Annotated in this window: 46 protein-coding genes (1 of these 46 cut by a window edge); 26 read left to right on the top strand and 20 right to left on the bottom strand. The window is 51.6% G+C overall.

Going from position 1 to position 57,671, the window contains the following annotated elements:
• On the bottom strand, window positions 1–231 hold the 5' portion of the coding sequence (locus AC4QZR_RS04210; RefSeq protein ID WP_494479761.1) for an alanine/glycine:cation symporter family protein. 1,158 nt of this gene lie to the left of the window's left edge; 231 of the gene's 1,389 nt are visible here — the first part of the coding sequence; it begins with the start codon at window positions 229–231; the stop codon falls past the left edge of the window.
• A 126-nt stretch (window positions 232–357) separates the two neighbouring features.
• Between AC4QZR_RS04210 and AC4QZR_RS04205 the strand changes: the two genes are divergently transcribed.
• The 3 genes from AC4QZR_RS04205 to AC4QZR_RS04195 all read left to right on the top strand — a co-directional run bounded on the left by AC4QZR_RS04205 (window position 358) and on the right by AC4QZR_RS04195 (window position 3,712).
• Window positions 358–1,653, top strand: a complete 1,296-nt coding sequence (locus AC4QZR_RS04205; protein ID WP_494479760.1) for a cation:proton antiporter — start codon at window positions 358–360, stop codon at window positions 1,651–1,653.
• Window positions 1,650–2,249, top strand: a complete 600-nt coding sequence (locus AC4QZR_RS04200; protein ID WP_494479759.1) for an alpha-ketoglutarate-dependent dioxygenase AlkB family protein — start codon at window positions 1,650–1,652, stop codon at window positions 2,247–2,249. Before AC4QZR_RS04205 ends, AC4QZR_RS04200 begins: the two co-directional genes overlap by 4 nt.
• A 77-nt stretch (window positions 2,250–2,326) precedes the next feature.
• The gene (locus AC4QZR_RS04195) at window positions 2,327–3,712 is read left to right on the top strand and encodes an FAD-dependent oxidoreductase (RefSeq protein WP_494479758.1); all 1,386 of its coding nucleotides are present in this window, start codon (window positions 2,327–2,329) and stop codon (window positions 3,710–3,712) included.
• 150 nt (window positions 3,713–3,862) lie between these two features.
• On the opposite strand, the gene AC4QZR_RS04190 is transcribed toward AC4QZR_RS04195, so the two are convergent.
• Both AC4QZR_RS04190 and AC4QZR_RS04185 read right to left on the bottom strand, forming a co-directional pair.
• On the bottom strand, window positions 3,863–5,137 hold the full coding sequence (locus AC4QZR_RS04190; RefSeq protein ID WP_494479757.1) for a porin family protein: 1,275 nt from the start codon (window positions 5,135–5,137) through the stop codon (window positions 3,863–3,865).
• A 101-nt stretch (window positions 5,138–5,238) separates the two neighbouring features.
• A complete protein-coding gene (locus tag AC4QZR_RS04185) occupies window positions 5,239–6,504 on the bottom strand; it encodes an outer membrane beta-barrel protein (protein WP_494479756.1) in 1,266 nt (421 codons plus the stop codon).
• A gap of 261 nt (window positions 6,505–6,765) precedes the next feature.
• Between AC4QZR_RS04185 and AC4QZR_RS04180 the strand changes: the two genes are divergently transcribed.
• The gene (locus tag AC4QZR_RS04180; RefSeq protein WP_494479755.1) at window positions 6,766–7,260 is read left to right on the top strand and encodes a DUF4168 domain-containing protein; all 495 of its coding nucleotides are present in this window, start codon (window positions 6,766–6,768) and stop codon (window positions 7,258–7,260) included.
• 68 nt (window positions 7,261–7,328) lie between these two features.
• Here the strand turns inward: AC4QZR_RS04180 and AC4QZR_RS04175 are convergent, their stop codons facing one another.
• Both AC4QZR_RS04175 and asnS read right to left on the bottom strand, forming a co-directional pair.
• A complete protein-coding gene (locus tag AC4QZR_RS04175; RefSeq protein WP_494479754.1) occupies window positions 7,329–8,864 on the bottom strand; it encodes a hypothetical protein in 1,536 nt (511 codons plus the stop codon).
• Window positions 8,865–8,974: 110 nt separating this feature from the next.
• Entirely contained in the window at window positions 8,975–10,414 is a 1,440-nt protein-coding gene (gene asnS, locus AC4QZR_RS04170; RefSeq protein WP_494479753.1) for an asparagine--tRNA ligase, read from the bottom strand.
• Between the two features lie 284 nt (window positions 10,415–10,698).
• Here asnS and rpoN point away from each other — a divergent pair, with 284 nt between their 5' ends.
• The 4 genes from rpoN to AC4QZR_RS04150 all read left to right on the top strand — a co-directional run bounded on the left by rpoN (window position 10,699) and on the right by AC4QZR_RS04150 (window position 14,721).
• On the top strand, window positions 10,699–12,144 hold the full coding sequence (gene rpoN, locus AC4QZR_RS04165; RefSeq protein ID WP_494479752.1) for an RNA polymerase factor sigma-54: 1,446 nt from the start codon (window positions 10,699–10,701) through the stop codon (window positions 12,142–12,144).
• 195 nt (window positions 12,145–12,339) lie between these two features.
• Complete coding sequence (locus tag AC4QZR_RS04160; RefSeq protein WP_494479751.1) at window positions 12,340–12,960, top strand: hypothetical protein; 621 nt, start codon at window positions 12,340–12,342, stop codon at window positions 12,958–12,960.
• 67 nt (window positions 12,961–13,027) lie between these two features.
• Complete coding sequence (locus tag AC4QZR_RS04155) at window positions 13,028–13,810, top strand: enoyl-CoA hydratase-related protein (protein WP_494479750.1); 783 nt, start codon at window positions 13,028–13,030, stop codon at window positions 13,808–13,810.
• A gap of 185 nt (window positions 13,811–13,995) precedes the next feature.
• Window positions 13,996–14,721 carry a TapB family protein gene (locus AC4QZR_RS04150; RefSeq protein ID WP_494479749.1) on the top strand — a complete coding sequence of 242 codons (726 nt, stop codon included), beginning with the start codon at window positions 13,996–13,998 and terminating at the stop codon, window positions 14,719–14,721.
• Here the strand turns inward: AC4QZR_RS04150 and AC4QZR_RS04145 are convergent, their stop codons facing one another.
• Complete coding sequence (locus AC4QZR_RS04145; RefSeq protein ID WP_494479748.1) at window positions 14,722–15,432, bottom strand: ABC transporter ATP-binding protein; 711 nt, start codon at window positions 15,430–15,432, stop codon at window positions 14,722–14,724.
• Window positions 15,433–15,665: 233 nt separating this feature from the next.
• On the opposite strand from AC4QZR_RS04145, the gene AC4QZR_RS04140 reads away from it, so the two are divergent.
• Both AC4QZR_RS04140 and AC4QZR_RS04135 read left to right on the top strand, forming a co-directional pair.
• Entirely contained in the window at window positions 15,666–16,247 is a 582-nt protein-coding gene (locus AC4QZR_RS04140; RefSeq protein ID WP_494479747.1) for a DUF4142 domain-containing protein, read from the top strand.
• A gap of 99 nt (window positions 16,248–16,346) precedes the next feature.
• Window positions 16,347–16,919: a DUF4142 domain-containing protein gene (locus tag AC4QZR_RS04135; protein ID WP_494479746.1), complete on the top strand. Its 573-nt coding sequence runs from the start codon at window positions 16,347–16,349 to the stop codon at window positions 16,917–16,919.
• A gap of 57 nt (window positions 16,920–16,976) precedes the next feature.
• Here AC4QZR_RS04135 and uvrA read toward each other — a convergent pair whose 3' ends face one another.
• The 3 genes from uvrA to AC4QZR_RS04120 all read right to left on the bottom strand — a co-directional run bounded on the left by uvrA (window position 16,977) and on the right by AC4QZR_RS04120 (window position 20,868).
• A complete protein-coding gene (gene uvrA, locus AC4QZR_RS04130; protein WP_494479745.1) occupies window positions 16,977–19,871 on the bottom strand; it encodes an excinuclease ABC subunit UvrA in 2,895 nt (964 codons plus the stop codon).
• A gap of 131 nt (window positions 19,872–20,002) precedes the next feature.
• Entirely contained in the window at window positions 20,003–20,386 is a 384-nt protein-coding gene (locus AC4QZR_RS04125) for a YidH family protein (RefSeq protein ID WP_494479744.1), read from the bottom strand.
• Between the two features lie 86 nt (window positions 20,387–20,472).
• Complete coding sequence (locus tag AC4QZR_RS04120; protein WP_494479743.1) at window positions 20,473–20,868, bottom strand: YidH family protein; 396 nt, start codon at window positions 20,866–20,868, stop codon at window positions 20,473–20,475.
• A 184-nt stretch (window positions 20,869–21,052) separates the two neighbouring features.
• Here AC4QZR_RS04120 and AC4QZR_RS04115 point away from each other — a divergent pair, with 184 nt between their 5' ends.
• The 4 genes from AC4QZR_RS04115 to AC4QZR_RS04100 are packed head-to-tail and all read left to right on the top strand — an operon-like array spanning window position 21,053 to window position 27,312.
• Window positions 21,053–23,737, top strand: coding sequence for a TonB-dependent receptor (locus AC4QZR_RS04115; protein WP_494479742.1), 2,685 nt, complete (start codon window positions 21,053–21,055; stop codon window positions 23,735–23,737).
• 59 nt (window positions 23,738–23,796) lie between these two features.
• On the top strand, window positions 23,797–24,855 hold the full coding sequence (locus AC4QZR_RS04110) for a DUF4249 domain-containing protein (RefSeq protein ID WP_494479741.1): 1,059 nt from the start codon (window positions 23,797–23,799) through the stop codon (window positions 24,853–24,855).
• Window positions 24,856–24,866: 11 nt separating this feature from the next.
• A complete protein-coding gene (locus tag AC4QZR_RS04105; RefSeq protein WP_494479740.1) occupies window positions 24,867–26,957 on the top strand; it encodes a hypothetical protein in 2,091 nt (696 codons plus the stop codon).
• A 28-nt stretch (window positions 26,958–26,985) separates the two neighbouring features.
• Window positions 26,986–27,312 (top strand): hypothetical protein, encoded by a 327-nt coding sequence (locus tag AC4QZR_RS04100; RefSeq protein ID WP_494479739.1) that lies wholly within the window; start codon window positions 26,986–26,988, stop codon window positions 27,310–27,312.
• A 322-nt stretch (window positions 27,313–27,634) separates the two neighbouring features.
• Here AC4QZR_RS04100 and AC4QZR_RS04095 read toward each other — a convergent pair whose 3' ends face one another.
• The gene (locus tag AC4QZR_RS04095) at window positions 27,635–28,498 is read right to left on the bottom strand and encodes an LOG family protein (protein WP_303412050.1); all 864 of its coding nucleotides are present in this window, start codon (window positions 28,496–28,498) and stop codon (window positions 27,635–27,637) included.
• Window positions 28,499–28,638: 140 nt separating this feature from the next.
• Window positions 28,639–29,886: an ABC transporter permease gene (locus AC4QZR_RS04090; RefSeq protein WP_494479738.1), complete on the bottom strand. Its 1,248-nt coding sequence runs from the start codon at window positions 29,884–29,886 to the stop codon at window positions 28,639–28,641.
• A 182-nt stretch (window positions 29,887–30,068) separates the two neighbouring features.
• On the opposite strand from AC4QZR_RS04090, the gene queA reads away from it, so the two are divergent.
• Complete coding sequence (gene queA, locus AC4QZR_RS04085) at window positions 30,069–31,115, top strand: tRNA preQ1(34) S-adenosylmethionine ribosyltransferase-isomerase QueA (protein WP_253401159.1); 1,047 nt, start codon at window positions 30,069–30,071, stop codon at window positions 31,113–31,115.
• A 131-nt stretch (window positions 31,116–31,246) separates the two neighbouring features.
• Window positions 31,247–31,939 (top strand): 2-C-methyl-D-erythritol 4-phosphate cytidylyltransferase, encoded by a 693-nt coding sequence (locus AC4QZR_RS04080; RefSeq protein ID WP_494479737.1) that lies wholly within the window; start codon window positions 31,247–31,249, stop codon window positions 31,937–31,939.
• Here AC4QZR_RS04080 and AC4QZR_RS04075 read toward each other — a convergent pair.
• The 3 genes from AC4QZR_RS04075 to AC4QZR_RS04065 all read right to left on the bottom strand — a co-directional run bounded on the left by AC4QZR_RS04075 (window position 31,936) and on the right by AC4QZR_RS04065 (window position 34,547).
• Entirely contained in the window at window positions 31,936–32,664 is a 729-nt protein-coding gene (locus tag AC4QZR_RS04075) for an ABC transporter ATP-binding protein (protein ID WP_494479736.1), read from the bottom strand. The genes AC4QZR_RS04080 and AC4QZR_RS04075 overlap by 4 nt on opposite strands.
• 72 nt (window positions 32,665–32,736) lie before the next feature.
• Window positions 32,737–32,958 (bottom strand): DUF2795 domain-containing protein, encoded by a 222-nt coding sequence (locus AC4QZR_RS04070; protein ID WP_007652164.1) that lies wholly within the window; start codon window positions 32,956–32,958, stop codon window positions 32,737–32,739.
• A gap of 275 nt (window positions 32,959–33,233) precedes the next feature.
• Window positions 33,234–34,547: a DUF349 domain-containing protein gene (locus AC4QZR_RS04065; RefSeq protein ID WP_494479735.1), complete on the bottom strand. Its 1,314-nt coding sequence runs from the start codon at window positions 34,545–34,547 to the stop codon at window positions 33,234–33,236.
• 365 nt (window positions 34,548–34,912) lie between these two features.
• Here AC4QZR_RS04065 and ettA point away from each other — a divergent pair, with 365 nt between their 5' ends.
• Window positions 34,913–36,583, top strand: coding sequence for an energy-dependent translational throttle protein EttA (gene ettA / locus AC4QZR_RS04060; protein WP_494479734.1), 1,671 nt, complete (start codon window positions 34,913–34,915; stop codon window positions 36,581–36,583).
• A gap of 1,000 nt (window positions 36,584–37,583) precedes the next feature.
• Here the strand turns inward: ettA and AC4QZR_RS04055 are convergent.
• Window positions 37,584–39,152, bottom strand: a complete 1,569-nt coding sequence (locus tag AC4QZR_RS04055) for a serine hydrolase (RefSeq protein ID WP_494479733.1) — start codon at window positions 39,150–39,152, stop codon at window positions 37,584–37,586.
• Between the two features lie 119 nt (window positions 39,153–39,271).
• Window positions 39,272–40,285 carry a zinc dependent phospholipase C family protein gene (locus tag AC4QZR_RS04050; RefSeq protein ID WP_494479732.1) on the bottom strand — a complete coding sequence of 338 codons (1,014 nt, stop codon included), beginning with the start codon at window positions 40,283–40,285 and terminating at the stop codon, window positions 39,272–39,274.
• A gap of 149 nt (window positions 40,286–40,434) precedes the next feature.
• Here AC4QZR_RS04050 and AC4QZR_RS04045 point away from each other — a divergent pair, with 149 nt between their 5' ends.
• The 4 genes from AC4QZR_RS04045 to AC4QZR_RS04030 all read left to right on the top strand — a co-directional run bounded on the left by AC4QZR_RS04045 (window position 40,435) and on the right by AC4QZR_RS04030 (window position 44,175).
• Window positions 40,435–41,469, top strand: coding sequence for a patatin-like phospholipase family protein (locus AC4QZR_RS04045; RefSeq protein WP_494479731.1), 1,035 nt, complete (start codon window positions 40,435–40,437; stop codon window positions 41,467–41,469).
• A 27-nt stretch (window positions 41,470–41,496) separates the two neighbouring features.
• Complete coding sequence (locus tag AC4QZR_RS04040) at window positions 41,497–41,919, top strand: DUF1810 domain-containing protein (protein ID WP_494479730.1); 423 nt, start codon at window positions 41,497–41,499, stop codon at window positions 41,917–41,919.
• Window positions 41,920–42,098: 179 nt separating this feature from the next.
• Window positions 42,099–43,181, top strand: coding sequence for a signal peptidase I (gene lepB, locus AC4QZR_RS04035; RefSeq protein ID WP_494479729.1), 1,083 nt, complete (start codon window positions 42,099–42,101; stop codon window positions 43,179–43,181).
• A 118-nt stretch (window positions 43,182–43,299) separates the two neighbouring features.
• Complete coding sequence (locus AC4QZR_RS04030) at window positions 43,300–44,175, top strand: hypothetical protein (RefSeq protein ID WP_494479728.1); 876 nt, start codon at window positions 43,300–43,302, stop codon at window positions 44,173–44,175.
• Between the two features lie 79 nt (window positions 44,176–44,254).
• On the opposite strand, the gene def is transcribed toward AC4QZR_RS04030, so the two are convergent.
• Window positions 44,255–44,815 carry a peptide deformylase gene (def, locus tag AC4QZR_RS04025; RefSeq protein WP_220626289.1) on the bottom strand — a complete coding sequence of 187 codons (561 nt, stop codon included), beginning with the start codon at window positions 44,813–44,815 and terminating at the stop codon, window positions 44,255–44,257.
• Entirely contained in the window at window positions 44,812–45,228 is a 417-nt protein-coding gene (gene ruvX, locus AC4QZR_RS04020; RefSeq protein ID WP_220626290.1) for a Holliday junction resolvase RuvX, read from the bottom strand. Before ruvX ends, def begins: the two co-directional genes overlap by 4 nt.
• Window positions 45,229–46,021: 793 nt before the next feature.
• Here ruvX and AC4QZR_RS04015 point away from each other — a divergent pair.
• From AC4QZR_RS04015 to AC4QZR_RS03995, 5 genes are all read left to right on the top strand, one after another.
• Window positions 46,022–47,707, top strand: a complete 1,686-nt coding sequence (locus AC4QZR_RS04015) for a S41 family peptidase (RefSeq protein WP_494479727.1) — start codon at window positions 46,022–46,024, stop codon at window positions 47,705–47,707.
• Between the two features lie 76 nt (window positions 47,708–47,783).
• The gene (locus tag AC4QZR_RS04010; RefSeq protein ID WP_494479726.1) at window positions 47,784–48,983 is read left to right on the top strand and encodes a homogentisate 1,2-dioxygenase; all 1,200 of its coding nucleotides are present in this window, start codon (window positions 47,784–47,786) and stop codon (window positions 48,981–48,983) included.
• Window positions 48,984–49,127: 144 nt separating this feature from the next.
• Window positions 49,128–49,655: a hypothetical protein gene (locus AC4QZR_RS04005; protein ID WP_494479725.1), complete on the top strand. Its 528-nt coding sequence runs from the start codon at window positions 49,128–49,130 to the stop codon at window positions 49,653–49,655.
• A gap of 17 nt (window positions 49,656–49,672) precedes the next feature.
• Window positions 49,673–50,053, top strand: coding sequence for a co-chaperone GroES (locus tag AC4QZR_RS04000; RefSeq protein ID WP_220626293.1), 381 nt, complete (start codon window positions 49,673–49,675; stop codon window positions 50,051–50,053).
• A gap of 251 nt (window positions 50,054–50,304) precedes the next feature.
• Window positions 50,305–52,794: a DUF5916 domain-containing protein gene (locus AC4QZR_RS03995; protein WP_494479724.1), complete on the top strand. Its 2,490-nt coding sequence runs from the start codon at window positions 50,305–50,307 to the stop codon at window positions 52,792–52,794.
• A 298-nt stretch (window positions 52,795–53,092) separates the two neighbouring features.
• Here AC4QZR_RS03995 and AC4QZR_RS03990 read toward each other — a convergent pair whose 3' ends face one another.
• Window positions 53,093–53,710: a hypothetical protein gene (locus tag AC4QZR_RS03990; protein ID WP_494479723.1), complete on the bottom strand. Its 618-nt coding sequence runs from the start codon at window positions 53,708–53,710 to the stop codon at window positions 53,093–53,095.
• A gap of 192 nt (window positions 53,711–53,902) precedes the next feature.
• On the bottom strand, window positions 53,903–57,664 hold the full coding sequence (locus tag AC4QZR_RS03985) for a S8 family serine peptidase (protein WP_494479722.1): 3,762 nt from the start codon (window positions 57,662–57,664) through the stop codon (window positions 53,903–53,905).
• Window positions 57,665–57,671: the final 7 nt, after the last annotated feature.

Genomic DNA, 57,671 nt, shown 5'->3' with positions numbered 1-57,671 from the left:
CACAGTAGCCGCCAGTGTAGCCGACAGTGCCTGGTAGTGGTTTATATCGCCGGGGTCGTTGGGGTCGTCGTATCTGCCTCGCAGCACGTTGATGGTGTGCCGCAGGTAGCGGAAAGGTAGGAAACCCGAGTAAAGCATAAAATAGCAGCCGCCGCCCATCAGGAGTATCAATAAGGGCATACCCCATGCGGCGTCGCTAAATGCAACAAAAAAACTTTCTAATGCTTCCAATGGTATTATAGCTGATGTTATCTGTAAAGATAAGTACCCTTGCCGGGAATTCCGTAAGCCAAGAGGTCAAAGTGCAGCTTTTAGCGACGTTGCTCTTCGCATCGCCTTATTCCGTCGCCTCTTTTAATGGATAAATACATAATCGCCCTTACGATCATTGGCTTTGCAGCGTTAGCAATGGCGTGGGTGCCCACGCTTTTGGAGAAAAGCTTCTTTTCTTACCCAATCCTTTTTCTGGCCTTGGGCGCCGTAATTTACCTGCTGCCGCTTGGCTTGCCGCTGCCTGACCCGCTCTGGCATGAAACCTATGCTGTGCACCTGACGGAGCTGAGTGTGATCATATCACTGATGGGCACAGGGTTAAAGATCAGGCGTAAATTCAACTGGCATAACTGGAAGATCCCTTTCCTGCTGGTTACCGTCACCATGCTGCTTTCAATCGGTATTCTGGCAGCCCTTGGATGGTGGCTGCTGGCTTTGGCACCTGCCGCTGCCATACTATTGGGGGCTGTAATGGCACCTACAGACCCAGTACTGGCCGAACAGGTGCAGGTAGGACCTCCTAATGACAAAGAGGAAGACGATGTGCGTTTTTCACTTACTGCCGAGGCCGGTCTTAACGACGGAATGGCCTTCCCATTTACCTGGCTTGCCATCGTAGTGGCTGTTGCTGTGGGCACCAACGAATCTTGGTTTCTAGAGTGGTTGCTGCGCGATCTTATATACCGTATTCTGGCTGGCATTGGGATGGGCTATCTGATTGGGCGGGGGCTAGCCTACCTGATATTTTACCTCCCCAGGAAAGTAGCCTTTCCCAAGACAAGGGACGGATTCGTAGGGCTGTCGGCCACACTGGTATCGTATGGGGTAACCGAGATGATAGGAGGCTACGGCTTTATGGCAGTTTTTTTTGCGGCGCTGACTCTGAGCAGCTACGAAGAGGAAAATGAATACCACACAGAAATGCATGATTTTGTGCTGCAGGTGGAGCGCATCATCATGGTTGTGCTGCTGATACTGTTTGGAGGCAGCCTGGTGAGTGGTTTACTGGATCATCTAACCTGGGATGATGTGTTTATCAGTCTTGCTTTCTTGTTTGTGATTCGGCAGCTCACAAGTTTGGTGGCTATATATAACGTAAGTTGTTCCTGGCGTGAAAAAATGGCCATCAGCTTTTTTGGCATAAGGGGCATCGGCTCTTTTTTCTACCTTGCCTTCGCTCTGTCAAAAATAGACTTTGTCGACGCGGATAGGCTTTGGTCTATTGTAGGCTTCATCGTAATGGTGTCAATCATCTTGCACGGTGTTACGGCTTCCCGCGTAATGGATTACTTAGACTCAACCCGTCGCCGCATTCTTTACAGAAGGGGATACCTGAAAAACAAGATGCGGACAGCGGCGCAAACAAGCTGTAGCAAATGATAGATAAATCATATCAAACAGTCTTCTCCAGACTCGATATGCAGGAGGCCGAGGTATACTATGCCCCGCACTTTTTCAGCAAAGAAGAAAGCGACCTATACCTGCAGCGGCTGACCAAAGAAATCGACTGGCAACAGGAGGAAATCAGAATGTTTGGCAAGCAACTGCCTCTGCCACGACTTACGGCCTGGTACGGCGACAAAGGCTATACCTATTCTGGCCTGTACAATGCCCCCCAGCCCTGGATGCCTGTGCTGTTGGAACTGAAGGAGCGGGTAGAAGCCGCCTCCGGTGACAGGTATAACAGTGTGCTGCTAAACTACTACCGGCACGGGCAGGACAGCATGGGCTGGCATTCAGACGACGAGAAAATGCTCGGGCCGGGTATCGCCTCCATTAGTTTTGGCGGAGAACGGGGATTCGCTTTCCGGCACCGCAAACACAAAGACCTGCCTACGGTTAAACTCACCCTGCAACATGGCAGTTTGCTGTTGATGCAGGGTGCAACGCAGCAGCATTGGCAGCATCAGCTTCCCAAAACCAGCCGCCCCATCGCGCCCCGCATCAACCTGACTTTCCGTACCATTGTGGGTTAAGGTATATTGGCGCCGAGTATTGCCTTTCCCGATTGGAAAACGTTTCTTTACGAATAGGAAATCTATACCCTTGCACTATGGCCGAGAGAAAGAACATCACCATCATGGGAGCCGGACTGGTTGGTTCGCTTTTGTCGCTATACCTGGCCAAGCGCGGCCATAAAGTGGATATTTACGAACGCCGGCCCGACATGCGTAAGACTCTGCTAGATGGTGGCCGTTCGATTAACCTCGCTCTGAGCGACCGCGGTTTCCGGGCGTTGCGCGGCATAGGTATAGAAGAGGCGGTGCGCAAAGTGGCTATACCTATGCACGGCCGCATGATGCACGACGAGCAGGGCAACCTCACGTTTCAGCCCTACGGCAAAGAGGGGCAGTCTATTTACTCGGTATCGCGTGCCGGATTGAACGCCGCCCTGATGGATTTGTCGGAGCCGAACCCCAACATCACCTACCACTTCAACCGCCAACTCCTCGACCTGGACCTGCACCGGAACAAAGCCACACTGCGCAACCACGAAACAGGCGGATTGGAGGAACTGCAGACAGAACTGCTTTTCGGGGCTGACGGCGCTTTCTCGATGGTGCGCAACGCCATGCAGAAAACCGAGCGCTACAATTACTCCCAGAGCTACCTCGAGTACGGCTACAAAGAGCTGACTATACCTGCGGCAGCAGGCGGTGGCTGGCTACTGGAAAAACACGCCCTGCACATCTGGCCGCGTGGCAACTACATGATGATTGCCCTGCCCAACCTGGACGGCAGCTTTACCTGTACCTTGTTTTTCCCCTACGAAGGTGCGCTTTCTTTTGAGAGCATCAAAACCGACGATGACCTGCTCAACTTCTTCCTGCAAACCTTCCCGGATGCTGTCCCATTAATGCCTAACCTGGCGGAGGATTATTTCTCCAACCCCATCGGTTCGTTGGTGACGGTAAAGTGCTTCCCGTGGTCGTTTGAAGACAAGGCCTTGCTGATAGGTGACGCCAGCCATGCGGTGGTGCCGTTCTACGGGCAGGGGATGAACGCTGGTTTTGAGGACATCACCGTGCTTGACCAAATGCTCGAAAACTTTGACGGAGATTGGGAAAGCCTGTTTAAGAAGTTTGAGCTCCAACGCAAACCCGACGCCGACGCCATCGCCGACCTGGCCGTGATGAACTTCATTGAGATGCGCGACAAGGTGGCCGACCCGCGCTTCCTACTTCGCAAAAAGATTGAGGGCAAGATCAACCAGCAATACCCGGACAAGTGGATTCCGCTCTACTCCATGGTCACCTTCACCGACCTGCCGTACTCCTACGCCCTGGAAACCGGCCGCCTGCAGGACGCCATTATGAAAAAGGTGATGAAGCACATCAAAACCGTGGAAGACTTCGACAAGCCGGAAGTGCAGAAACTACTGGAAAAACAATTGGTGGAGAAAGAGAAGCTGAAGGGTTATCAGTCGCAGGAGGTATAGGGGACTTGTTCCTGTAACTAGTCTGAAACCAGAATGCCTGTACGTTCCTTTTTCTAGCCGCTAAACTTCGACTCAAAGGTGCACAGGCATTCTGGAGATAGAATTAAAAATCCAGCCGGCTATGGCAGGAGAGGTATAGCCGGGCTGTGCTTATTTGAACAGGTAAGCAGCCATCAGGTAAAAGCCTTGGTGCTTGTCGGTCAGCCAAACCCTGGAGTCTGAATTGCTGAGGTCTGTCGCCAAATAGCGGCCATACTCATACCTGAACTGCAGTAAAGCAGCGTGTTTTTCGGCTATCCGAAATTTAGTGCCCACAGCGGTCGTGAACGCATGCGAAAACGTGGTGCCAACTTCATTTTCTCTAAGCTTGCTGTTTTGTATATGGCCGGTAGCATAGTACTCGGTTCGCTGAGTTCCCGTCACATTGCTGTCCAGTATGTAGTCAGTGACTATACCTGCACCAACGTAAGGACTGAATCTGCCGTTGGTGGTGACCGTGTAACGGAACATGATAGGCAAAGACAAGCGCGTCATCGCTATGGTATAGTCTCCACTGATCGTGTAGGAATCTCTGGGATAATTGAAGCTCCCGATGTGTCGCTCCTGGCTATACATCGGCTCCATTTGCACAGACAAACGCTCGCTTTTCTTTGGTGAGGTGAAGTTTAATACCCCTCCAAAAACAAAATTGTGTGTCATGGAAAAATCCGCCCCGTAAAACTTGTGGATGGTGGTGTTGTGGTTGAACTGAAGCGCCGTTGAATAGCTACCCGCAAATACGCCCAGTTCTGTCTTGAGCCATGAATGATCCTTTTTGTATGAGATGGCACTGGTTGGTGCTGCGCAGGCATTGTAATTTCGGACAATGGCCGTTACATCCGGCACATGCAGGCGCTGCCTCACTTTCAGCATCAATTTGTCAGGCACCGGGCAGTCGAGGGTGAGGGTGTGGATCAGGATCAAGTGCTGGGTAGAGGTGCTGACTGTCTTTTGCTCCCCGATGTGCATCGTTATATCCTGGTCATCGTTTTGCAGGTACAGGTGCTTCAGGCCGCTGTCTTCTTTCTCCAGGTATAGCAGATTGTTCTGGGTATAGAGCATGAGTTTTCCTTGTTCCAACACCTCTATAAACATGGGATTTGAGACTCCCTCACCGCTCGGCACCTGTTTGCTCATAAAAGGAGCCTCTCCCACAATGCCATAGGCCTGTATGTCGGTAGGCAGGTATTCTTTTGCCTCTGCGTCTTCTGTCGTTTTAAAGATACAGCTTTGATAGGTCAGTTTGCCTTCGCGGTAGCGTACGAGCCCTTTGGTTGTGTCGCCGTCGGCCTGTACTATAAAGCCAGGTCTGTAAGTTTGGGCAGCGGCATGAAAATGAATAAGAAAGGTAACCAGAGCCAGGCTGGCGAGTAAAATTTGTTTCATAAAAGATTGGGTAATAGGTAGTAGGGGAAATAATCGGGGATGGAGTCTACTATAGCCCCAACTTTAATTTTTTAAGGTATAGATGTTTTAAGAATTGCCGCCTAGAAATAGAACCCTAACAAAAGCGATACTGATCTGGTATCTGAGTCAAGTGCGGTGTTGATCTTGTTGACAGCCCTGTGCTCATGCAAATCCAGGCCCAACTCGTAGCGAGCCTCCAGTGACAGTCGGTGCTTGTTTAGGTGCAGGTAAGAGCCGGCGCCTAGCATCAGACCTTGCTGCATTTTGCTGAGAAACTCTGTATTGTCGCGATTCCTTTCTGTGGGCGTGCTACTCTGTGTACTTCTGTAATATTGGGTATGCTTGTAGTCGCGCTTATTGAAGAAGTTGAAGAAACTACCGGCGTTTACAAAGGGCTGAATGGTTTTGCCCGCAAAATTGTAGCGGAGAGCTGTGGTGAGTTTTATGGCAGAAAGCTCGATCTCAATCTGGTTGTCGTAGTACGAGTCATACCACACGTAGCTGGGGTCTGCCTGGTAGCTGTTGCTAAAGTAGCGACCCTCTACCAGGATAGAGGCTTTTTCGCTGATGCGGGGTGAGTTGATCAGCAAGGCCATGCCAAAAGTAGGATATGTATTTGTGTTAAATTCAGCATGATCCAGGTGCAGGTACCGCTCGTCAGCGGCCGAGAAGTTAAGCGAGGTATGGCTAATGGCTGCTACAAAACCCGGCCTGATAGCAAACCACTTCTTAGACTCCTTAAAAATGATTTGTTCATCGACTCCACCAATGCAGCTATTGTAGTCTCTTACCAGATTCACCAAGGTTTTTTCAGCCAGCTTTACGCGTTCTACTTTGCTGAGCATTGCAAAGCAGTCCTGCATCAGGATATTCAGGGTGCGCACGTGGTGGTTTATGTCTCTTTGGGCTGTTACACCGGAAGTGTTGACATAGGTTTCCTTTGTGATATAGAGCTTGTGCAGTTTGTCCGAATTATCATTCTTTTCAACAAAAAACGTGTTCTTGTAAATAAAAAGGCTGATAGGGCCACGAACAAGTTCCTCCATGAACACATATTCAGCAGCCAGGGTGTCAGCATGGTCAAGTGTGCGGGTGCGGTAGTTGCGGTCGCCCGGAAAGCCGTAGCCCGTTAAGTCATTGGCAGTATAAGAAGCAGTAGTCGACTGGCCGTCTCTTCTGAAGCCGATCGATTTGCCAAGCGCGTCAGTGCGGTAACTTACCTGGCCTTGCAGTGTGTCGCCTTGGGGGAGCACGACATAACCGGGTTTATAATCACTTTGTGCTGCCGCTGGTACTGAAAGCAGAACTCCAAAGCACAGCGCAATAAGTTTGTACAGGTTTTTCATAAAAGTGGATTGGACTATAAATATAGTAGGATATACCTATATAACCTCTTGAGCTTCTGAAAATTTTGTATCATATTCAGCAAGGACATCCTTTGTTATACAGAAGGGCGGTATAAGTTTGTGGCAGGATTATTGGACCATGGAGCGGCAGGCAACTAAAAGCTAAAAACTATTTTTCTCAAATAATGTATAGTTTAAGTGGTAATCGAGAGAACCTGCCTTTCCTTATTAATCATTTCAAAATTTTTAACACCGAGTCTTATGAATATTTTCCATAAACTGAAAGTCACTGCTGTGGCAGGACTTGTAGTAGGTTTGGTATCCGTTAGTGGCAGCGCTTTGGCGCAGCAGGTCACTCCCCAGAAAACTCCGCAGCAGCAAACGCAGGCTATTTCTGACCAGGACATCAAGCTATTTGTAGATGCCAGCACGCGCCTGATGGAGCTGCAGCAGGAAAGTGAAAAAGCCATGCTTGTGATTCTGGAAGAGGAAAAACTGAGCGTGGATAAATTTAACGCCCTGGCACAGGCGCACCAGCAGCAGAAACTGGCCGAAGCCGAAGGAACGGCCGCCGAAAAAGCCGCTTTCAACAAAGCGATCGGGCGTATGATGGAAATGCAGCCTGACATTGAGAAGAATATGCAGACGGCTATCCAGAAAGACGGTATGACGATGGAGCGCTACGAGCAGATCATGCTGGCTTATCAGCAGGACCCTGCTGTGCAGGCCAAAATCCAGAAATTGATGGGTTTGTAAAATAAGCCCTTGGTTAAAACAAAAAAGCTTCGCCAAATCCGGCGAAGCTTTTTTGTTGGGCGTAATTCTTAGTTCTGTGTGAACTCCAGTATCTTAAAAGTTTTGCTGCGCTTGTCGAAGTAGCCGTAGTGCAGCTTGTTGTTGCCGTAGCGGTACAGGGTTTTGTATTCCGGCGTCTGCTTCAGCTCTTCTTCATATGCCTCTATCTTGTCCTGCACGGTGGCAGCAGTACTATCGTCTTTCGCTACAAAAGCTTTGTCGAGCGTCTCACTATTGAGCACGGCCCTGAAGTAGGTGCTGATACCCGGCCCCACCGACTCGCCCGCCTGGTTGTAGAATGGGTCGTAGTAGTAGCGGTTGTAGGGGAACATGTTATACCTGTACGGCAGCGAATAGGCCGGTATCCAGCGGCCGGGCATCAGGAATAATCCACGGGAAGTCTGGATATATCGATCTGGCGTGCGCACCAGTCTGGTTGGGTCCCCGCCAGGATTCCGGCGGGCCGGCGGCTGGTACGAACCGATGGTAAGCTGCAGCGTGCTGTCGTTAAAGGCATCCACCGTAATGGCAGGTTTGCCAGTCGATAAGTTGCGCATCACTTTAGACGTCTTCTCGATCACGCTGTTGCCGGACGAAAACAAGGCGCCCGCTCCCCGCTGGTGCACCGGCGTGGCTTTAATGTCGATGTCCTGGTCGGCCGTATACCTGTACTCCTTGATGGGTTGGAGGCTGCTGAAGTCGTAGGCAGTCAGCGTAAACTCATCTTTCTCGAGCTGTACCCGAAACAAGGTGTTGCCATGCAGGAATGAGTTGAAATTCGCATCGTTTTTAACAGCTAGCGACGGCAGTGTGCGGTATTCGGTTTGACCGCTTGGCCAGTCAATCGTCAGTATCTCGGTGGTCAGTTCGTTTTTCTTGCCACGCAGCGAAAAGCCGTCGAATACCAGGTATAGCTTGTCGCCGCGGGTATAAATCTTGCTGCGGTGCTGGCCGGCGAACACGGTGCGCTCCAGGTCAGGGTGCACGAAAATCAGTTCCTGCTGGCGCTCGCCTTTGGTACGGGTGCGCGGTAGGTCGGCCAAGTCGAACGTCTTTTTTTCATAATAGCTTTCGTCCAGTTCGCGGTGCAGGATCAGGTTGTCCTTTTTGTCTGTGTACATCATGTAAAAGTGAGAGGCATCAGCAAAGGCCCCGACAAATGTTTCGTTTCTTTCGCGGCGCAACGGCACATCGGGCAGGCTTCGGAAAGCACCGCTATACCTGTTCACGGCAAAAGGGCGTACAAATTCCTTGTTGCCATCTACATAGCGGCTGTAAAACACAAATTCTGTGTCGGTTACACGGGTGCCCAGCACCTGGGGCTGCTGGCCATTGCGGTAGGGAATTTCTTGTGTGGCCACGGTCTGTCCTTTGGCATCAACCAAACTGAAGTTCAGCTTACCACCCTGAAAAAAGTAAAGACAGACGTTGCCATCACCATCCGCTACTGATACCAGGTCTTCAGCCCGGCGCAAGGGTAGCTCCAGACTGGCAAACTCCTGCTGTGCACGCACCTCTGGGGCCGCAAAACCAAGCAGGAGCAAGGCTAAAAATATATATCGCATAAGTCTATTTATAAGGGATTTAACTTATGTTAAACTAGCAAATTTCTAGCCAAAAAGAAAGCCCGGCTAAGGTATAGCCGGGCTTTTGCAGGTATAAGGTATAGCTTCTGTTAAAACTCCGCGTTCCCCGGCGTGCGCGGGAAAGGAATCACATCACGGATGTTGCCCATGCCAGTTACGAACTGCACCATGCGCTCGAAGCCCAGACCGAAGCCGGCGTGCGGACAGCCACCAAAACGGCGGGTATCCAGGTACCACCACAGGTCTTCCTCTTCAATGCCCACGCTCTTCATGCGCTCCACCAGTAACTCCATGCGCTCTTCACGCTGCGAACCACCTACGATCTCGCCTATACCTGGGGCCAGGATGTCCATGGCGGCCACGGTCTTGCCGTCGTCGTTGAGGCGCATGTAGAAAGCCTTGATGTCTTTCGGGTAATCGGTTACGATCACCGGCTTTTTGAAGTGCTTCTCCACCAGATAGCGCTCGTGCTCGCTCTGCAGGTCGATGCCCCACGATACGTCGTACTGGAATTTTTTCTTCTTGTAAGCAGGAGAGTTCATCAGAATATCCACCGCCTCGGTATAGGTTACGCGCTCAAAGTCGTTGTTCACGACAAACTCCAGCTTCTCGAGCAGCGTCATTTCCTGACGTTCGTTCTGAGGCTTGGCTTTGTCTTCCTCCACCAGACGCTGGCCCAGGAACTCGATGTCCTCGCGGTTATGCTCCAGTGCGTAGCGGATGATGTATTTGATAAACTCCTCGGCCAGGTCGGCGTTCATTTTGAGATCGTAGAACGCCATCTCCGGCTCGATCATCCAGAACTCGGCCAGGTGGCGGGCCGTGTTCGAGTTCTCAGCACGGAAAGTCGGTCCGAAGGTATAGATGTCGCTGAAAGCCATGGCTGCCAGTTCGCCTTCCAACTGGCCAGATACCGTCAGGTTAGTGGCCTTGCCGAAGAAGTCCTCTTCGTAGTTGATCTTGCCGTCTTCGGTGCGAGGAAGGTTGTCGAGGTCTAAGTTGGTCACATGGAACATCTCGCCGGCGCCCTCCGCGTCAGAAGCTGTGATGATGGGCGTATGCATGTACACGAAGCCTTTCTCGTTGAAGAACTTGTGCACGGCAAAGGCCAGCGTGTTGCGCACGCGGAACACGGCTCCAAACGTGTTGGTACGGAAGCGCAGGTGAGCGATCTCACGCAAAAACTCCAGCGAGTGCGCCTTTTTCTGCAGTGGGTAAGTCTCCGGATCGGCTTTGCCCACTACTTCTATCGTATTGGCTACAATTTCAAATGCTTGCCCCTTGCCCTGCGAGGCCACCAACTGGCCCGTAATGGACACGGCAGCACCGGTCGTCACGTCTTTCAGCGCCTCGTCACCGAACTTCTCGGCATCGGCCACTACCTGCAGGTTCTGTATCGTGGAGCCGTCATTCACGGCGATGAAATTCACAAACTTGTTGCCGCGCTTGGTGCGTACCCAGCCCTTCAATAATACCTCTTTGCCTTCTTCGGCACCAGTCAGTAGCTCTTTTACTTTCGTGCGTTGCATGTTATATCTAGTAGCGTATATGTCTGAACAATTTATGCGTTAAGGTATATATTCAGGCCTTCGTGAAAAGGCAAGAAAAGTACCGTATCGCCATTGGATAGGGGAGCTTAACCGGTTCGGACAAAGCGTGTAGCACGTCTACAGGCCCTATCTGGCATGGTGTAGCAACCCTTTTCCCAATAATCCCTCAAAGTAACGATATTTTAACCTTTTTTGTAAATGCAAGTAAAATTATCCTAAATTTGAAGGTGCACTAACAGGCACCAGCACCCATTTTTCTTACTATGCAGCGACTCGATTTAAGACAACTCTTATCCCAGAAGTTATCGCCGCAGCAGATACAATTTATCAAGCTGCTGCAGATACCTACTGTTGAGCTCGAGGCGCGCATAAAAGAGGAAATGGAGGTAAATCCCGCCCTGGAAGAAGGCCGTGAAGAGACCGAAAGCGAATACAGCGATTCAGAGTCAGAGGAATACGACAGCGATGATGACTTCGGCAAAGATGACGTGGACATCAACGACTACCTCAACGACGACGAGATAAGCGGTTACAAGATGCAGGGCGACCGCGGTGGGGACGAGGAAGACCGCGAAATGCCCATCGCTATGTCCAGCTCGCTCAACGATAACCTGATGGACCAGCTTGGTTTTCTGGCGCTCGACGACAAGCAGTATACCATAGGCATGCAGCTTATCGGCAGCATTGACAGCGACGGGTACATACGCCGCGAGCTGAGTTCTATTGCCAACGACCTGGCTTTTTCGCAGAACGTGATGACCACCGAAGAGGAGATTGAGCAGGTGCTGCACATGATCCAGACCTTCGATCCGGCAGGTATAGGCGCCCGCGATTTGCCGGAGTGCCTGCTGCTGCAGCTCGAGCGACGTGAGCAGGACGAGACCACTCGCCTGGCTGAGCGCATCATCAAGGAGTCATTTGACGAATTTACCAAGAAGCATTATCAGAAAATACAGTCGAAGTTTAACGTTTCGGAAGATGAGCTGAAAAAAGCCATCGACGTGATCATTAAACTCAACCCGAAACCGGGCGGAAGCGGGGCCGGCATGGCACGGGTGCAGTACATTATACCTGACTTCATCCTGACCAACGAAAACGGACAGCTGCAGCTCTCGCTCAATTCCCGCAACGCCCCGGACCTGCGCATCAGCCGCTCCTACGCCGACATGTTCGACGCCTATGACAAGTCGGACAAGAAGGATAAGAAGCTGAAGGAAACAGTGGCTTTCGTGAAGCAGAAGCTGGACGCGGCCAAGTGGTTCATAGACGCCATACGCCAGCGCCAGAACACGCTGCTGCGCACTATGGAGTCTATCATCAAGTACCAGCACGAGTTTTTCCTGGAAGGTGACGAAAGCAAGCTGCGCCCGATGATTCTAAAGGACATCGCCGAGGACATCGGTATGGACATCAGTACCGTGAGCCGTGTGGCCAACAGCAAAGCCGTGCAGACCGAGTTTGGCATTTACCCGCTCAAGTATTTCTTCTCCGAAGGTATAGCCACCGACTCCGGCGAGGACGCCAGCAGCCGTGAGGTGAAGCACATCCTGAAGGAAATCATCGACAAGGAAAGCAAGCGCAAGCCACTTTCAGATGAGAAAATCGAAAAGATGCTCAACGAAAAAGGCTATAACATAGCGCGCCGTACCGTGGCCAAATACCGTGAGCAGCTTAACATACCTGTAGCCCGTCTGCGGAAAGAACTTTAAATGGCTGAATTGCTAAATGGTTAAATTGTTGTTTGGTGCACGATTGGGCAGGTATAACCTGCAGGGTTAACTGTTGACGACCAAGACAGGTATAGCCTAAAGAATTACTGGTGCACGATTCGGACAGGTCGCGACCTGTCCCTACAAGAGAACTAACCCACTCAAAAACTAACTCACTCAATCACTAACTCCCCCTTGAACCGCTCGCTCGCCCGCTTTTTGTCTGTTGCGTTTCACCCACTGCTGATGCCGACGTATCTGTTCGCCATCATCCTTTATTTTCTGCCGGTTTCTTCTATTTCGCTTCCACTGCAAAGCCGCTGGATCGTGCTGAGCATGATCTTTTTCACCACGTTTATGGTGCCCGGGCTGGGAGCTTTCGCTATGTTCAAAACCGGTTTCATCGACTCTTACGAAATAGACCGACGGGAGCAGCGCAGTAGGCCGCTCTTATTCACGTCCCTTTGCTATGCAGTAACGACTTACCTGTTTTACACGGAGTTCGTTTTTGATCAGCTTTTCTATTTCGTGATGGGTGTGGTCACAGCTTCTGTTTTTGTGGCCTGGTGTGTTTCTTTTTTCTGGAAAATCAGTGCACATGGCATCGGGCTGGGAGGAGCGTTGGGCGTGCTTTTGCTGGTGAACAAATTAATGCCTGAATCGGGCCTGCTTATACCTATCGTGCTGCTGATTCTGGTGTCAGGCGCGGTGCTGACGGCGAGGCTGGCGCTGCATGCCCATACCCCGGCGCAGGCTTATACGGGCTTTCTGACGGGACTTTTGCTGGTGCTGGCGGCAGGCTTTGTGGCCCTGTAGCCTTTTTGCTCTTCAAGGTGATTATCTATACCTTTGGTTATCTCTTCTACTAAAAACAAACGCCAATATGAACTACGAGTGCTTGCTATATGATGTGCAGGATGGCATCGCGACCATCACGCTGAACAGGCCCGATGTTTTCAACGCCTTTAACGACAAGCAGAGCTACGAGCTGCAGGACGCCCTGAAGCAGGTGACCCGCGACGACAGCGTGCGGGTGGTGATTCTGACGGGAGCCGGCAAGGCCTTCTGCTCTGGTCAGGACCTCAAGGCGATTGCCAGTGCCGACAAGCGCGATCTGTCTGAGTCGCTGGAGAAAAGGTATAACCCGATCATCCGGGCCATGCGCAACCTCCCGAAGCCGATCATCTGCAAGCTAAATGGTGTGGCTGCCGGCGCCGGTTGTTCTCTAGCATTGGCCTGCGACCTGGTGGTAGCCTCTACTGCCGCCAGCATGATCGAGGTGTTTGTGAACGTGGGCCTGGTGCTCGACTCCGGTTCCTCTTTCTTTTTGCCACGGGTGGTAGGCTCGCTGAAAGCATTTGAGTTGAGCACGCTGGGCTCTAAAGTGAGCGCTGAAGAAGCGCTGCAGTTAGGTATGGTGAACCGCGTGGTAGCTCCTGAAGAGCTGGATGCGGCCGTAGCTGAACTGGCCGCCCGCTATGCCGTGGCACCAACCAAGGCCATCGGCTTGATGAAGAAAATGCTAAACAAATCTTTCAATTCCACGCTCGACGAAATGCTGGATTACGAAGCTTACTGCCAGAAAATAGCCGGCAATTCCGAAGACTATAAAGAGGGAGTAACAGCCTTCAATGAAAAGCGCAAACCACAGTTTAGAGGAGCTTAAACTTCCTACACCTGTATCTATACCTATAAAGCCGGGCAAGTGTCCGGCTTTTTTTATACCTGCTGTTTAAGGCCGTTCACACTCATTATCAGAACCTTCACACTTATTTATAATCATAATGGGCTCATATCCACAATATTGGCTATATTTATATAAATATTCCGTGATCAAGTAATCTTTAAATTATGAAAAATCAATTTTTACTCAGTGCTATTTCTTTATTGTGTGTTATACTGTCTATACCTTCCGGTGCCACGGCACAGGATTGCAACGGCTATATGCTGTTGACTGAAAATGCCGAGTATGAGATACTCAACTACAACCAGCGCAACAAACTCACAGGCCGTGTGCTCTATAAGGTAACTGATGTGCGACGCGACGGAGACAAGTCGGAGGCGACGGTGCATACCCAAATGTATGACGAGAAGGGAAAGATGGCCAACGAAGGCAGCTACCAGTTAGGCTGCGAAAACGGTTCCATCTGGGTTGACATGCGCTCGCTCATGAATCCGGGTATGATGGAAGCCTATAAGAACATGGAGATCAAGATGGAGGGCGACCACATGGATTATCCGGCCTCTCTCAGTCCGGGCCAGCAGCTGAAAGACGGAAGCTTCACCATCAATGTGATCGACAAAGGCAGCGGCCAGAACATGAGTACGATCACGATGCAGGTGACCGGGCGCACCGTGGGTAACAAAGAAAGCCTGGAAGTGCCGGCCGGTACCTACGAAGGTTACAAAATAAACCAGGACATGGAAGTGCAGACCCGGGCCATGGGTTTGAAGATGCCCGGCACCCGCATGCAAACGGTGGAGTGGTTTGTGCCTGGCACGGGCTGGGTTAAAACAGAAACTTACCGCAATGGCAAGCTAATGGCCTACAGCGTACTCAACAAGATCAACAAGTAATCAGAAAGAGTAGCCGATCGAGAAGTTCAGCTGCGGCGAGGGCCCCACTGTTATAACGGCGCCCTCGTCGGAGTGCACCACATGCCCGATGATATTCTCCTTGATCAGATCTGCGCCATTGGTGGCGTTTGCAATTTTGATGCGTCCTCCAATTCCGCCGGAGAGTTCGGTTGTAAAGTGGCGTCCCAGCCGAAATTGATAACCCAGGTGGTAGCTCAGGTCCAGCGCGTTCTGGTAGAGCCGGCCCACATACCTGAAGTCAGGGTCGCTGGGCGGCAAGTCGGGCAGGTCGAACACATTGCGCTCAAACACAATGAAGCGGTAGCTGAACATGGGCCCATGGAAGAAACCAAAAGGGGGCGCCTTCTTCTTAGAAGTATAGTAACGCTGACTCATCCGGATGCCGATGCCCATCACGTCTTTCGCATTCGAAGTCCAGCCATCGCCCTTCATAAGCAGTTTGTAGAAATAGCTCAGTCCAAATTCGTTGCTGATGTTGGGTGCCCGCACCTTCTCATACGACACGAACACCTCCCCATAATGCAGCGGATGGATCTTGATCGTTTTGTCATGATCACGGTCTATGTTGATCATTTCAGCGCGGTCTTCTCTTTCCTCCTCCGTTACCTGCGCATGGGCCGCAGAGTAAATCAATAAGCATGAACAAAACAACAAAGCTGTGATGAGGCGCATAGCGAAGAGTTGTATCATAAGGTATGGCTTAAACGGGAATCCGTACTCGATTAGGTATATATCGTTTTATACCTGAGATAGTTGTGGTCGTAAGTGCCTGCGTTTTGTATACAAGTATCCTGTTCCCGATATCCCCAAAGTATATTATTACCTGTTTCCTATATATTAGAGGCCTATCATATAAACTCCAATGCTTTAGCGGCGTATACCAATTTGTTCAAACTATTTTACTATTAACAAGAAATAACACTATGAAAAGAAATGCAACAACAGGATTAATGGCCTGTGCCTTCCTATTTGGCACCATGGCTTGCGGAGGCTCTGGCAATGACAGCGTGGATCAGGCGCAGGATGTTACTGAGGAGCGTTTTGAAGACACTGCCATGGAGGAGGAGCGCGATGATCAGGCTGAATTTATGACCAAAGCAGCCAGCAGCAGCATGATGGAAGTAGAAGCGGGCAAACTGGCGCAGGAGCGTGCTACAAATCCGCAGGTGAAGGAGTTTGCCGCTATGATGGTGAAAGATCATACGGCGGCTAACAAAGAAATGAGTGACCTGGCACTCAGCAAAAACATCACGCTGCCAGACAGCATGAGCAATGAGCACATGAGCCAGATGCGTGACCTGCGCGAAAAGCAGGGAGCCGAATTTGACAAGGACTACATGGACAAAATGGTAAGCGCACACGACAGCGACATCAGCCTGTTCGAAGATGTGACGGAGGATGCCGACTACGACGATGCAGAAGTGAAGGCCTTTGCTACCAAGACGCTTCCTAAGTTGCGCGAGCACCACAAGCGTGCGCAGCAGATCAAAGACGGGCTAAAGTAAAATGTGTAATCCCAAACACTGGGCATTTCCTAAAATCTAATTATCTTGAGCATCTGCGCCTGTCATGGCTGCAGATGCTCCTATTTTAAACCCAAGTGTATGATCCGAAAAATTACCCTATACCTTGCCAGTGCCATGCTTTTACTGGGCACCGCCAGTTGTGGCGCCGATGACAGCATCGAGCAGGCTGCCGCCCAAAGCGTAGAGCAGTTTGAAGCCATGGGCATACCGGGCATGAAAAACGATGCGCTTTTCGTTGCCGAGGCCACCAGCGCCAACATGCTGCATGTGCAACTGGGCGAATTGGCGTTGGAAAGAGGCGTGAGCCCGGAAGTGAAAGAGTTGGCCCAGGATATGAGCAATGGTCACAACCGTGTGATGGAAGACCTGCAGCACATTGCCATAGAGCGTGAGTTCGTAGTGCCTACTCAGTTAGGCAGGGTGCATCAAAAGGTATACGACGATGTGAGTAGCGAAACAGGTATAGGTTTTGACCTGGCCTATATCAAGCGTACCCGCGAAGAGCATGACCGTTTACTTAAACGCTACGAGGACATGGCCGAGAACGCTCAGGTGATGGAAGTTAAGCAGTTCGCCTCCAAGCAACTCCCGCTCCTGCGACAACACTTGCAGCAAACGGAAGCACTGGAAGACCGGCTGGGTAATATCTAAAACAAAAATGCCGCTCCTATACCTAGGAGCGGCATTTTTTATAGGTTGCTATACCTGTTAAGCCTGGCCGTTTTCGCGGTAATGGCTCGTTTTCAGTTCCTCTTTCAGGAAGCGGGCGGTATAGCCTTTGCCTTTTTTGACAATATCCTCCGGTGTGCCAGCCGCCACAATGGTACCACCGCCCTCGCCGCCTTCCGGCCCGATGTCGATGACCCAGTCAGCGATCTTGATCAAATCCAGGTTATGCTCGATGATGAGCACCGAGTTGCCTTTGTCGGTCAGCTTATGCAGTACCTCGCTCAGGTGCTCAATGTCCTGGAAGTGGAGACCTGTTGTTGGCTCGTCCAGAATATAGAGCGTCTGGCCGGTGTCTTTTTTGGAAAGCTCGGTCGCCAGTTTCACGCGCTGTGCCTCGCCACCGGATAGAGTAGTAGCCTGCTGGCCAAGAGTGATGTAGCCCAAACCCACTTCGTTTAATGTCTGGATCTTGCGCAGGATGCGTGGCTGACTCTCGAAGAAATCTACTGCCTGTTCCACGGTCATGTCCAGCACGTCGGTAATGCTCTTGCCTTTGAAGCGCACTTCTAGGGTTTCGCGGTTGTAGCGTTTGCCTTTGCATACCTCGCAGGGCACGTATACGTCCGGCAGAAAGTTCATCTCAATGGTGCGCATACCTGCTCCTTCGCAAGCCTCGCAGCGACCACCTTTCACGTTAAAAGAGAAACGACCTGGCGTATACCCTCTGATCTTAGCTTCCGGCAACTGCGCAAACAAGGTACGGATGTCGGTGAACACACCGGTATAAGTAGCCGGGTTAGAGCGCGGCGTACGGCCAATTGGCGACTGATCCACTTCAATTACTTTATCAATATGCTCCAGTCCTTCAATTTTCTTGTAAGGCAACGGATCGCGCTTGGCCCGGAAGAAGTGCGTGTTCAGGATTGGGTAAAGCGTGTCGTGTATGAGCGAGGACTTGCCACTGCCGGATACACCCGTTACGCACACCATTTTGCCAAGCGGCAATTCCAGCGTCACGTTCTTCAGGTTGTTGCCCGTAGCGCCTTTCAGTTTCAGGACTTCGCCTGTTCCGGGGCGTTTTAAGCGCGGCACGGCTATACCTCTGCGGTTGCTCAGGAAGTCGGCAGTGGTGGTGCCGGCATTCATCATATCTTCCGGCGTGCCGGCGGTTACCACCTGCCCGCCGTGTATACCTGCGCCCGGACCAATATCCACCACGTAGTCAGCCTGCAGGATCATGTCTTTGTCGTGCTCCACTACAATAATGGAGTTGCCCAGATCGCGGAGGTCTTGCAGGGCTTTGATGAGGCGCTCGTTGTCGCGTTGGTGCAGGCCGATGCTTGGTTCGTCCATGATGTAGAGCACGCCTACCAGCTGCGTACCGATCTGCGTAGCCAAGCGTATACGCTGGCTCTCGCCACCGGATAGCGTCTTCACAGGGCGGTGCAGGCTCAGGTAATCCAGGCCTACGTCCAGCAGGAAGCCGATGCGCTTGCGGATTTCTTTCAGCAGTTCACGGGCAATTACATTCTGGCGCTCATTCATACGCTCTTCCACACCTTCAAACCAGGCAGCCAGTTTGTTAATGTCGAGCACCGAGAGTTCGCCTATGTTGGTATCAGCAATCTTGAAGTGCAGCGATTCTTTCTTGAGTCTATACCCGCTACATTCCGGGCAAGTCGTGGTCTGCGCGAAGTCCTCTACCCAGGAGCGAATGTTGTCGGAGTCCGATTCCATCTGCCCTTTCAGGAAGTTGACGATGCCTTCAAACTCCACCACATAGTTGCCCTTTTTGGTATTCACCTCCAGGTCTTCATCCAGACCATAGAGCAATACCTTCAGCACATCCTCCGGCAAATCTTTGATCGGTGTCGAAACCGATACCTTGAAGTGTTTGAAGAGCGCCTCGATCTGCTTGAAAATCCAGATGTCGCGGTACTCGCCGAGTGGTGCTATACCTCCGCGGCGTATACTCAGGCTCTTGTCAGGTATAACCGACTCTTCCGTGATTTCCTGTATCTCACCCAAACCATTACACACCGGGCAGGCGCCGTAAGGGGAGTTGAACGAGAATGAGTTTGGCGCTGGATCGTCGTAGGCTATACCTGTGGCGGGGTCCATGAGGTGGCGCGAGAAGAAGTGGGTTTTGTCCGCATCCACATCCAGGATCAGTGCCGTACCCTTGCCGTGCGTCAGCGCATTCTGGATAGAGCCGGAAAGACGGAAGCGGTCCTCTTCCTTCACCACAATCTTGTCGATCACGATCTCGATATCATGGATCTTATACCTGTCCACCTGCATTTTCGGGTCGATCTCCAGCAGTTCGCCATCCACGCGGGCACGGATAAAGCCCATCTTGCGGATCTGCTGGAAGAGCTCGCGGTAGTGGCCTTTACGACCCTTTACTACCGGGGCGAGTACGATAATGCGCTTGCCAGCGAAGTTCTCCAGGATGTGGTTCACGATCTGGTCATCGCTCTGGCGCACCATTTTCTCACCGGTCACATAGCTATACGCCTCGGCCGTACGGGCCCAGAGCAGACGCATAAAGTCGTAGATCTCGGTGATGGTACCCACGGTGGAGCGCGGGTTGCGGCTGGTGGTTTTCTGCTCGATGGAAATTACCGGCGAAAGGCCTTCGATCTTGTCCACGTCCGGGCGCTCGAGTCCGCCCATAAACGAGCGGGCGTAGGCCGAAAAAGTTTCCATGTAGCGGCGCTGCCCTTCGGCATAGATGGTGTCGAAAGCCAGCGAGGACTTGCCCGAGCCACTGATGCCGGTAAAAACGACCAGCTTGTAGCGCGGCAGCTTAATGGAAATGTTTTTGAGGTTATGTTCGCGGGCACCGTAAACTTCGATCTGCTGTGTTTCGCCATTTTGCGAAAAGGCAGTATCGGTGCCGGTTGCTGTGTCTTGCGCTTGGTTAAAAGCCATTCAGGAATGCTTGATTTTAAATAGCAAAGGTACAAAAATATCAGCGCCTCCGTACCCGAAGATGCCAACCCTTCTTAACAGCAATAAACGCCAAATGGTTTAGCTTTCAGCAATTATCCTTAGCATATACCTCAATCTAAATTGTCGTAGCGCGAAGCCTGCTTTTCATGCAGTTCTTCGTGTCGCTGACTGATGGGGGTGATGCTTTCCCGCTGTCGCCTTATGAGTTTTTGCTGTTTGAAAAACCGTACGAAACTATACAAAGACAATAAAAGGCCCAGCGGCATCAGGATAATCCCCATTGTCTCTATATACAGGTGCTGCGAGAGTTTGATAGCGGCAAAGCCGCCTGCTACCAGGGCAATGGCCGTGCGCAGGTAGGCCATAAGCGTGCGTTCGTTAGCGAAGAAGGTGCGCTGCACAGCCATCTCGTTGCGGATGTCCGCATTCTTTTTCTCCAGCTTTTGGATCTTTTTTTTCAGCTTTTTGATTTCGTCTTGCTCCGGCACCTGCATTTATTCCTTTTTGAGAAATATACGAAACAAATACGACGAAGTGCAGGCGTATACCTGCTGTGCTACTGCCCGGCTGGTGACCTTAGTTAAGCAGAAGTTTGTTTGCCGTTCCCGCCGGGCTGGGGCAGCTCATTGTGTGCCCGCTCGTGTTCGTGGCTGGTCGGGCAGTAGTCCTGGTGGTGCCCCTCAATGATGCGCTGCTTGTGCCTATACCTGACAAAGCTGTAGATGCCCAGTATGATACCAACCGGAATCAGAATGACGCCAATAACATCCAGGTACAGGTCGTCTGAAAGTTTGATGGCCACATAACCGCCCACGGAGACTGTCATGGCGGTACGCAGGTAGGCCATGAGGGTGCGTTCGTTGGCGAAAATGGTGCGCTCGGCCGCCATGTGGTCCCTTATCTCAGCGTTCTTCTGCTCCTGCACCCGCAGCTTTTTCTTGAGCTTCTTTATTTTCTCTTTGTCTGTCTCTGACATAGGCCTGGCTCTTCTTTTATTATGTACGATTCTGTGGGACTTAGGTGAAATTTGAAAGCGCAAAGCTTTTGCGCAGAGGCCATTCCAAAATTTTCAAATCCAATGTTAAAACTATATATTGCTAAGGTGCAATGTAGTTCCTCTTTTTGCCTTCTGCGCACATACGCCAACCGCATCCCTTTTTATGAAAAGACGCTACCAGTACTTTCTGCTCACCATCCTGATGCTGCTTTCAGGCCATACCTGGGCGCAGGACACCGGGCAGACTCGCATCACGGCCAGCTATCAGAATCAGCCCCTGCAGGCGGTTTTGCAGGACTTGCAGCAGAAACACAAGCTGCGTGTGTTCTACCAGTCGGAGTGGGTAGAAGGCGTGCAGATCACCCAATCGTTTGATCAGGAACCAATCGCCGGCGCGCTGCAAAAGCTTTTGGAAAAAGCCCGCCTTTCCTTTGTGCTGTATGATGACCGTACCATTGTGTTGGTGCCCCAATCCGCAGCCTCCATCTTTCGTTCTGACACGGTGCCATCTGGGGAAGCTGCTGCAGGGCAGGTCGCTGAGCGCATCGTGACCCTGAGCGGGCAGGTACGCAATGCCAAAACAGGCGAGCCATTTATCGGGGCCACTGTGCTACTTGTAGAGACCGAAAAAGGCACTGTAGCCGATGAGCAGGGCAGGTATACCCTGGTGGTGCCGGCTGGTAACTATACCTTGCGGGTGCGGGCTATGGGTATGGTAGAGGACCAGCGGCGGGTGAGTCTGCAGCAGAGCCGCACCATGCACATCGAGTTGTTTGAAGTAAGCAATCAGCTGCGGGAAGTGGAGGTATCCGCTAAAGCACCCGACCATAATGTAGAGAGCCTGGAAATGGGCGTGGCCCGCCTGAATATACAGGAAGTGCGTAAGATGCCCAATTTTCTGGGGGAGGTGGACGTGTTGCGCAGCATCATTACGCTGCCGGGCGTGACCACCGTCGGCGAAGGGGCCAGTGGCTTCAATGTGCGTGGCGGCAGCATCGACCAAAACCTGGTTTTGCAGGATCAGGCGACGCTTTTCAGCGCTTCGCATTTATTTGGTTTCTTCTCAGTTTTCAACCCGGATATGGTGCAGGACGTTACCCTTTACCGCGGCGGTATACCTGCCCGGTATGGCGGGCGCATCTCGTCGGTGCTGGATGTAAAGCTGAAAGAGGGCAATAAGAAAGCGCCTATCCTGAGCGGTGGCATCGGTTTGCTGGCGAGCCGTCTGATGGTGGAAGCGCCGCTGCTGAAAGACAAGGCTTCTTTTGTGCTCGGCGGGCGAGGCGCTTACCCCGGTCTGGCCATGCGCTATGTACCGGATAAGTCTGTGCGCGACAGCGACGGCTATTTCTATGACTTTAATGCCAAGGTAGACTATACGATCAGCACCAAAGACCAGCTCATGGTGTCAGGCTACATGAGCCGCGACGGTTTCCGCTTCGGGGCCGATACGACCTATACCTGGGGCACGGCCACCGGCACCGCCCGCTGGAACCATACCTTCAACGACAAACTCCTGTCAAGCGTAACTGGCGTAATTGGGGACTATGACTATGGTGTGGAGGCCGAAACAGAGCCCTACAGCTATACCCTCGACTCAGAGATAAAGTACAAGCAGATCAGGGCAGACCTGAATTTTGAGCCCTCCGTGCGGCATAAGATGGGCTTGGGTGCCTCGTCCTCCTGGTATGAGTTTAGCCCCGGCAACCTGACGCCTGGTTCAGAACTGTCGAGTTTACTGCCAGTCAGCATGCCCCGCGAGCGTTCCGTGGAAGCGGCCCTGTACCTGGATCATGAATACGTGCTCAGCCCAAGAATATCGGTCAGCTACGGGCTCCGCTACTCCTCTTATTATAACCTGGGGCCGGGTGATGTATACGTGTACGATCCGGAGTCGCCACGCAGAGAATCTACCATCATTGATACGCTGAGCTTTAGCAATGGCGGAGTGATACAGCGGTATAGTAATTTTGAGCCGCGCGCTTCCCTTAAAATAACCTTGGGCGAGAACAGCTCTGTTAAACTGGGCTACAACCGGATGGCGCAGTACATTCACCTCATCTCCAACACCACAGCGGCCTCTCCGGTGGATATCTGGAAGACGAGTAACCCGCACCTGCGCCCGCAGCTCGGGGATCAGGTGGCACTTGGCTTTTTCAAAAACCTGCAGGACAATACCATTGAGCTTTCGGCGGAGGTCTATTACAAGAAGCTGCACGATCTGGTGGAGTACAAAGACGGCGCCCGGCTCCTGCTCAACAGCACCCTCGACGCCGACCTGCTGCCAGGCGAGGGCAAGGCTTACGGACTGGAACTGATGATGCGCCGCAAAGGCAAGAAGCTGACAGGCTGGGCAAGCTATACCTACTCCAGGTCACTGCGCCGCGTCAATGGCCCCACGCCCGAAGAGCGCATCAACAACGGCAAATCTTTCCCGGCCAACTTCGACAAGCCGCATGATCTGAGCCTGGTTGTGAACCAGCAGCTGACACGTTTGATCAGCCTGTCAGCGAACTTCACTTACAGCACAGGCAGGCCGATTACTTATCCGGAATCAGTGGGCTATATCGATGGACTGCTAATGGTAAACTACAGCGACCGCAACCAGCACCGCATACCCGACTACCACCGCCTGGACCTGGCCTTTGTGATAGACGGTACCAACAAACGAAACGCAAACTGGGTGAGCAGCTGGGCCTTCTCGGTATACAACGTGTACGGACGCAAAAACCCTTACTCCGTGTTCTTCAAACCAGCCTATGGAGGCACCATCCCGCAGGCCTACCGGCTATCGGTGATTGGCTCGGCGGTGCCGGCTATTACTTACAACTTCAAGATCACACGATGAGAGGGCTTATCAGGGAAAAATATTCAAACAGGCCACAGGCAACTAAACTATACCTGGAAATGCAGATCATTTTTCAAAAATACAGGCTTTGGGCTATGTTCCTCATCATCGTTTGTCTGCAGGCATGTGTGGACCCTTTAGAGCTCCAGATCGAAGGCGGGCAGCCGAAGCTTGTCGTGAGCGGCATGGTGACAGACCATAACGATTCAACACTGAATAGAGTAACGCTGACCTGGACCGCCCCCTTCGACAGTGAAAACAAGCAGGTGCTGGTGCATCCTGTAATGGATGCTACAGTAACGTTGCAGGATGATCAGGGTGCTAGTATGCCGTTGTATCACGGGCCCAGAGGGGTATACCAGCTGATGCCAGACGACTACCAGGTCGTGCAGGGACGCAGCTATACCTTGCACATCAAGCTGCCCGACGGGAGAGAATATGCTTCTCGCCCAGAGCTGCTGCGGCCCGTACCTGCCCTACAAGGTATAGGCTATGAGTTCAAGGAGTTCATCGATGTGGTGCGCAATTCCGCAGGTATGCTGGTGGAGCGGCGATCGAAAGGCTTTGAAGTGAAGGCGCAGGTGCAAGATCCGTCAGAGCGAGGCAACTACTACCGTTGGGACACAGAGGGCATGTTTGAGTTTTATTCCGATGTAGGCGACGCTCCGTTGCCAGCGAGGTGCTGGTCCAATATGGGCAGCATCAACACCAAAGTGGTAACAAACGATGACAGACTGGTGAATGGCCGTTATTTTGAGCAGCCGGTGGTGATCGTGCCAGCCGACATCCCAACCAAATACCGCATCAAGATCAGGCAGTTTTCACTTACGGCCGGCGCGCATGAGTTTCTTCGTCTTTTTAACCAGCAGCAGACGAGCGTAGGCAGTATTTTTGACCCGCCTCCGGCACGCATCCACGGCAATTTGTACAGCCTGACAGATCCAGAGGAGCAGGTGATCGGCTATTTCAGCGCCTCGGCCATGACGGAGGATTTCATCGTGATTCATCGGCAGCTGTATGCGCCATTCCCGGGCCTGCCTTACGAGCCACCTAAGGGCGATTGCCGCTACACTTTTCTATACCCGAACGTAACCAACGAGCGACCAATCGGCTTTTGATAACTTATTGGATGATGATCAAACCCGGAATAATAAAGAGCAGGAAATTGGCAGCTGCAGGTTGGTTGTTGGCAGTGTGCTGCCTTAGTCTGCCCGCCTTTGCCCAGCATGAGCAAGTGACCAAAGTCGCTGCCGCCCAGGTGCAGCGCCAACTCTCCGACGAGCAGGTACAGCTGGTTCACAGTCAGCCCTGGTACATAACCGGGGAGCGCCTCTGGTACAGCGCTGCCGTGCAAAAGAGCTCAACTGCTCCCGCAAGCCGGGTGCTTTACGTTGAACTGCTGGATGCGAAAGGCACCCCCCTGATCAGCCAGCGGCTGGTTATCGAAGACGGCAAAGCGCAAGGAGACTTTCTGTTGCCAGAAGACATGCCATCGGGTAGGTATACCCTACAGGCCGCCACCAACTGGACGAGGAACTTCAGTGCACAGCAACACTGGCGGGAGCAACTCACTATCGTGAACCCGAACGAAGTCAGGGCGCTGCAGTCACAGCCAGTAAAAGCCAAACCGCTACAGGTGCGCTTCTTCCCCGAGTCCGGTGTGTGGCCTGCCGGGGTGCCTGCCAAAATAGTAGCGACCGTGACCAATGCTGCAGGTATTGGTATAGCCGCCCAAGGTATAGTGACGGATATGGCCGGGCAGACTATCACTACTTTCAAAAGCGACGAAACAGGTATAGCGACTTTCAGTCTGATGGCTACAGAAGAGCAGGAACTGGTTGCGCAACTGCAGGCAGAGGGCTATGCACCGCAACAAGTGATCCTTCCAAAGCCAAAGCCGCAAGGTATAGCCCTGGCGGTAGGCCAAGCAGGTACAGCAGGTATACCTGTGCGTGTGCAGGGCAAGTCAGGGACAGGGCATGTGCTCGTGGCCGCTTCAGGGGGAATGGTTTATTTCGCGCAGCATGTAACCGGAGCTAGTCAGGTTACGGTGCCGTGGCGCGATGCAGCACGACCAGAATGCCGCCTGCTACTGCTCAACACGGGTGGTTTGGTAGTAGCCGAGCAGCAGGTGAGGCTACCTAATGCAGCAGGTATGGTAGTGCAGTCAGATCGTCAGCAGTATGGCACCCGCCAGCAAGTTACCGTCACCGTAAAGGGACTGCTGCCCGCTGCCTGGCTCGCAGCCTCAGTAGCGGAGCGCCGTGCAGCACTTCAGCAGCCAAATGGTTTTATCGCTGTAAACGAGATGCAGCAAAGGTATGGAACTGACCAGGAGCTGTGGGAGGCTATTGCCAGAAATGAAACCGAAGCCCGCTTCCGAAGAGAGTCCCTAGTAGAGCCCATGCGGCAGGCGGATGTAAAGGCGCCTTTTCAGCAGGAAACTTTCGCCAAACATCTAGACACGGCCTTTGTGCAGGCGCTTCCACCGCATGTGATCAGCGTTGCGCAGAAGCACTATACTCGCGCTAATATCCATGAGATCTACGGTTTGACAGAGCCGCATGCCACTGCTCCGCTTCCGCGCTTGCCAGCCGACCGGGTGTTCAAGCTGGATGAGTATGTTGCTTTCCAGAATGTAGAGGAGGCCATTCGGGAGGTATCTACTAACCTGCGTATGCGCAAAAAGAAAGGGAGACAAACTGTACGACTACTATACGTGTCCTCCGAAACCAAGCGCATGATGAAAGAGGAGCCGTTATACCTGCTGGACGGCGTGATGCTGGAGAACATGGATGAAATCATGGCGCTCGACCTGAATGATATTGCCTCTATCGAGATTGCCTGGTCAGAGGAGAAACTATACGCCGGCAACCTGGGGCGCCTGGTAGACAACGGCATGTTCGCCATCTATACCAAAAGCGGAGAGGCCCGCGAACGACTCAAAGAAAAGGGGCGGCCCGTACTGTATGAGCAGTACAATCTGCCACGAAACTTTGTTGTGCCAACCGCTACTTCCGGCGACGGAGCGCATGCCCAACTCCCCGACTTCCGGCAGCAGCTATACTGGCAGCCATACCTGCAGGCTGAAGCTGACGGCACTGCCACCTTCACCTTCTATACCTCCGACGAAACCGGCGTATTTGAGATACGGGTACAGGGCCAAACAGCTGAGGGTATACCTGTTAGTGGAAGCACCTCATTTGAGGTGAAGTTGTAGGGTATAGGTAATTAAGAATTTAAAAGAAATGACTCTTACCTTAAAGTGGACAAAGAAGCTCTCCATTTGGACGCCAATTTTGCTTTTCATTGCAGTTCTTATGATGGGTGGTGGTCATGGCATGTTTGAACCAGCTATAATATTGTTCCCTTTTGGGCTGATTGGAATCCTGTTTTCACGTGGCATAGAATTACCTTTTGTAATCCTTGCCATCCTTCAGTATACCGTTTACGGGTTGTTGATTGATACAATTGGAAACAGGAAAAGCCTTAAATGGACTGTTATAAGTATAGTTTCAATCCATATAGTGCTTGCAGGGGTGATACTTACATTAAGGGGAGAAAACTGGATATAAAGAAAAACTACACCCTACAACAAAGTTCATAGTTTAGGCTGCAGCTAAGCCTTGCCCACACTATGCACGAGTAACGTTGGTAAACTAAAGCCGACGTTAGGTCTCAAAATACAAGCCGTAAGGACCAGTCTTGCCTTGTTAGCAGGTATTGCAATGACTGCTCGGAAGTTATAAAAGCAGTGTTCCTATACCTAGGTAACAGCATGGTGCAAATATTAGAAAAATAATATCGAGCCAAGTTAAAGGTTAAAGATAGGGAAGTCCACAAAAAAACGCCCCGCTGTTCTGCAGCAGGGCGTTTTTTTATTGGGAATTCTCTTTCTTAGAAGTTTGGAGACAGCAGGTATTTGCTGTAGAAATCGTCGATCACTTTCACCGCTTCGGTAGCGTCGTCTACGATGTGCACCAGGTTCAGGTCTTCCGGGCTGATGTTGCTTTCTGTGTTCAGCATCACGTCCTCCACCCACTTAAACAGGCCTCCCCAGAATTCGCGCCCTACCAGCACGATCGGGAATGCGCCGATCTTCTTGGTCTGGATCAAGGTGATCGCCTCGAACAGCTCGTCGAGTGTGCCAAAGCCACCCGGCATCACGATGAAGCCCTGTGCATACTTCACGAACATCACTTTGCGCACAAAGAAATAGTCGAAGTTGATGAGCTTGTCAGAGTCGATGTAGATGTTGTTGAACTGCTCGAATGGCAGGTGAATGTTCAGTCCTACAGACTTGCCGCCCTCAGAGTGTGCGCCTTTGTTACCGGCCTCCATAATGCCCGGTCCACCGCCTGTGATCACACCATAGCCATGGCGTACCAGCTTGGCAGCGATTTCCTCGGCCATGATGTAGTACTTGTGGGAGTTCTTGGTGCGGGCCGATCCGAAAATAGAAACGCAGGGGCCGATCTTGGCCATCTTCTCGAAGCCTTCCACAAACTCCGACATCACCTTGAAGATCTGCCATGAGTCGGCGATCTTGATCTCGTTCCAGTCCTTGTCTACAAAGGCCTTTCGGATTTTGATGTCCTCTGCAGAGGCAGGCGGGGCCTGTACGTGCCCCGCCTCGCGCAGGTCGGTAATGGTTTTTGCTTTATTTTCGTTTACGTCCGGGTTTAGGATCGTTTGTCCGCTGCCGCTGTTGTGTGACTCGTCGTTGAGTTTCGTTTTGCTTGTCTTTCTAAGCTTTGCCATAAATCTTTCTTCGTCTTCTTCAGGAGGCAGACCTCCTGCGGCGCACTCCTGTAGAGGCGCCTTCTTCATTTAATAAATAATTTAAAGGGTTTGTGTCTGCAGCATGGAGGTTAAACTTTGCAGCCACGGTTGTGTCTTTTTTACTTGGAGCGAATGGCAATCACCGGGTCCAGGTTTGAGGCGAGCACCGCCGGAATGATACCCGACAGCATACCTATCACCGCCGATACGCCAAGGCCCAGAATTATGTTGCCTGCCGAGAGCGATATCTTCATCATGTCTTGTGGTATAAGCGTGAGCAGAAATACTAGCAGGATGCCGATGCCGCCGCCAATAACGCTCAAGAACACAGACTCGAACAAGAACTGGAACAGGATGAAATAATTTTTGGCGCCCAGTGATTTTTGTATACCGATGATGTTGGTTCTCTCTTTAACAGACACGAACATGATGTTAGCAATACCGAAGCCACCCACCAGAATCGCAAAGCCGCCGATCACCCAGCCAGCCAGGCCGATGACCTGAAACAGGCCCGTGATGGCCTGAGTAGCCATTTCGGGGCGGTTTATGGCGAAGCTGTCCTCGTCGCGTGGTTTCAGGCCCCGGATGTTGCGCATCATGCCCCGCACCTCGTACTCCAGCTCCAGCAGTCCCACGTCATCGTCACGACCCTTTACCGCAATGGTCGAGCCAATGCCGTTAGGGCCGGTTGCGTACATCTTGCTGAACGTGCCGTAGGGTACAATGCCCATCTGGTCGAAGTTAGGCATGCCAAACATGCTTTCGCCCTGTTTCTCCATCACGCCTATTACCGTGAACTTATGTCCGCTCACTCTGAGTTCCTGCCCAATGGCTGTCTGGCCCGGGTAGAGCGTGCTGGCCACCTCGTCGCCTACGATCATCACATTTCGGGCGGCGTCCACCTCCTGCGGCACGAAGTAGCGGCCTTCGGCCACCGGAATCTCCGTTACTTTGTTATAGTCGTAGGTAACGCCCATCAGGCCGGCGTCTTTGAAGCTGTTGTTGCGATACTTAAACAGACTACGTCCTCTGTTGGCAAAAATAGCCACACCAGCGTCGTTGGTCAGGTTGCGGTCCAGCAAGCGGTATTCGTGGGTGTTGGGCTGCGGGCGCTTAAAGTACTTCCACCAAGGGTATTCGCCCCCAAAACTCCAGGGCCACTTCTCTACATACAGCACCTTGTCGCCAATAAAACTCATGCTGTCGCGCACGTTGCGCTCGAGCGAGTCAACCAGCGTGAAAACCGAGATGATGGCGAAAATGCCTATTGTAACGCCCAGCAGGGAGAGGATCGTTCGGAGCAGGTTAGCACGTAAGGCCTGCCATGCAAAGCGGAAACTTTCAGCTATTAGGCGGATGTAGATCATAGATTGGCGTATAGCAAAGTAATTTTCTTAAAAGTAAGAATATTTCGGTCAAACTAAGTAAATTTGCGGTTTGATTTTTTAATTGTATCATGGGTAAGCCGGGCCGAATTTTCGGGAAACCGGCATATTATCCGATACAGGCCATTCCAAGTCAGCACGATTTATACCGTATTATAAAAAGTATGAAGTTATCAGAATTTAAGTTTGAGCTACCTGAGAACCTGCTAGCAGCGCATCCTTCCGCCAACCGCGACGAGTCGCGCATGATGGTGTTGCACCGCGACACGGGCAAAATTGAGCACCGCATCTTCAAAGACATCCTGGAGTATTTTGACGAGGGTGATGTGATGGTAGTAAATGATACCAAAGTATTTCCGGCCCGCCTGTATGGCAACAAAGAGAAAACCGGCGCCAAGATCGAAGTGTTTCTGCTTCGTGAGCTCAATAAGGACATCCACCTGTGGGACGTGCTGGTAGACCCGGCCCGCAAGATCCGTGTAGGCAACAAGCTATACTTTGGCGATAGCGACCTGGTAGCAGAAGTAATCGACAACACGACATCCCGCGGCCGCACGATCAAGTTTTTGTTCGATGGTCCGGACGAGGAGTTTTACAAGACCATTAACGAACTGGGCGAGACCCCGCTTCCAAAATACATTAACCGCGAAGCCGAGCCGGAAGACAAGGAGCGTTACCAGACCGTATACGCCAAAAACGTAGGCGCCGTAGCTGCTCCAACTGCTGGTCTGCACTTCACGAAAGAGGTTCTTAAGCGCCTCGAAATCAAAGGAGTGGATGTAACGCCGCTTACATTACACGTGGGCCTGGGCACTTTCCGTCCGGTGGATGTGGAAGATTTGACCAAGCATAAGATGGACTCTGAGAACTTCATGGTGCCAGCCGAAACAGCCGAAATGGTGAACAAAGCGCTGGACAACAAGAAGCGCGTATGTGCCATCGGCACAACGACCATGCGTGCATTGGAGTCTTCGGTATCGGCGAGCAACCGCCTGAAGCCAAACGAGGGCTGGACAGACCGTTTCATCTTCCCTCCGTATGACTTCAAGATCGCCAATGCCTTGGTGACAAACTTTCACATGCCGGAGAGCACACTGCTGATGATGACGGCTGCTTTTGGTGGTTATGAACTAGTGATGAAAGCCTACGAAGAAGCCGTAAAAGAAAAGTACCGCTTCTTCAGTTACGGCGACGTGATGCTGATCCTCTAATAGCAGGTATAAGATTTAGCAAAGCCCCGGCTCTCCAAAGTCGGGGCTTTTTGTTTTATTTGCAGCTTCGTAATTAGCACAGCTGGCAATTGCTCAGCACAACAGACTGCTACAATACCTATACCTATCCTATGGAGAAAGCTTTGCAACAATACGCCATTATTGTGGCCGGTGGCACGGGCAGCCGCATGCAGCACACTATGCCCAAGCAATTCATCGAACTTGCTGGCAAGCCTTTCCTCATGCACACCATTGAGCGGTTCTATACCTACAGTGCGGACATACGCATCATCGTGGTGCTGCCAGAGGACCAGTTGCAGGTATGGCGAAACCTATGCAAACAGCATAAATTTCCTATATTCCACATGGCGGTTCCGGGAGGAAAGACCCGCTTCGGCTCTGTGAAGAATGGCTTGGCAACGGTGCACGGCGAGGCATTGGTGGCTGTGCACGATGGCGTGCGGCCATTTGTAAGCACAGGTATAATCAAAGCAGCCTTTGAGCAGGCGGCTGAATCGGGGGCTGCTGTAGTGGCTGTATCGCCGAAGGACTCTATCCGGGAGCTTACCGGGAGCGGGAGCCAGGCTGTGCCACGCACCAGGTATAAACTGATGCAGACCCCTCAGTGCTTTAAGGCCGATCTGTTGCGGGCAGCTTACGAACAGCCCGAGCAGGAGCACTTCACCGACGATGCATCGGTGGTAGAGCAGCTGGGCGCAGGTATAGCGCTGGTGGAAGGCAGCTACAGTAACATCAAGATCACTACGCCGGAAGACCTGCTGCTGGCCGAAGTGCTGGTGAAGCAGTTTGAGTCGCTGCCTTAGCGGACAATGCGTTGCGCTTCCAGGTATACCTGGTTCTGCTGCACCGTTTCGGGGGAAAGCTGCTCGAGTGTAGGGTCGGGTTTGGAGAGGTTGAGGAGAAAGCCCTGCATCGGCTGCAGGTTGTAGAGGTCATGTGTTATGCAGAACACCGTTTTGCCTTTTTGCCGCACCCATTGCTGCAAAAGTCGGAATACCTGCTTCTTATAGTATACATCCAGCTGTTGCGTCGGTTCGTCGAGCAACACGACATCGGCGTCCTGGAGCATCAGTTGCGCCAGCCATACCATTTGCTGTTCACCTCCTGAAAGGGTTGTAAAGTCCTGCTCCTGCAGATGCGTCAGCTCCAGCTGCGCCAGCGTGTCACGGGCCTGGGCGTAATCCTGTGCGGTGTAGTTCTCAAAAAAGCTTTTCTTTCGGAAAAGGCCCATCACAACCAGGTCAAGCACGCTGATCGAGAAAGAGACAATGTTCTTTTGGGGGAGATAGGAAAGGAGGCCGGAGGCTGCGGCGTCTTTGGTGTGGCGCAAATCATGGCCACGCAGCAGGAGTTGCCCCTGGTAGGGTATTTTCTGCTGAAAAGCCCGGAAGAGGGTTGTTTTGCCCGCCCCGTTATGGCCCACAATAGCCACAAATGCCTGAGCAGGCACAGAAAAAGAAAGGTTGCGGATCAGAGTTCGATGCTCATAACCCGCAACCAGATTTTTTACTTCAACGATGTTGTTCAATGAGTAATGAATAGTGAGAAGTGAATAGCAGTGGTTCGATCAATCGACCCCCATCATCTAATCAATCACTAATTAGTACTCGTCTTCGTTGAACATGAAGTCTTCCTTGGTAGGGTAGTCAGGCCAGATCTCCTCGATGTTCTCGTAAGGCTGTCCGTCGTCTTCAAGTGCCTGCAGGTTTTCTACCACTTCCATAGGGGCGCCTGAGCGGATAGAATAGTCGATCAGCTCGTCCTTAGTGGCTGGCCAAGGTGCGTCCTCCAGGTATGATGCTAATTCCAGTGTCCAATACATAGTATGTTTCTCCTTAAATAATGGCGTTAAAAAAATAGTTCGCAAAAGTATGAATTAAATCACAAACTAAAATTTTTTTGAAATATTTATTGCTTTTGTGATTGTTTTTACCAAAACAACGCAAATACACAGTAAATGTTCATTTTGAGTCAAATTTTTTCGGACTCCATTTATTACTGAAATTTACCTTGATTGGGTTGTAGGTAAATATAGAAAGCGTCTGCCGCATTCGCAACAGACGCCTCCTCAAAAGATATAGTTAAATCTTTATTTATCTATTTATTGATTGTACTCAATTGCTCCTGGAGCATTTCGATCAAAGCCTGCTTGGTCGTGATCTTGCGGTTGAAATTACGGATCTTGCCCAAAAGCATGCTGCGGAACGAATCGTTGCTTGGCGCTTCGCTCAGTTTGCCCAGGTTCGATTCGAGCACCTCCAGTTCCTGACGGTCGGACTTGATGAAGTCGCGTAGGGCGTTGATGCGGGCGTTCAGCCCTTCCTCGTGGCCATAGGTTTCGTTTGCGTTCTGCTGGCGCTTGCGTATGTAGTGCTCCAGGCTGCTCATTTCAAACACACGGTCGCATGCCTTAATAAAGCGCTCCCAGATCGCGTCTGAGACATCGGGGCGTACGGGGCCTACCTTTTTCCACTCTGCCTGCAGTTCCTTGGCGCGCTTCACAGCGTCGTTCAGACTATTGTGCTGAAGCAATTCCTCCGCCTGACCTACCAGTTCCTGCTTGCGCTCCAGGTTGGTTTCGTAGTATTTCTCCTTTGAGTCGGTCTTCTCGTTGGTGATCTTCACTTTGAGACGCTCAAAGAAATGGTTGTGCGCTTTCCTGAACTCAGTCCACAGCTTGTTGGTCGTAGCGCGCGGCAGCGATCCGCCAATCTGCTTCCATTGCGTCTGCAGGTCTTTCAGTTTGGCCGTTGTGGCTTCCCATTCCTCGGAGTTTTGCAGCGCCACCGACTTCGCGATCAGGTCTCTATACCTGTCGTAGGTGCGGTTCTGCATCGTCTTCTTGTCGTTGAAGAAGGACTTTTTGCGCTCAAAGAAAGCCTCCAGCGCTGTTTTAAAGCGCTCCTCTATCTCTTCAGTCAGGTCTTTCTCTACAGGGCCAGTCTTGATCCAGGTGGCACGGAGGTCTTTCATCTTGTCAGAGGTCTCTTTCCACTCCAGGCTATTCTGCAATTCCTCTGCCTCCTGTATAAGCCCGATCTTGATGCTCAGGTTCTTCTCGCGGTTCTGCTTGATGGTCTCATTGATATCCTCCTCCGCTTTGCTCAGCGTATGGTAAATGGACTCAAAGTCGCCCAGCGCGTCATAATTACCGACCTGGTCTTTCATATGCAGCACTTTCATCAGGAAAGAGCCTTTGTTTTCGGAAGTTGCGATGCGCTCGAGCAAGGCGTTTACTTTATCGCTGAACATGTGAAAGCGCCTGGCAAAATAAACCAGCGAGTCTTCCTCTGATTCTTTCACCTCGCCTACCTTCCTGTCAGGGTAGGTCATAAAAGCTTTCAGCCATACTTGCTGGTCCTGAATGAAGCCATACTTTTTAGCTTCTTCCAATAGGTCGTTGTTTTCCATTTAAGGATTGGGTTAGAGTCGGAACATAAAAGGGCAAAGGGTCCAGAATTTAGACTAACCTTAGCATACGCAAGTCAGGTGGTAGTGTTGACAGTCTGCTGTTTAGCTGCAGAAGACTTCGAATAATCACCTGACATGGTGCCACGATCAGTCTGTGCGGACTTCTCCCATACAGTTTTTCTACAAGTTTAGTGATTTCAAAGCACTTTTGTGAACCATAAACACATGAATTTTTACGATATTTGTATTTGTTGGCATAAAAACGGCCAGACCGCACGGATTTGTCGGACAGGGCGCTGTAAATGCTGTTCCTATGTAAACTAAAATTGCTGTCTGCAGACAGTACTAAACTGATATACAGTAAAATGAGCAACGAAACCATTATTTTCTCCATGGCCGGGGTCAGCAAGATCTACCCGCCACAGAAGCAAGTACTCAAGAATATTTACCTCTCCTTTTTCTACGGTGCCAAAATAGGCGTGCTGGGCCTTAACGGCTCCGGTAAGTCAAGCCTGCTGAAAATCATCGCTGGCGTGGACAAAGAGATTCGCGGCGAAGTAGTGTGGTCGCCGGGCTACTCGGTAGGCTACCTGGAGCAGGAACCACAGCTCGACCCGACCAAAACGGTGCGCGAAGTGGTAGAAGAAGGCGTAAGCGAAGTGGTTGCCCTGTTGAGGGAGTTCGACGAAATCAACATGAAGTTTGCCGAGGAAATGACGGACGATGAGATGAACAAACTCATCGAACGCCAGGGGATCGTGCAGGAAAAACTGGACCACCACAACGCCTGGGAATTGGACAACCGCCTGGAGCGCGCCATGGATGCCTTGCGCACACCGCCGGAAGATGCTTTGATCGGAAACCTGTCGGGTGGTGAGAAGCGCCGCGTGGCCCTGTGCCGCCTGCTGCTGCAGGAACCAGACGTGCTGTTGCTGGACGAACCTACCAACCACCTCGACGCGGAGTCGGTGGACTGGCTGGAGCAGCACTTGCAGCACTACAAAGGCACCGTAATTGCCGTAACCCACGACCGCTACTTCCTTGACAACGTGGCTGGCTGGATTCTGGAACTGGACCGCGGCGAAGGTATACCTTGGAAAGGCAACTACAGCAGCTGGCTGGAGCAGAAGGCTGCCCGCCTGGCGAAAGAGGAGAAGACAGAAAGCAAGCGCCAGAAAACTCTGCAGCGTGAGTTGGAGTGGGTGCGTATGGCCCCGAAAGCCCGTCATGCCAAGTCGAAGGCACGTATCAGCCAGTACGATAAACTGGCCAGCGAAGAAGCCTCTAAGAAAGAAGAAAAACTGGAACTCTTTATACCGGATGGCCCGCGTTTGGGTACACAGGTAATTGAGGCGCACAACATCAGCAAAGCCTACGGCGATAAGTTGCTGTTCGAGAACCTGAACTTCTCCCTGCCGCAGGGTGGCATTGTGGGCATCATCGGTCCGAACGGTGCCGGTAAGACTACTTTGTTCAAGCTGATCACAGGTCAGGAGAAACCGGATGCAGGTGAGTTCACGGTGGGTTCAACCGTGCAGATCTCCTACGTGGATCAGGAGCACACGCAGCTGGACCCGAACAAGTCGGTGTTTGAGGTGATCTCAGGAGGCACGGAGCATATGATGATGGCCGGCCGCCAGGTGAACTCCCGTGCTTACGTAAGCAAGTTTAACTTCTCGGGCGGCGACCAGGAGAAGAAAGTGGATAAGCTATCGGGCGGGGAGCGCAACCGCGTACACCTGGCCATGACGCTCAAAGAAGGCGGTAACCTGTTGCTACTCGACGAACCGACCAACGACCTGGACGTGAATGCCATCCGCGCACTGGAAGACGCCTTGGAGAACTTTGCGGGCTGCGCCGTGATCATTTCGCACGACCGCTGGTTCCTGGACCGTATCTGTACGCACATCCTGGCTTTTGAAGGCGACTCGCAGGTATACTGGTTCGAGGGTAACTACACAGATTACGAAGAGAATAAGAAGAAGCGTTTGGGTGATACAGAGCCGAAGCGCATACGCTATAAGAAGCTGGTATAGATTGCACTGTTTTGTGTTGAAAACCAATGCTTTCGTTTTGAAAAATCCCTTGTTGGCCTAATGGTCGGCAGGGGATTTTGCTTTTTGGGCGCTGATCAGTTAGAGTGTATTCTTTATTATGAAATTATTTTGAGAAAATATTAAACAAAAAAATTATAGGATTATTCGAGTTATAATTTGCTGTTATATAGGTGCTTGATTATTAGTATATTGGAATATAAAAAGATGGCCTGTAGATTTTAGGGCATGGTATTGTTATAATAAACAGGAATTATATTCAATTGTTTGCATATAACATTTATTTAATATTTATTTGCAACATCTTCTGGGAAAAATATGAATATGTTTTACTAGAAGTGAATTTTTTTATGCTTAAAATAATAATGTCTAAACTAAACCTTAAAAAGTTCTATTGTCATGAAAAAATTTACTCTTAATGAAACTATGGCTAATGTAATTGTTGCTGCTTACTTTGTACTTGGTGGTGCAATAAGTAGTTTACTAGTAGCAGTAGCATAATTTAGCTTACCTATATAAATTCGCAACAAGGGCGATGCTGTTAAGCATCGCCCTTGTTGTTTTAAAGGCTAAGAAAATTCCAGCTAAAGTATCCAGTATGCGTATGGCTACGTAACAGGGCAAAGAGGTTTAATGCTGTCGTAAGTACTTGTATGTAAGAAGTGTATTAATATCTATATATTTATATATAAATAGTTATAATAACTTTTAAAATAGTGCAACGTTTGCGGGCGTAATGCGTAAAGAATACCAAGATGGCCAAAGGTATTTTAAAGCATTTCTAACGTTTAAAAGGTTGTCACTCATGAAAAAACTTTACTTTGATGAAGATGCACTCGCATACATTGTTATAGCAGGATACTTTGCAGTTGCAAGCATCGTTTCTGTTATTGTAGCTTACTAAGAGCAGTATCTTAAAAAAAACAGCGGGGCCATACCTACCACTAGGTATGGCCCCGCTGTTTTTAGAGAACAGGAATGCTTACTTCACTTTCTTAAACTCCAATTCGCTGAAGTGGAAGTCCGGATTGTTGGAATCAAGTCGCATTTCGGCAATTTTTCCATCAGGCCCAACAATGAAGCGCACTTTAGTGGGTGTGAGCAGGGCGAAGTTGTTTTTCCACTCCAGGTTAAAGATATCGTGCTGCCAGTGCGTGAGCTTGCCACCCAAGGCTGGAGCTGGAGCCAAATCTAACACGAGTTGCTTGTTCTGCACCGTGATGGTGGCGTCGCCATAAAGCGGGCTGTTGTACGTGCCGGCATAGGTCTCCAGGTCCATGGTTGGTTTGCTCTTGCGTAGTTTTTCTTTGGGGGCTTTGGCGGCCGCTTCTTCCTGCGCTTTGCGTGCTTTGGCCATGTTGTCGAGCGAGAACTTGCTCCAATCGCGGCCGTTTTGTACCCCAAAAAACTGATCTAAGGTATAGTTGGCCAACGGCGACATAATGCTACTCATGCTGTTAGTCAGAATCACGATGCCGAGGTTCTCTTCCGGTACCAGTACGGTGCGGCTGTTCATACCTTCGTGGCCACCGCCGTGTGCCAGTATTTTGCGGCCTTCGTAGTCGTTCATCATCCAGCCCAGGCCAGCAGCCGAAAAATGCGTGGAAGGCACGTTCGCCTCGGATTGTTTTGAAACAGGCATGGCGTTGTGGGCGGTCCACATAATGCGGCTGGCGTCTTCACTGAAAATCTTTTTGCCCTTATAAGTGCCGCGGTTGAGTTGCAGACGCATCCACTGGGCTTGCTGGTTTACGCTCGTGAATATACCTGCTGCCGGGTTCCAGTTGTCCCAGGCGGTAAAAGTAGTGGGGTAGGGCTTGCTGTTTTCGTCGGAACCATGTGGAGAGGCGATGTTGTCTTTGCCAGCCAGTTCGTTCACGGAGGTATAGGAGCGGTTCATGCCCAGCGGGCCGAAAAAGCGCTGCTTGATGAAGTCTTCCCACTTCTGTCCTGACACAGCCTCGATCACTTCGCCGGCGGCGATGAACATCAGGTTGGAGTAGCCATACCCGTCGCGGAAGCTGTAGGCGGGCTGCAGGTAACGGGCACGCTCCAGAATTTCGCGGCGGCTGTAGGTGGTGTTGTACCAGAGCAGGTCACCGCTGAAGGTGCGGAAACCGGCGCGGTGACTGAGCAAATCCTCTATGTTGAGCTCCTGCGTTACGTAGGGGTTGTACAGCTGCAGCCAGGGCAGGTGCTTTGTTACCTTGTCGTTCCAGTTGAGCTTGCCTTCGTCCACCAGTATACCGAGCGCTGCAGCGGTATAGGCTTTGGAATTGGAGGCAATGCCGAATACGGTGTTGGCGTCTACCTGGCCGCCTGCCTTGAGGTCGCGCACGCCGTAGCCTTTAGCGAAAATTACGGAGTCGTTCCGTACGATGGCGATGGCCATGCCAGGCACATCCCAGTCTTTCAGGGCTTTCTGGTAGTAAGCGTCGAGCTTTTGCAGCGTAGCGGCTGTGTTTTGCTGGGCCGAGGCTTGCAGGCTAACGATGGTTGCTAAAGTAAAGAACAGCGCAACGCGCTTGAAGAAGGTATAGGTATAGCTCATGGGTGAGTCAATATTTACAAAGGTAAGTTATATAATTTTATGTCCTTTGCATAATGCCGCTTGCTCGTTGTTGTATAGACGCCAGTAAAGATTTTTTGCTTTTGCGGGGAGCCGCAGGTCTACTCTTTTCGACCTGAAATCCATGTGTTTCGGTGCAGGTGTGTTTCGCCTTCTTCGCGCGGCAGGTGCGGGCCTTGTTCGTATTCTTTCAGCTCCATGCGCAATCGTTCCTGTTCTTCAACCGAGAGGATAGAAGCCAGCTGGCGCAGGTCAGGCTGACCCGCATCTACCCAGGCCGTAAACCAGTAGCTGGCCACGTTGTGGATGGCAAGGCGCATCTGCCGCTCCACCTGCCCGTTGAGCCTTCGGTGGTAAGCCTCCGAAAACTCCCTCGAATATACCCGTGTGGTCAGGTTGCCGCGCACTTCATAGCTGTATTTTTTTTCTTCATCAAACTCGAGCGTCAGTTCCCGTTCAAACCCAAGCACTGAATCGAGGGCCAGATGGGCGCTGGCTACAATGTCCCAGGCTCTGAGTTGTGGCTGTTCGATGTATTGCGCCTGCCCTACAAAGAAGTCGTAGTTGTCGGAGAGCATCTCGGGAAGGCGGCTTTCCCAGAAAGCGTGGATACCGCGCTGGTCTGTTAGCTGCCCGTTGTAGTTGCGAGTAGTGTGAAGGGGCACGCTAGCATCGGCAATGTAATGGCCTATGTCGGCGGAAAGGCGAAGAATCTGGTCGAGGTTGCGGTCTTTGAAGGCTTGCGTGAGCTGGAACTTCATGCGGTTGATGTGCCAGGGCACGATACCATGCGCCATCAGCGTGTCTTCGCCGTACCGCTCCACAGCCTGTTGCCAGAAGCGGGGCATTTTATAGAGCGCACTGTCGCCGTACACATCCAGATCGATGTAGTGGCGGGGTGCTTCACCGACTACGGCATAGCGGCGGCGGTCAGGGTTCACGGCATTTTCGGTGATGTAGCGGATATGCTTTTTGTAGAAGCCCACCATTTCGGGCGGCAGGGTATAAACGGCCAGCCGGTTGATGCGCTGGTGCGCAAAAAAGCCCCAGCTATACCCGGTGAGCGGCAGCAGGAACGTAAAGAGAAGCATCACAGCGATTTGTCGGAAGGCCATACCTGCGGTGTACGGAGAATTAGGGAATTTGTATATTAGACGCGGCATGGCTGGACTGCTTGCTGTTTACACTTAGCCGGCTAGAGCGCCATATCTGTGCAGCCGCATTTCACCAACACCTGCATGAAACCGAATTTATCCATCTCTTTATGAAGCATTCTATCGTATTCTCCCTCCTCTTCTGCCTGCTTACCACGCAGGTATACGGCCAGGATTGTGAGATCAGAAACCTGGCTTTTGAGGGGGCAGGTATACGGGGCATTGCCTACACCGGTGTTATCGACGAATTGGAGCGGCATGGCAAGCTGCAGGGTATAGAGAAAGTCGGCGGCACATCGGCAGGGGCCATTACGGCCATGATGGTATCATTGGGTTATACCTCCGAAGAAATAGCGGACATCGTCTCTTCCACGCAGTTCAGGAAATTTAATGATGGCCGCTTTATGTTCGTCGGTGGCTTTGTGCGCATGCACAAGCTGTACGGATGGTACCGGGGTGACAAATTCATGGATTGGACCGCTAAGCTGATCGAAGAAAAAACGGGGAATCCGGATATAACCTTTCAGGAGTTGAGCGCCCTGGGGTATAAAGATCTGTACATCACTGCAACAAGCTTGAATAAGCAACGGTTGCTCATCTTTTCCAGGGAGAACTACCCGAACATGAAAGTGAGGGATGCAGTCAGAATATCGATTTCTATACCGCTTTACTTCAAGGCCGTCTTTATAGACAGCGATGGGAAGGTTTACAAAAAGCCGGATGAAGACCAGGAGCTGGATGTTGTGGTGGATGGTGGCGTCATCGGCAACTTTCCCATCACCATGTTTGACACTGTTGTAGCGGACTCAACAGGAAGAAAGCAACGTATACCCAACAAAGGTACCATAGGTATAAGGGTAGACTCGGATTTACAGATTAAGGAAGATGCCAATACGAGAGAGCTGGTGCCCACCGACATCCGGAACCTGAACGATTATATAGCGGCGCTCTATACCTTGGTTATCGAGAACCTGAATCGGAATGAGTTAACCGAAGCGGACTGGGCCAGGACTATTTCTGTTTCATCGGTCGATATCAGCCCCCGCATCAGGAAGATGTCAAAAGAGGAAAAAAACAGCCTGATTCAGAGTGGCAGGGAGTATACCGCAAACTACCTGCTGCGTACATGCAGTACCCACGACTAAAGTAGCCATTGCCTCTATACCTCCGATATGAAAAACGCCGATAGTCTGACCCAATTTCTGGAAGCCCAATCCAGCAGCTATGAACAAGCGCTTTCCGAGATAAAAAGTGGCCGCAAGCGCAGTCACTGGATGTGGTTTATCTTCCCGCAGTTGCAAGGCCTGGGGTATAGCGAAACCGCCCGATTCTACGCTATCAAAGATCTGGAAGAGGCCCGGTTATACCTGCAGCACCCTGTACTGGGACCTCGCCTAATTGAAATCTCTAAAGCCATGCTGGCGCTGGAGGGTAAAACTGCCAACCAGATTTTAGGAAATCCCGACGACCTGAAACTGCGCTCCAGCATGACTTTGTTTGCGGCTGTGCCCCATGCTGACCCCGTGTTTAAAGCTGTGCTGGATAAATATTATAAGGGCGAAGCGGATGAGAAGACCCGGCAACTTCTGCGATAAAACCAGTACCTGTCTCAGCCGACTCATGGTATTCTAGCGTAGGTTTCAGTGCGGCGGCTATCGTTATACCTTCTCTGTTTTATTTTTATAAGGTATAGCCTGATAATTTTCTTGGCTACAGGTATAATTTGCTGAACCTTAATACAGTTAAAGTATAGTAAACCCACTATACTTTAAAAATGCAGCTAAGATTCTGGAAGAAAAAAACAGCCGAAAAGACGGTCAGGAAAAGTGCCCTGCGCGAATGGGGTAACGCGTTGATGTTTGCCGTCGTCGTATCCACGTTTTTTCGGTGGGCATCGTTTGAGGCCTATGCTATACCTACCTCTTCCATGGAGAAGTCGATGCTGGTGGGCGACCGCTTGTTTGTGAGCAAGCTGCACTACGGACCACGCACACCCATCACTCCGCTGCAAGTGCCGCTCACGCACCAGACCATCTGGGGCACCGACATGCCTGCCTATTCCGACGCGTTGCAGCTGGAGTCGCTCCGCCTCCCGGGCTTTTCCGAAATCAAGCGCAACGACCCGGTAGTGTTTAACCTGCCGGTGGAGGAGGAGCGCCCCGTGGACCAACGCACGCACTATGTGAAGCGCTGCGTAGGTATAGCCGGCGATATGCTCGAGATCCGTGACAGGCAGCTATACCTGAACGGTCAGCCACTCGACAACCCGGAGAAGATGCAGTACGCTTACTTTATGGCCACCGAAAAAGTGCTGCAACCCAAGTTCTTCCGTGAGCGCGACATCACCGACTTATACCCTGTGCCGGGCGGTTACATCCTGCACACGACTCCCACCAAGGCCCAGGCGCTGGCTTCGCTCGATTTTATCGGGCAGGTGGAGTTGCAGCAAATGCAAGCCGGCGAGGCGGAACCTGGTATTTTCGGTAGCCCTGGCTGGAACCGCGATAACTACGGCCCGCTCTACATCCCGAAACAAGGCGCAACAGTCGCCATCACTCCAGAAACGCTGCCGCACTACGAAAAGATCATCCTGGACTACGAGCGCAATGGAAATGCCGAAGTGCGCGACGGCAAGCTATACCTGAACGGGCAGGAAGCGAAGAGCTATACCTTCCGGCAGAACTACTACTTCATGATGGGCGACAACCGTCACAACTCCCTCGACTCCCGCTACTGGGGTTTTGTGCCGGAAGACCACATCGTAGGCAAACCCATTTTCACCTGGTTCTCGGTGGACGAGGAGGCTGAAATATTCGAAAAAGTGCGCTGGAGCAGGTTGTTCAGCTGGATAGAGTAAATGGTGCAAACAAAAACATAGGATATAGTAAATATGGTATGGATGTTGCTTGTTAGAATATTGTCTTTCAGGAGTATATCTTTAACCAATGTCTACTAACCGTCTTACTTAAACGCCTATGAAATCTAAAGTACTACTCGGTCTGGGCTTATGCCTGAGCATCTTTTTAACTGGTTGCAAGGATGATGACGTGGACCCCGCCAATTTGCAGGTAAAAATATCAAGCAACAGCCAGACTCTGGTGGAAGGGGGAGATGTTGTTGAAGTAACTGTGGAGATGGATAGAACTTACAAAGAACTAAAATATCTATACCTGGAAGGGGCTGCAATGTTTATGGACAGGGAGACCCGTCATGATGACGGATGGATTACTGCAGAAGTGGATGGCAAGCAACGAAATTTGACGCGCATACCCATACCTGCTGGGGAAAGAAAAAGGACTATACGCCTGCGGGTAGACAAAGATGAAGTGTACCAGGGCAATGGTACCTTTGGAGTACAAGCATACAGCTATGAAAATGGCATGGTACTGCCCAAAGACAGCTTAACCTTGAATTACCAGGATATAACGCCGAAGCCAGTTTTCGGTTTGTTCAAAAAGACTGAGCGAGATGTAACACGGACGTTAAATGTAGCGCATCTTAGCAATCAGGGCCGTTTTTATCTCGTGGTAATGACGGACAGGGTCTTTACAAAGCCTCAGAAAGTTACGCTTTCGTTTTCGGGTACTGCAGAAGAGGGTGTGCATTACACGAAAGAAACTCACCTGGTTCTTGAGCCATGGCATTTCGATCGTCCCCTTCAAGGCAATAGCTATGAAGTTTTACAAATTAACAAAACAGGTAGCTTCAACCCTGAGAAAACCATACACATTAAACTAACTGCAGCTGAAGACGGGACAATTGCAAACGGAGAGGAGTACATATGGCCGAATCCATACGGAGGAGAACCTTTCAACATGGTAAACACCTATACACTAACTGTAACGGAATAGCGTGAAATTATAACTAAGCAATAAAAAAACGCCTACCTCATCTCTGGGGCAGGCGTTTTTTTTGCGGGTCAGGTATAGCTTATCGCTTCACCGGGAACTTCATGCGGTAGTCGGCATCCACTTCACCTTTTGATATTTTGGTGAGCTTGTTCTTGATCAGGCGTTTCTTTAGGCCGGAGATGTGGTCAGTGAACAGGATGCCTTCGATGTGGTCGTATTCGTGCTGGATCACACGGGCTGTCATGCCGTCGTAGGTGTCGGTGTGCTCATTCCAGTCCTGGTCGAAGTAGCGGATGACGATGCGCTCTGGGCGGTATACCACTTCGCGCACACCCGGTATGCTCAGGCAGCCTTCTTCAAAGCCCCATTCTTCGCCATCCTCCTCAATAATCTCCGCGTTGATAAACGCCTTCTTCACGCCTTTACCTTCGTCGCCTTCGTCCATCATCGGCTCAGAATCAATCACAAACAGACGGATGCTCTTGCTGATCTGAGGAGCAGCCAGACCCACGCCATGCGCATGGTACATGGTGGTATACATGTCTTCGATGAGCTCGTTCAGACCTTCGTAGTTTTTGGGGATATCCTGCGCCGGCTCCTTTAGCACCGGGTCGCCATAGGCGGTAATTGGGTAAATCATATTGCTCTGCTTTCTAAATACGACTGTAAAATTATGGCGGCACTCACGCGGTCCACTGTGCCTTTGTCCTGACGGTCTTTCTTCTTGAGCCCGCCGGCCAGCATTGCTTTCTGGGCCATGCTCGAGGTAAATCGCTCGTCTACGGTATGCACTGGTATACCCGGAAACTCCTTTTGAAGCTTACGCACAAAACCGATAACATGTGGCGTGGCATCGGTCGCTTCGCCGGTCAGGCGACGGGGCATGCCTACTACAATAGCCTCCACAGGCTCGCGCTGGGTATAGGCTTTCAGGTATGCGAGTACGTCTTTGGCGTGTATTGTTTCGAGTGGCGAAGCGATGATCTGGAGCGCATCTGTCGCAGCCAGCCCCACCCGCTTATTGCCATAATCTATACCTAAAATTCTCGCCATTATACCTGATCTTTGCCTTTGCTGCCTGTGAACAAAAGGCTCGCGCTTAAAAATACAAAGTTAAGGGATTTAATCGGGATTTGTAGTTGTCGGGTGTTTCCTTGTCTGAATCAGAATTTACAGGATTAAAGAATTGACAGGATTCTCGTGCACGATTAACATCCCCCTGCCCCCTTCGAAGGGGGACTTCTGACATTGCCGATTTTCAGGTGTAGACGTTGTAGCTGCTGCAGTTCTTTTGCTCTACCGGGTCCAACCACCCCTGCCCCTCCTTGTCCAAGGAGGGGAATCTATAATTACTACTTTATTGGTATAAGCGCTGTTGTTTCTATCATATACTAGACACACCACTGGCAGGTATAGCAAGGCTAACTTGCACTGAAACCACGAAGGTATAGCACAAGCCAGGTGCACCATTTGACACTCCACTGTTTGAGCGTTCAGCGAGTTTGGAAGGTCTTGACTTTTTTGCTTACTTTTTTTGTCAAGAAAAAAAGTGAGTGCCCGCCGTACAGGCGAAGCAATGAAACAATTTGATTTGCTATACCTCCAACAGCTGCCACTACGCAGCAAAGACAACTCAGGCAACTAACCCCAAACACCTACTACAGCATTATTTTATACTAAAATGGAATAAAACCCGACCAAAGCTTTGTTCAAAGAATAACAAGCTTTACAACATGCAGGTATACCTATAAAGAAACCTTGCATAGATAAGCGTGAATATTTATCTCCATAAAGCTGCACAAAAGCGCCCGCTTAGCTTTATATTTAACCGTTTTTAGAGATTGAGATGAGCGAAGAAACCAAACATAACCCGCAGGCGGAGCCGGAAGCAGCCGAACAGGGCAAACCCCGCAACACACCCTTTCAGGTGCGCCTGCCCCTATACATCGCCCTAGCCCTGGTGGTTGGAGTGCTGATCGGTGCCAATACCTTTTCCCCTTCCGATACCAACCCGCAAAGCACGGCCAAGGCTTATCTGAAGTTCCGGGACGTGCTCAGCTACATCGACCGCGACTACGTGGACACCGTGGACACCGAGAAACTCACTGACCACGCCATCACCAAAATGCTTGAAAAGCTCGACCCGCATACCTCTTACATTCCTGCTGCCGACCTTGCCATGGCTCGCTCATACCTGGAAGGCGATTTTGAAGGCATCGGTGTGGAATTTAATATTTTCAAGGATACGATTTATGTGATCACGCCCCTGAGTGGCGGACCGTCAGAGGCGGCAGGTATACAGGCTGGCGATAAGATTATTTCGGTGGATGGCGAGAATGTGGCTGGCACTGGCATTACCAACGAGGGTGTGTTTAAGCGTCTGCGCGGACCAAAAGGCACTGATGTGAAGTTACAGGTACTCCGCAAAGACAATAAGAAGCCGTTCGACTTCACCATCACCCGCAACAAAATTCCGACCGTGTCAGTGGATGTGAGCTACATGGTGAACAACAACACTGGTTACATCAAAGTGAGCCGCTTCGCCTCCAATACCTTCGACGAGTTTAAAGTGGCACTTTCTGGCCTGAAGAAGAAAGGTATGCAACAGCTGATACTGGATTTGCGCGGCAACCCCGGCGGTTACATGGATCACGCTACCCGCATGGCCGACGAGTTTATAGCAGGCGACAAGATGATCGTGTATACCGACGGCAAAGGCTCGCGCTATGACTCCAAGTCATTTGCACGCACTAAAGGTGACTTCGAAAATAATCCGGTCATTGTGCTGCTGGATGAGGGCAGCGCTTCTGCCTCCGAGATTGTGGCCGGCGCCCTGCAGGACAACGACCGCGCTCTGATCGTGGGCCGCCGTTCGTTCGGTAAGGGACTGGTGCAAATGCCGATTCCGCTCAACGATGGTTCGGAGTTGCGCCTGACCATTTCGCGTTACTATACGCCAAGCGGCCGCTCTATCCAAAAGCCTTACGTGGCCGGTACCGAAGATTACCAGAAAGACATGCTGAACCGTTTCGAGAACGGTGAGTACTTCCATCCGGACAGTAGCCTGTTTGTGGATTCCCTCAAGTATAAGACGGGCAAGGGCCGCGTAGTGTATGGCGGCGGCGGTATCATGCCCGACGTGTTTGTGGCGCGCGATACCACCGAGATCTCAGACTTCCTGGGGCAACTGTATAGCAAGAACGTGATACGCGAGTATGCGCTGGCCTACTACAACGACAACCGCAAAGACCTAGAGAAGATGCAAATGGACAAGTACATCAAATCTTTCAACGTGTCAGATAAGATGATGAAGGACCTGCTCAGGTTGGCGTCACAATCGGAAGTGACGTATGACGAAGCGCAGTACAAGCGGTCGGAATCTTTGTTGCGCAGCAATGTGAAAGCTTTCATTGGTCGCAGCGTATACGGCAATCCGGGATTCTTCCCGATCCTGCACGAAAAAGACGAGGAGTTTCAGGAAGCCTTGCGTCAGTTTGGAAAGGCGCAGCGTCTGGCCAAAGGTGGCGTATAACAAACCAAAATTTATATTTGTATAAGAAAGAGCGCCTGGTAGGGTAGCTTTTGAAAACCATAACCAAAGAAAAGGAATGGCTTACTATCACAAATTGGGCACTTTTCCGCAAAAACGACACACGCAGTTCAGGCAGGAGGACGGCAGTCTGTACGCCGAGCAGCTCGTGGGTACGCTGGGCTTTAGCGGTCTGTCGTCGTTGCTATACCATAAGAATCCGCCGACGCGCATCACCCGCATCGGGGAGCCTATACCTTACGCGCCCAAAATTGCCGAAGGTATAAAACTGGCCCCGCATCACCTCAAAACACTCGACCAGACCATTACCGGCACCGACTACCTGAATGCCCGCAAGACCATGATGCTTAACAACGATGTGGCCCTCAGCATTTGCAATCCGTCGGAGCTGAAAATGGACTACTACTACAAAAACGGCCAGGCCGACGAAGTGGTGTTCGTGCACGAAGGAAGCGGGGTGTTGCTGTCGCAGATGGGTAAGCTGGAGTTCCGGGAGGGCGATTATATTGTAATTCCGCGCACGATCATTCACCAGTTTCACTTCAACGACGGTCCGGTACGCCTGCTGATCACAGAGTCATTCAGCCCGATTGAAACGCCGCGCCGCTACCGCAACCATTTCGGGCAACTGTTGGAGCATTCGCCGTTTTGTGAGCGCGACATCCGGGCTCCGCACGAGCTGATCGAGTATACAGAAGGCGGGGAGCATTTGGTGCAGATCAAGAAAGACGGCATGCTGCACCAGTACTACTACGATTTCAGTCCGTTTGACGTGGTGGGTTGGGATGGCTACTTCTACCCGTATGCGCTTTCTATTTACGATTTTGAGCCCATTACCGGCCGTATTCACCAGCCACCTCCCGTTCACCAGACCTTTGAGGCGCACAACTTTGTGATCTGCTCTTTTGTGCCGCGTCTGTTCGACTATCACCCACAGGCTATACCTGCGCCTTACAACCACTCCAACGTAGATTCTGACGAGGTGCTCTACTATGTGGCCGGCGATTTTATGTCGCGCAAAGGCGTAGACCGGGCTTCGTTTACGGTGCATCCGGGCGGTATACCGCATGGTCCGCACCCGGGTACGGTGGAGGCGAGCATCGGCAAGAAAGAAACACACGAGTACGCCGTGATGATCGACACCTTTAAGCCGCTATACCTGACAGAGGAGGCTGTGGGCCTGATGGACAAGAACTACCCGATGAGTTGGCTTGAGCATGGCCCGGATACCACCCGCGCCGCCGACATGTTTGACTAGGATTTCTTTACTCTCGATCATTTTACTTAATTTTGCACACTGTGCAGGCAATACAGGAAGGGCAGCCCGCGAGGCTGCTCTCCTTTTTCAAGCCCGCCGTGTGTTAAAATAATTAACAGAGAATACTTTACATTTCATCCTTTTATGAAGAAAATACTGCTCGCAGTACTGGTGCTGCTTACATTTATAGGAACATCCTGCGATAAGGTAGACGATCTGCTCACCTTTTACATCGAACAGGAAGAAACCATTACCATCGAGTCGACTTTCCCGATAGGTGTGGTGACGCCGCTGTCGCCTATACCTGTGAAGACGAACTCAACGGAGACGTTTAAGAACAACAAGACCCAAGCCGAGCTGGTAAAGGACGTAAGCCTGAACAAACTGACGCTTACCATTACGGATCCAGCAGACGAGAATTTCGACTTTTTGCGCAGCATCGAAATCTACCTGAGCAATGATAAAGGAGAGGAGACGAAGATTGCCTACCTGGACGAAGTGCCAAAAGGCGTGAAAGCCATTGAGCTGAAATCGACCAATGCCAAGCTGGACAAGTATATTAAAGGAGAAACCTATACTGTAAAGACAAGAGCTGCTATTGCCAAACCGATCACGCGTGATGTCGCCATCAAGGCGGCTATGCGTTTTAAAGTGACAGCAGACCCTATTTAATCATGCAGACTATATCCATGAGAATCTCAGAAAGCAATAAACTCGAGAAGATCATCATCGTTGGCGACCGTGTGCTGATCAAGCCGAAAAGCTCACGGGAGCAAACCAAGAGCGGGCTATACCTGCCGCCCGGCGTGCAGGAAAAAGAAAAAGTGCAGGAAGGCTACGTAATGAGGGTTGGCCCCGGTTATCCGATGCCTGCCGACTATGGCTTTGATGAAGAGATGCTCCCCGACGAGGAACAGGAACAGGTGCGCTACTTGCCGCTTCAGATAAAAGAGGGCGATCTGGCTATCTATCTGCAGCGTGATGCCATCGAAATCAACTACCTCAGCGAGAAATACTTCATTGTGCCGCAGTCGGCTGTGCTCATGCTGGTGCGCGAAGAGGACTTGTAGGCCATCTAAAAGCTTTGTGAAAGCGCCATGCCTGGTTACCAGGTATGGCGCTTTTTTTTGTGGTTTCATCGATAAAAAAGACCAGTTTACCCTGTTACAAATGATGTTAGCCGTTTTTGTTACCCTGCAGAAGCAACCATTGTGAACTCGGGGGCATCTATTCAATACTTTTGTCTAAATGCTCACCTTGACCGCTCTTTCACTTTATGATTCATTGTTTCCAAAAGCCTGTTTTTTTACGGATAGTTCTGTTGGTACTTGCGGTGCTGGTGCAGCAGCAGGTGTGGGCGCAGGATAAGAAAACTCCTGTCTTAGCCGGTGTAAAACAACTGCAGGCGCTCCGCATTACAGAGCCAATGAAAATCGACGGTTCGCTGGACGAAGCGGTGTGGCAGCAAGCCGAGATAGCTACCGACTTCATACAAAATCGACCCAACCCGGGCCCGAAAGAAGTGCATCCTACACAGGTGCGCATCCTCTACGACGATGATGCCATCTACGTGGGGGCCATTATGCACGACGTGTCGCAGGACAGCATTTTCAAGGAGATGGGCAGGCGCGACGACCTGGGCAACACAGACTTTTTTGGCGTTTTCTTCGATACTTACAATGACCAGTTGAACGGTTTCGCCTTCTTTACGACCCCGGCCGGAGTACAGCTCGATGCCCGCTACTCTTCCAACGGCGAGGACTTCAGCTGGAACGCCGTATGGGAAAGCAATGCCACTCTACAGGGCAACACCTGGGTGGCTGAGATGCGCATACCCTATTCGGCGCTCCGCTTCAGCAACAAACCGGAGCAGCTGTGGGGGCTCAATTTCATGCGCAACCGGCAATCTACGCGCAAGGGCTATTTCTGGAACCACGTCGACCCGGCCATCGACGGCTTCGTGAACCAGTGGGGCAAGCTGACAGGTATAAAGAACGTGGAGGCGCCGCTGCGTCTGTCGCTGACGTCCTACGTGTCGGGCTATGCCGAGAAGTACCCGCGCGAGAACGGCGACGGCTCCACCTCCTACAAAGACAACTTCAACTTCAGCGGCGGCATGGACGTGAAGTACGGCATCAATGACGCCTTCACGCTGGACATGACCCTTATACCTGATTTTAGCCAGGTGCAGTCCGATAACCAGGTGCTCAACCTGTCGCCTTTCGAGGTGCAGTTCAACGAGAACAGGCCCTTCTTTATGGAGGGTACCGAGCTCTTTAACAAAGGGGACTTTCTGTACTCGCGGCGCATTGGTGGCAGGCCTGTCAATTTCCTGAATGCAGACGAGCAGGAGAAGCTGGGCTATACCATCATCGAGAATCCGCGTGAGACGAAGATGCTGAACGGCACCAAAATATCGGGTCGCACGCAGTCGGGCTTAGGTATAGGTATATTCAATGCAGTGGTGGGGCGGCAGTACGCCACTGTGGAAGATAGCGAGGGAAACCAGTTCCGCAAGGAGACGCAGCCGCTTACCAACTACAACATTGCTGTGTTCGATCAGTCGCTCAAGAACAACTCCTATGTGACGCTGGTCAACACCAATGTGATGCGCCAGGGCAGCACCTACGACGCCAACCTGACCGGCCTGCTCTTCCGGCTGGCCACCAAGGGCAACAAGTACGCCCTGAACGGCAAGGCCGCACTCAGCCAGAAATACTACACAGACGACACGCGGCTGGGGCACATGTACAGCCTGGGGGCGGGCAAGGTGAGCGGCAACTTCCAGTACAGCTTCACCCACTCCATGAAGTCCGATACGTACGACCCCAACGACATGGGCATCAACTTCATCCGCAACACCGTGGACGAGGACCTGAACCTGCGCTACAACTTCTACCAGCCTTTCTGGAAACTGCTGAACATGAACACCCAGCTGGGGGCCACGTACAGCCGCCGCTACAAGCCCGACGCTTTCCAGAACCTGGTAATCTATGGGCGGGTGAGCGGCACGTTCAAGAGCTTCCTGAGTATGGGCACCTCCTTCAACCTGGAGCCTGTGGTGACCTACGACTTCTTTGAGCCGCGCGTGGAAGGTCGCTACTATGCCTACCCGACCAACTCCAGTATAGGCGGCTGGGTCTCTTCGGATTACCGCAAAAAGCTGGCCCTGGATGTGGAGTTCAACTACCGTACCTTCAATGAACATGAGCGCCGCAGCTTCGATGTGTTCGTGTCACCCCGCTACCGCGTCAACGACAAGCTTTCCTTTACTTACAGCTATAGCCGCAACATCCGCCAGGACGACATGGGTTTTGCCCACCATGTGGCAGAGGGGGAACGGAATGGCATGGAAGGGTGGGTGATTTTCGGACTGCGGGATGTGAACACGGTGACCAATGCCTTGACCGGTTCTTACATCTTCAACAACCGGATGTCGCTGTCGTTGCGGGCGCGCCACTACTGGTCCAAGGCTGAGTATGATCGCTTCTTCAAGCTCGGCGACAAAGGAGAGTTGCTGACCGACACCTACCCACATGGCGGCTACTTTGCGGATGGGGAGCAACCGAACCACAACATCAACTTCAACACTTTCAACATAGACATGGTGTACTCGTGGTGGTTTGCGCCGGGCAGCGAAATCAGCATCGTCTGGAAAAACGCGATACTCCACGATCAGAAAGAGATCATACCCCGATACCACGACAACTTCACCCGCACCATCACGGGACCGCAGACCAATAGCCTCTCCATCAAAGTACTGTATTTTATCGATTATCAGGTATTGAAGAAGCAGTTTTCTAAATCGTAGGTCTGTTGCACACAATACATAGAAGGCCCGGAGCTATTGTAGCTCCGGGCCTTCGTGCTTATGTGAAGTAGTAAAATGCCTTCCAGGGAAGAAACAATGCTTCGCTTGTGTTTCTTATGCCCTAGTTCACACTCGCGGGACGCTAGCGAGAGCGGTGGACTTACTTAGCGGTATACCTGTGGTTTAATTAATAGGTCCGGACACCGAGCAGTTATACCCGAAACAAGCTATACCTAAAAAAAGAATCCCGGAGCTGCAGTAGTTCCGGGATTCTTTTTTTAGGTATAGCAGGTATAAACTAGTTGATCGGCTGGGTCAGGTCGAAGTCAGCCTGGAAGCGGAGCTGGTTGTCGCGCTTGAGGATGTAGCTGAAGGTTTTGCCATCCGGGCTCAGCACGACGTTCCACTCATTCGTTGAGGCGGCAGGTATAAGCTGGGCGGTGAAGGCGTCGGCCGGGAAGCGCATGGTGCTGGCATCGTTTGTTTCCATGGCAATGCCGCCGTACATAGTCACTTCGTCTGGGGTGCCGTCTTCGTGGCGGTGGTCATGCTTTAGCTGCAGGCCTTCCTCCATTTGAGTAAACACCCACGTTCTGGACTTGTCTTCGCCAACATGGAAAGGAATGCGGATAACCTCATCAGAACACTCCCGCACGTGCATGGTCAGCTCTTTCCCTGCAAACGGATCCTTGCCATCAGCCGGAAACACAGCTTTGCCTCGAAAGCTCTTGCCGCACAGTTTGCTTAATTCCGTGAAGAAGGCCTGTTGGGTGGCTGTTACCGGCGAGGCCAATTGCTGCGCCTCAGGCACCTCCTCAAGTTCTTCGGTTTGTGGCGGAGTATTGCTGGCCTGTGGCTGTTGTGCGCAGGAGGCGAACATAAAAGCCACGCTCATGGCGAGTAGTAATTTCTTCATAGTCCCTGTTTTGTTTGGCTGAAGATAGGCAATATGGGCGATCCGGCAAAATAAGGGGAACACGGCAGCGGTAGGTATAGGAGGTGACTCAGGTTGTATGTCTTTGTGCTATACCTGAAGAAGACGGAAATGCTGCGCCATAAAAAAGCCCCGATGCAACGACCGGGGCTCTTCTGAATTGCTTGCTGTCCGCTAGCGCTGCAGCACCAGTTTCTGGGTATAGGTCTGGTCACCGAACTTTACACGGAGCAAATATATGCCGGAGCTTCTTGCCGAAAGATCAATATCAGCTTCGTAGAAACCGTTGAATCCGGTCACCTTGCGGGTATAGATCTGGTTGCCCAGCATGTCTGTCACACTCAGGAAGAGGTCCTCTTGCTGTTTCGTCTCAAACAGCACTTTAAACACCCCGTTACTTGGGTTGGGTGAGGCTACCAGTTCCTTTTTTAACGTACGTCCATTTGCCTGATAGGCGAAGGTATAGCTCTGCGACCGTGTGGAAACGCAGCCCTGCCACTGTGCCTGCACACTATAGTCGCCGCTTTCAGTAGGGGTATAGGTTTGTCCGGTTGCGCCAGGTATAGGCTGGCTGTTCAGGTACCACTGGTTGCCATCCGCCACACTCGATTGCAGGCTCAGGTCTTGGCGCGTGATGAGCGGCGTCGGAATAGGAGTGCCATTCTCAACCGGAACTGCTACCCTTGGGCTGGCGCAGCCGAGCGCCCGCACTTTCAGGTCGTAGAAGTAATAGTAGTAGCTTAGCGAACCTGGACTGGCCGTGTTTCCGGTGATGGTAAACACATTGCTTACGCCAAACGGATAGCCCGTTACACCCGCATTGTTCCGATAAATGGTGGCTCCATCCTTATGGTCGTAGCTGATGGCAATGTTGTAAGTATCAGCCTCGGGTAGCTCCAGACCTAAATAGTACACCGCACCCTGATCGTTCGGATCATCTTCCTGTACCCCTGGGGCAGGGGTGGAGCGGGTAGCTTCCACAGTAATTGTCCGGCTCGAAACAGGAGAGCCGTTGCTGTTGTAGGCCGTAAAGGTGATCTTGCCGGAGTTGCCAATGTACAGGCGGGCGCTTTCCAGCAGCATCGGTGCCTGCGTTTCTACAATAACATCTGGTGTGAACTGGTTATAGCCACCACCTGTCGCAAACTTCTTCGTTGCCGGGCCAATGGTAGCCGAGAAGTCATTGAGCGAGGCGTAGATGGTGCCGTTAGCACTGCTCCTGGCAATGTTGGTTGCGTTACCTGCCGCTATAGGCGTGCCTCCGCTTGCCGTGTTGTACCAGAACACGGTGCCGTCGCCTGTGCCGGTCAGGGTATAACTGGGCTGATCGCCGCAGCGCGTGGCCACAGCCTGTGGGGCAGCTGTATTGCCTCCCACTGCATAGTTCCTGCGCAGCGTATTATTCTCAGGTACGGCATCACCGGCAGCACCTGCCGAGGCAACCAGTTCATAAGTGGCCCCCGCTTCCGTCTGAAAATCAGCAGTAAGTAAGATCTCGTCAGAAGTGAAAGATTTTAAAGTATTGGTGTAGGCCGTTGTCAGGGTGGCTACTTTGGAACTGCTGCGGTATACCTCCAGTGTGACAGGTATAGCCTTCTGATCGCGCAGCCCGTTGTTGCGGAGTGTAACGATGAACTGTTGAGTTGTGCCCGCACAAAGTGAAGCCCCGACCGGAGTTACCTGCTGCAGTACGATATCCGAAGAAGGCTTTGCCACTTGCACAATGTAGTCCTGCGTTTCGCCGCGGGTATAGGTGCCACAGGGGCTTATACCTGCCGGGTCGGATGTTTCAGCCAGCACAACGCGTAGGCGGGTGATGTGGCCGGGCTGCAGGAACGAAGGGGCGGAGATGCTGGCATTGAACATACCTACACCGCTAATCACGCCCGAAACAGCTGCTTCCTCACCCTCATCTTCAAAGCTGCCATTGCCGTTCCAGTCCACATATACCTTGGCTACCTTGCTGGAATTGGCGCCACAGGTGCCCAGTTCAAACGATACTGTTTTGGTCTGGCCTGGTTCAAAAGTCAGCAGCATTTCGTCTTGCACGCGGTAGGTAGTGCAGCCGTCAAAAGGAGTGGTGATGCCGTCGAATGTAATCTTGCTGATGCGTGAACCAGCCTCCGAAGCAGGTGCACTTGCACAGTAGGCGGTGCCGCCCACGCCACTCACCAATAAAGAATAATCCTGAGGACCCTTCTGTAGCGTGCGTTTATGCGACACGGTAATGGTATAGGTCTCACCAGGTATAGGCTTAGGTATAAACACCTGCTCTACGTTGTCCACCAGGTTATCGCCGTGGGTTGCCGGCTGCTCCGGTTTGTTCGGGTCCAGTACCCAGGGCAAAATGATAGTGCCACGGTGCGTTATGCGTACATCCAGGTCGTTGACCAGGCGCGGGCTGCGGTTGTTCAGGGCGCTTGCCGTCGGGTGGACGGCCCCCTCCGGATCGGTCCAGGAAATGGTGGCCACCAGCGGCCCCGCACCAGACGCCACTACCTCGAAGGTATAGATTTTGCCTTGCTCCAAGTTGCGCTCCTGCATCAAGTGCGTGCCCTGGGTATTGCTGATCATGGTAGCAGCTCGACTGGCGTTCAAAAGTCCCCAGCCATGCATGTAGTCGGGGCCCGGAGCATCGCCGGCCTCGTCAGCGGTGTGTATGGCCAGACCCTTTAGTGTGGCGGCGCGCATAAACTGCCCCTTGTTCAGATTGGCATAGTGCTCCTGCAGGAGTAGCAGCGAACCCGATATGTTGGGAGAAGCCATGGAGGTGCCGCTCAATGCCTTATAGGATTTGTCGCTGACACTTGTCGTGGAAAGTATGTTTTCTCCACCGCCTACCAGGTCGGGTTTGATACGGCCATCATCGGTAGGGCCAAAGCTGCTGAAACCGGAGACCTTTACATCAGAAGATTGGTTATAGCCGCCCGGTATGTTGCTCACCGCGCCCACTGTCAGTATGTTTTTGGCGGAGCCGTAAGTGGCGATGCCATCATAGCTGTCGTTGCTGCTGATGTTATCCGGGCGCTTTGCCACCAGCGTAAAGTTACCGTTGGAGTTGCGCTGCATGTAGGGCTTGCCTACTTCGGGGCCCGGTTCCTGCCGGTTGTTCCCACCCGACTTCACAATCAGAAAATAAGGGGCGTTGTAGGCAATGCGGTCCCAGCTAACGGAAGTCTCGTCGTAATAGCCAAACTTGTAGTCTTCTGTCTCACTTACTTGCGTTGCGCCCCACCACTCCCAGTATGGATCTTCATCGGTGCCTTTGCGCTCGCTGTTATAGCGCCAGCCGGCTATAGTGCCATACGAGTGGTTTGACACCAGCATGTTGGCTTGTGCCGCTTCGGCCATCTCGGAGGTGTTGTTATTAAAGTCATAGGCATAAAGTTTCTGCACGCCATAGGCCATCCCTTTTGCCTTGGCGCTCAGGCCGCTGGCAATGAGTGTACCTGCCACATGGGTAGCATGCTCATTTAGCTTAGTGACTTTGTCTTTCTGCTCCACCCGGCCGCGCAGCTCCACATGCGATTCACGCACCATACCACCATCCCAGATGCCCATTTTGTCGGTTACGCTGTTGCCTGCCCCGCTGAGGTTGAGGCCTAGTTTGCCGCCTTCCCAAAGCTGGTCCGTGCGGGTGGTGCTGGCGGCGGAGCTATTGTAGGTGATGTAGTAAACCGGCATGCCCAGCTTGTCGAGGTGCTGCAGCGAGATGTAGGTGCCGTCAGGGTATGTCTTTTCTATTTCCCACCCGTTTTGCCTGGCAAGGGCAATGGCCTCGGCACGTTTTACCCGGTAATTCTTGTCTTCAGCTGCCGCAATGCGGCCCAGTTCCTTCACATTTGCGCGCACAGGCAACGTACCAACCTGCTGCGCGAAGCTAACAGTAGTTGTTGCAAGTGCCGCAGCCATCAGCCAAAGGCTCAATCCTCTCATAAAGTAG

This window comes from Pontibacter sp. YIM B11418 (genome assembly GCF_059278805.1).
The sequence above is the reverse complement of the archived record's forward strand: the minus strand, read 5'-3'. Positions and strand labels throughout refer to the sequence as shown.

What these genes read in the sequence shown, in the direction of transcription:
- AC4QZR_RS04205 (WP_494479760.1), top strand. Translation starts at nt 358, where the DNA reads ATGGATAAATACATAATCGCCCTTACGATCATTGGCTTTGCAGCGTTA.
- AC4QZR_RS04200 (WP_494479759.1), top strand. Translation starts at nt 1,650, where the DNA reads ATGATAGATAAATCATATCAAACAGTCTTCTCCAGACTCGATATGCAG.
- AC4QZR_RS04195 (WP_494479758.1), top strand. Translation starts at nt 2,327, where the DNA reads ATGGCCGAGAGAAAGAACATCACCATCATGGGAGCCGGACTGGTTGGT.
- AC4QZR_RS04190 (WP_494479757.1), bottom strand. Translation starts at nt 5,137, where the DNA reads ATGAAACAAATTTTACTCGCCAGCCTGGCTCTGGTTACCTTTCTTATT.
- AC4QZR_RS04185 (WP_494479756.1), bottom strand. Translation starts at nt 6,504, where the DNA reads ATGAAAAACCTGTACAAACTTATTGCGCTGTGCTTTGGAGTTCTGCTT.
- AC4QZR_RS04180 (WP_494479755.1), top strand. Translation starts at nt 6,766, where the DNA reads ATGAATATTTTCCATAAACTGAAAGTCACTGCTGTGGCAGGACTTGTA.
- AC4QZR_RS04175 (WP_494479754.1), bottom strand. Translation starts at nt 8,864, where the DNA reads ATGCGATATATATTTTTAGCCTTGCTCCTGCTTGGTTTTGCGGCCCCA.
- asnS (WP_494479753.1), bottom strand. Translation starts at nt 10,414, where the DNA reads ATGCAACGCACGAAAGTAAAAGAGCTACTGACTGGTGCCGAAGAAGGC.
- rpoN (WP_494479752.1), top strand. Translation starts at nt 10,699, where the DNA reads ATGCAGCGACTCGATTTAAGACAACTCTTATCCCAGAAGTTATCGCCG.
- AC4QZR_RS04155 (WP_494479750.1), top strand. Translation starts at nt 13,028, where the DNA reads ATGAACTACGAGTGCTTGCTATATGATGTGCAGGATGGCATCGCGACC.
- AC4QZR_RS04150 (WP_494479749.1), top strand. Translation starts at nt 13,996, where the DNA reads ATGAAAAATCAATTTTTACTCAGTGCTATTTCTTTATTGTGTGTTATA.
- AC4QZR_RS04145 (WP_494479748.1), bottom strand. Translation starts at nt 15,432, where the DNA reads ATGATACAACTCTTCGCTATGCGCCTCATCACAGCTTTGTTGTTTTGT.
- AC4QZR_RS04140 (WP_494479747.1), top strand. Translation starts at nt 15,666, where the DNA reads ATGAAAAGAAATGCAACAACAGGATTAATGGCCTGTGCCTTCCTATTT.
- AC4QZR_RS04135 (WP_494479746.1), top strand. Translation starts at nt 16,347, where the DNA reads ATGATCCGAAAAATTACCCTATACCTTGCCAGTGCCATGCTTTTACTG.
- uvrA (WP_494479745.1), bottom strand. Translation starts at nt 19,871, where the DNA reads ATGGCTTTTAACCAAGCGCAAGACACAGCAACCGGCACCGATACTGCC.
- AC4QZR_RS04125 (WP_494479744.1), bottom strand. Translation starts at nt 20,386, where the DNA reads ATGCAGGTGCCGGAGCAAGACGAAATCAAAAAGCTGAAAAAAAAGATC.
- AC4QZR_RS04120 (WP_494479743.1), bottom strand. Translation starts at nt 20,868, where the DNA reads ATGTCAGAGACAGACAAAGAGAAAATAAAGAAGCTCAAGAAAAAGCTG.
- AC4QZR_RS04115 (WP_494479742.1), top strand. Translation starts at nt 21,053, where the DNA reads ATGAAAAGACGCTACCAGTACTTTCTGCTCACCATCCTGATGCTGCTT.
- AC4QZR_RS04110 (WP_494479741.1), top strand. Translation starts at nt 23,797, where the DNA reads ATGCAGATCATTTTTCAAAAATACAGGCTTTGGGCTATGTTCCTCATC.
- AC4QZR_RS04105 (WP_494479740.1), top strand. Translation starts at nt 24,867, where the DNA reads ATGATGATCAAACCCGGAATAATAAAGAGCAGGAAATTGGCAGCTGCA.
- AC4QZR_RS04100 (WP_494479739.1), top strand. Translation starts at nt 26,986, where the DNA reads ATGACTCTTACCTTAAAGTGGACAAAGAAGCTCTCCATTTGGACGCCA.
- AC4QZR_RS04095 (WP_303412050.1), bottom strand. Translation starts at nt 28,498, where the DNA reads ATGGCAAAGCTTAGAAAGACAAGCAAAACGAAACTCAACGACGAGTCA.
- AC4QZR_RS04090 (WP_494479738.1), bottom strand. Translation starts at nt 29,886, where the DNA reads ATGATCTACATCCGCCTAATAGCTGAAAGTTTCCGCTTTGCATGGCAG.
- queA (WP_253401159.1), top strand. Translation starts at nt 30,069, where the DNA reads ATGAAGTTATCAGAATTTAAGTTTGAGCTACCTGAGAACCTGCTAGCA.
- AC4QZR_RS04080 (WP_494479737.1), top strand. Translation starts at nt 31,247, where the DNA reads ATGGAGAAAGCTTTGCAACAATACGCCATTATTGTGGCCGGTGGCACG.
- AC4QZR_RS04070 (WP_007652164.1), bottom strand. Translation starts at nt 32,958, where the DNA reads ATGTATTGGACACTGGAATTAGCATCATACCTGGAGGACGCACCTTGG.
- AC4QZR_RS04065 (WP_494479735.1), bottom strand. Translation starts at nt 34,547, where the DNA reads ATGGAAAACAACGACCTATTGGAAGAAGCTAAAAAGTATGGCTTCATT.
- ettA (WP_494479734.1), top strand. Translation starts at nt 34,913, where the DNA reads ATGAGCAACGAAACCATTATTTTCTCCATGGCCGGGGTCAGCAAGATC.
- AC4QZR_RS04055 (WP_494479733.1), bottom strand. Translation starts at nt 39,152, where the DNA reads ATGAGCTATACCTATACCTTCTTCAAGCGCGTTGCGCTGTTCTTTACT.
- AC4QZR_RS04050 (WP_494479732.1), bottom strand. Translation starts at nt 40,285, where the DNA reads ATGGCCTTCCGACAAATCGCTGTGATGCTTCTCTTTACGTTCCTGCTG.
- AC4QZR_RS04045 (WP_494479731.1), top strand. Translation starts at nt 40,435, where the DNA reads ATGAAGCATTCTATCGTATTCTCCCTCCTCTTCTGCCTGCTTACCACG.
- AC4QZR_RS04040 (WP_494479730.1), top strand. Translation starts at nt 41,497, where the DNA reads ATGAAAAACGCCGATAGTCTGACCCAATTTCTGGAAGCCCAATCCAGC.
- lepB (WP_494479729.1), top strand. Translation starts at nt 42,099, where the DNA reads ATGCAGCTAAGATTCTGGAAGAAAAAAACAGCCGAAAAGACGGTCAGG.
- AC4QZR_RS04030 (WP_494479728.1), top strand. Translation starts at nt 43,300, where the DNA reads ATGAAATCTAAAGTACTACTCGGTCTGGGCTTATGCCTGAGCATCTTT.
- def (WP_220626289.1), bottom strand. Translation starts at nt 44,815, where the DNA reads ATGATTTACCCAATTACCGCCTATGGCGACCCGGTGCTAAAGGAGCCG.
- ruvX (WP_220626290.1), bottom strand. Translation starts at nt 45,228, where the DNA reads ATGGCGAGAATTTTAGGTATAGATTATGGCAATAAGCGGGTGGGGCTG.
- AC4QZR_RS04015 (WP_494479727.1), top strand. Translation starts at nt 46,022, where the DNA reads ATGAGCGAAGAAACCAAACATAACCCGCAGGCGGAGCCGGAAGCAGCC.
- AC4QZR_RS04010 (WP_494479726.1), top strand. Translation starts at nt 47,784, where the DNA reads ATGGCTTACTATCACAAATTGGGCACTTTTCCGCAAAAACGACACACG.
- AC4QZR_RS04005 (WP_494479725.1), top strand. Translation starts at nt 49,128, where the DNA reads ATGAAGAAAATACTGCTCGCAGTACTGGTGCTGCTTACATTTATAGGA.
- AC4QZR_RS04000 (WP_220626293.1), top strand. Translation starts at nt 49,673, where the DNA reads ATGAGAATCTCAGAAAGCAATAAACTCGAGAAGATCATCATCGTTGGC.
- AC4QZR_RS03990 (WP_494479723.1), bottom strand. Translation starts at nt 53,710, where the DNA reads ATGAAGAAATTACTACTCGCCATGAGCGTGGCTTTTATGTTCGCCTCC.
- AC4QZR_RS03985 (WP_494479722.1), bottom strand. Translation starts at nt 57,664, where the DNA reads ATGAGAGGATTGAGCCTTTGGCTGATGGCTGCGGCACTTGCAACAACT.